The 41,712-nt window shown below is 66.1% G+C and carries 53 protein-coding genes, 1 tRNA gene and 1 riboswitch (1 of these 55 only partly in view); of the genes, 36 read left to right on the top strand and 18 right to left on the bottom strand.

Features of this window, described 5'->3' with window-relative positions:
• Positions 1–85: 85 nt before the first annotated feature.
• The 3 genes from ACP159_RS08330 to ACP159_RS08320 are packed head-to-tail and all read right to left on the bottom strand — an operon-like array spanning position 86 to position 2,137.
• The gene (locus ACP159_RS08330) at positions 86–628 is read right to left on the bottom strand and encodes an adenine phosphoribosyltransferase (RefSeq protein ID WP_425099210.1); all 543 of its coding nucleotides are present in this window, start codon (positions 626–628) and stop codon (positions 86–88) included.
• Positions 625–1,248, bottom strand: a complete 624-nt coding sequence (locus ACP159_RS08325; protein WP_425099209.1) for a LysE family translocator — start codon at positions 1,246–1,248, stop codon at positions 625–627. Before ACP159_RS08325 ends, ACP159_RS08330 begins: the two co-directional genes overlap by 4 nt.
• A gap of 7 nt (positions 1,249–1,255) precedes the next feature.
• Positions 1,256–2,137 carry an S-methyl-5'-thioadenosine phosphorylase gene (locus tag ACP159_RS08320; protein WP_425099208.1) on the bottom strand — a complete coding sequence of 294 codons (882 nt, stop codon included), beginning with the start codon at positions 2,135–2,137 and terminating at the stop codon, positions 1,256–1,258.
• Positions 2,138–2,324: 187 nt separating this feature from the next.
• On the opposite strand from ACP159_RS08320, the gene ACP159_RS08315 reads away from it, so the two are divergent.
• Positions 2,325–3,941, top strand: coding sequence for a SulP family inorganic anion transporter (locus tag ACP159_RS08315; RefSeq protein WP_425099207.1), 1,617 nt, complete (start codon positions 2,325–2,327; stop codon positions 3,939–3,941).
• Between the two features lie 222 nt (positions 3,942–4,163).
• Here ACP159_RS08315 and ACP159_RS08310 read toward each other — a convergent pair whose 3' ends face one another.
• Together ACP159_RS08310 and ACP159_RS08305 are read right to left on the bottom strand one after the other, a co-directional pair.
• Positions 4,164–4,844 (bottom strand): CatB-related O-acetyltransferase, encoded by a 681-nt coding sequence (locus ACP159_RS08310; protein WP_425099206.1) that lies wholly within the window; start codon positions 4,842–4,844, stop codon positions 4,164–4,166.
• A gap of 294 nt (positions 4,845–5,138) precedes the next feature.
• Positions 5,139–5,744 (bottom strand): flavin reductase family protein, encoded by a 606-nt coding sequence (locus tag ACP159_RS08305; protein ID WP_425099205.1) that lies wholly within the window; start codon positions 5,742–5,744, stop codon positions 5,139–5,141.
• A gap of 81 nt (positions 5,745–5,825) precedes the next feature.
• On the opposite strand from ACP159_RS08305, the gene ACP159_RS08300 reads away from it, so the two are divergent.
• Positions 5,826–6,335 (top strand): GNAT family N-acetyltransferase, encoded by a 510-nt coding sequence (locus ACP159_RS08300; RefSeq protein WP_425099204.1) that lies wholly within the window; start codon positions 5,826–5,828, stop codon positions 6,333–6,335.
• 56 nt (positions 6,336–6,391) lie between these two features.
• Positions 6,392–7,144 carry an EcsC family protein gene (locus tag ACP159_RS08295; RefSeq protein WP_425099202.1) on the top strand — a complete coding sequence of 251 codons (753 nt, stop codon included), beginning with the start codon at positions 6,392–6,394 and terminating at the stop codon, positions 7,142–7,144.
• A gap of 519 nt (positions 7,145–7,663) precedes the next feature.
• Here ACP159_RS08295 and ptsP read toward each other — a convergent pair.
• The gene (gene ptsP, locus ACP159_RS08290) at positions 7,664–9,916 is read right to left on the bottom strand and encodes a phosphoenolpyruvate--protein phosphotransferase (protein WP_425099201.1); all 2,253 of its coding nucleotides are present in this window, start codon (positions 9,914–9,916) and stop codon (positions 7,664–7,666) included.
• A gap of 515 nt (positions 9,917–10,431) precedes the next feature.
• A complete protein-coding gene (locus ACP159_RS08285; RefSeq protein ID WP_425099200.1) occupies positions 10,432–11,691 on the bottom strand; it encodes an aspartate kinase in 1,260 nt (419 codons plus the stop codon).
• A gap of 187 nt (positions 11,692–11,878) precedes the next feature.
• Between ACP159_RS08285 and ACP159_RS08280 the strand changes: the two genes are divergently transcribed.
• On the top strand, positions 11,879–12,406 hold the full coding sequence (locus ACP159_RS08280) for a hypothetical protein (protein WP_425099199.1): 528 nt from the start codon (positions 11,879–11,881) through the stop codon (positions 12,404–12,406).
• Here the strand turns inward: ACP159_RS08280 and ACP159_RS08275 are convergent.
• The 4 genes from ACP159_RS08275 to ACP159_RS08260 all read right to left on the bottom strand — a co-directional run bounded on the left by ACP159_RS08275 (position 12,403) and on the right by ACP159_RS08260 (position 14,841).
• Complete coding sequence (locus ACP159_RS08275) at positions 12,403–12,876, bottom strand: SgcJ/EcaC family oxidoreductase (protein ID WP_425099198.1); 474 nt, start codon at positions 12,874–12,876, stop codon at positions 12,403–12,405. The two genes, ACP159_RS08280 and ACP159_RS08275, sit on opposite strands and share 4 nt — an antisense overlap.
• Positions 12,877–13,305, bottom strand: coding sequence for a DUF1178 family protein (locus tag ACP159_RS08270; RefSeq protein WP_425099197.1), 429 nt, complete (start codon positions 13,303–13,305; stop codon positions 12,877–12,879).
• Positions 13,306–13,354: 49 nt separating this feature from the next.
• Positions 13,355–14,569, bottom strand: a complete 1,215-nt coding sequence (locus ACP159_RS08265) for a 3-deoxy-D-manno-octulosonic acid transferase (protein ID WP_425099196.1) — start codon at positions 14,567–14,569, stop codon at positions 13,355–13,357.
• 197 nt (positions 14,570–14,766) lie between these two features.
• Positions 14,767–14,841: transfer RNA gene (locus ACP159_RS08260), tRNA-Thr, on the bottom strand.
• A 148-nt stretch (positions 14,842–14,989) separates the two neighbouring features.
• Here ACP159_RS08260 and ACP159_RS08255 point away from each other — a divergent pair.
• The 11 genes from ACP159_RS08255 (at position 14,990) to ACP159_RS08205 (ending at position 23,982) form a co-directional block, all read left to right on the top strand.
• Positions 14,990–15,154: a hypothetical protein gene (locus ACP159_RS08255; RefSeq protein WP_425099195.1), complete on the top strand. Its 165-nt coding sequence runs from the start codon at positions 14,990–14,992 to the stop codon at positions 15,152–15,154.
• Between the two features lie 5 nt (positions 15,155–15,159).
• On the top strand, positions 15,160–16,431 hold the full coding sequence (gene murA / locus ACP159_RS08250; protein ID WP_425099194.1) for a UDP-N-acetylglucosamine 1-carboxyvinyltransferase: 1,272 nt from the start codon (positions 15,160–15,162) through the stop codon (positions 16,429–16,431).
• Positions 16,428–16,907 carry a DUF2948 family protein gene (locus ACP159_RS08245; RefSeq protein WP_425099193.1) on the top strand — a complete coding sequence of 160 codons (480 nt, stop codon included), beginning with the start codon at positions 16,428–16,430 and terminating at the stop codon, positions 16,905–16,907. The genes murA and ACP159_RS08245 overlap by 4 nt, the downstream gene beginning before the upstream one ends.
• 110 nt (positions 16,908–17,017) lie before the next feature.
• Complete coding sequence (locus tag ACP159_RS08240; protein WP_425099192.1) at positions 17,018–17,608, top strand: Maf family protein; 591 nt, start codon at positions 17,018–17,020, stop codon at positions 17,606–17,608.
• Positions 17,605–18,639, top strand: coding sequence for a ribonuclease E/G (locus ACP159_RS08235; protein WP_425099191.1), 1,035 nt, complete (start codon positions 17,605–17,607; stop codon positions 18,637–18,639). The genes ACP159_RS08240 and ACP159_RS08235 overlap by 4 nt, the downstream gene beginning before the upstream one ends.
• On the top strand, positions 18,636–18,830 hold the full coding sequence (locus tag ACP159_RS08230; protein WP_425099190.1) for a DNA gyrase inhibitor YacG: 195 nt from the start codon (positions 18,636–18,638) through the stop codon (positions 18,828–18,830). Before ACP159_RS08235 ends, ACP159_RS08230 begins: the two co-directional genes overlap by 4 nt.
• Position 18,831: 1 nt before the next feature.
• Complete coding sequence (locus ACP159_RS08225) at positions 18,832–20,076, top strand: aminotransferase class V-fold PLP-dependent enzyme (RefSeq protein WP_425099189.1); 1,245 nt, start codon at positions 18,832–18,834, stop codon at positions 20,074–20,076.
• Positions 20,077–20,137: 61 nt separating this feature from the next.
• A complete protein-coding gene (locus ACP159_RS08220; protein ID WP_425099188.1) occupies positions 20,138–21,433 on the top strand; it encodes an MmgE/PrpD family protein in 1,296 nt (431 codons plus the stop codon).
• Between the two features lie 40 nt (positions 21,434–21,473).
• On the top strand, positions 21,474–22,202 hold the full coding sequence (locus tag ACP159_RS08215) for a 5-oxoprolinase subunit B family protein (RefSeq protein WP_425099187.1): 729 nt from the start codon (positions 21,474–21,476) through the stop codon (positions 22,200–22,202).
• A complete protein-coding gene (locus ACP159_RS08210) occupies positions 22,199–23,203 on the top strand; it encodes a biotin-dependent carboxyltransferase family protein (RefSeq protein ID WP_425099186.1) in 1,005 nt (334 codons plus the stop codon). Before ACP159_RS08215 ends, ACP159_RS08210 begins: the two co-directional genes overlap by 4 nt.
• Entirely contained in the window at positions 23,200–23,982 is a 783-nt protein-coding gene (locus ACP159_RS08205; RefSeq protein ID WP_425099185.1) for a LamB/YcsF family protein, read from the top strand. Before ACP159_RS08210 ends, ACP159_RS08205 begins: the two co-directional genes overlap by 4 nt.
• Before the next feature lie 236 nt (positions 23,983–24,218).
• On the opposite strand, the gene ACP159_RS08200 is transcribed toward ACP159_RS08205, so the two are convergent.
• The 7 genes from ACP159_RS08200 to ACP159_RS08170 form a co-directional block, all read right to left on the bottom strand.
• The gene (locus tag ACP159_RS08200) at positions 24,219–25,001 is read right to left on the bottom strand and encodes a cobalamin-binding protein (protein ID WP_425099184.1); all 783 of its coding nucleotides are present in this window, start codon (positions 24,999–25,001) and stop codon (positions 24,219–24,221) included.
• Positions 24,998–25,744: an ABC transporter ATP-binding protein gene (locus ACP159_RS08195; protein WP_425099183.1), complete on the bottom strand. Its 747-nt coding sequence runs from the start codon at positions 25,742–25,744 to the stop codon at positions 24,998–25,000. The genes ACP159_RS08200 and ACP159_RS08195 overlap by 4 nt, the downstream gene beginning before the upstream one ends.
• Complete coding sequence (locus ACP159_RS08190; RefSeq protein ID WP_425099182.1) at positions 25,741–26,721, bottom strand: FecCD family ABC transporter permease; 981 nt, start codon at positions 26,719–26,721, stop codon at positions 25,741–25,743. Before ACP159_RS08190 ends, ACP159_RS08195 begins: the two co-directional genes overlap by 4 nt.
• A gap of 70 nt (positions 26,722–26,791) precedes the next feature.
• Positions 26,792–27,631: an ABC transporter substrate-binding protein gene (locus tag ACP159_RS08185; RefSeq protein WP_425099181.1), complete on the bottom strand. Its 840-nt coding sequence runs from the start codon at positions 27,629–27,631 to the stop codon at positions 26,792–26,794.
• Positions 27,618–29,483 carry a TonB-dependent receptor plug domain-containing protein gene (locus ACP159_RS08180; protein WP_425099180.1) on the bottom strand — a complete coding sequence of 622 codons (1,866 nt, stop codon included), beginning with the start codon at positions 29,481–29,483 and terminating at the stop codon, positions 27,618–27,620. The genes ACP159_RS08185 and ACP159_RS08180 overlap by 14 nt, the downstream gene beginning before the upstream one ends.
• Before the next feature lie 148 nt (positions 29,484–29,631).
• A riboswitch (cobalamin riboswitch) is annotated at positions 29,632–29,817 on the bottom strand.
• 989 nt (positions 29,818–30,806) lie between these two features.
• Positions 30,807–31,202 carry a hypothetical protein gene (locus tag ACP159_RS08175; RefSeq protein WP_425099179.1) on the bottom strand — a complete coding sequence of 132 codons (396 nt, stop codon included), beginning with the start codon at positions 31,200–31,202 and terminating at the stop codon, positions 30,807–30,809.
• A gap of 28 nt (positions 31,203–31,230) precedes the next feature.
• The gene (locus ACP159_RS08170; protein WP_425099178.1) at positions 31,231–31,899 is read right to left on the bottom strand and encodes a S24 family peptidase; all 669 of its coding nucleotides are present in this window, start codon (positions 31,897–31,899) and stop codon (positions 31,231–31,233) included.
• A 107-nt stretch (positions 31,900–32,006) separates the two neighbouring features.
• Between ACP159_RS08170 and ACP159_RS08165 the strand changes: the two genes are divergently transcribed.
• The 21 genes from ACP159_RS08165 to ACP159_RS08065 form a co-directional block, all read left to right on the top strand.
• The gene (locus tag ACP159_RS08165; protein WP_425099177.1) at positions 32,007–32,261 is read left to right on the top strand and encodes a hypothetical protein; all 255 of its coding nucleotides are present in this window, start codon (positions 32,007–32,009) and stop codon (positions 32,259–32,261) included.
• A complete protein-coding gene (locus ACP159_RS08160) occupies positions 32,261–32,407 on the top strand; it encodes a hypothetical protein (RefSeq protein WP_425099176.1) in 147 nt (48 codons plus the stop codon). Before ACP159_RS08165 ends, ACP159_RS08160 begins: the two co-directional genes overlap by 1 nt.
• Positions 32,400–32,594 (top strand): hypothetical protein, encoded by a 195-nt coding sequence (locus ACP159_RS08155; protein ID WP_425099175.1) that lies wholly within the window; start codon positions 32,400–32,402, stop codon positions 32,592–32,594. Before ACP159_RS08160 ends, ACP159_RS08155 begins: the two co-directional genes overlap by 8 nt.
• Entirely contained in the window at positions 32,594–33,052 is a 459-nt protein-coding gene (locus ACP159_RS08150; protein ID WP_425099174.1) for a hypothetical protein, read from the top strand. The genes ACP159_RS08155 and ACP159_RS08150 overlap by 1 nt, the downstream gene beginning before the upstream one ends.
• A complete protein-coding gene (locus ACP159_RS08145) occupies positions 33,049–33,333 on the top strand; it encodes a hypothetical protein (RefSeq protein ID WP_425099173.1) in 285 nt (94 codons plus the stop codon). The genes ACP159_RS08150 and ACP159_RS08145 overlap by 4 nt, the downstream gene beginning before the upstream one ends.
• Positions 33,326–33,679, top strand: a complete 354-nt coding sequence (locus ACP159_RS08140; RefSeq protein ID WP_425099172.1) for a hypothetical protein — start codon at positions 33,326–33,328, stop codon at positions 33,677–33,679. Before ACP159_RS08145 ends, ACP159_RS08140 begins: the two co-directional genes overlap by 8 nt.
• A complete protein-coding gene (locus tag ACP159_RS08135) occupies positions 33,676–33,912 on the top strand; it encodes a hypothetical protein (protein ID WP_425099171.1) in 237 nt (78 codons plus the stop codon). The genes ACP159_RS08140 and ACP159_RS08135 overlap by 4 nt, the downstream gene beginning before the upstream one ends.
• The gene (locus tag ACP159_RS08130) at positions 33,905–34,780 is read left to right on the top strand and encodes a ParB/RepB/Spo0J family partition protein (RefSeq protein WP_425099170.1); all 876 of its coding nucleotides are present in this window, start codon (positions 33,905–33,907) and stop codon (positions 34,778–34,780) included. Before ACP159_RS08135 ends, ACP159_RS08130 begins: the two co-directional genes overlap by 8 nt.
• A complete protein-coding gene (locus tag ACP159_RS08125) occupies positions 34,777–36,876 on the top strand; it encodes a transposase domain-containing protein (RefSeq protein ID WP_425099169.1) in 2,100 nt (699 codons plus the stop codon). Before ACP159_RS08130 ends, ACP159_RS08125 begins: the two co-directional genes overlap by 4 nt.
• Before the next feature lie 7 nt (positions 36,877–36,883).
• Positions 36,884–37,627, top strand: coding sequence for an AAA family ATPase (locus ACP159_RS08120; RefSeq protein ID WP_425099168.1), 744 nt, complete (start codon positions 36,884–36,886; stop codon positions 37,625–37,627).
• On the top strand, positions 37,624–38,157 hold the full coding sequence (locus ACP159_RS08115; protein ID WP_425099167.1) for a hypothetical protein: 534 nt from the start codon (positions 37,624–37,626) through the stop codon (positions 38,155–38,157). Before ACP159_RS08120 ends, ACP159_RS08115 begins: the two co-directional genes overlap by 4 nt.
• Positions 38,154–38,531 (top strand): hypothetical protein, encoded by a 378-nt coding sequence (locus ACP159_RS08110; RefSeq protein WP_425099166.1) that lies wholly within the window; start codon positions 38,154–38,156, stop codon positions 38,529–38,531. Before ACP159_RS08115 ends, ACP159_RS08110 begins: the two co-directional genes overlap by 4 nt.
• A complete protein-coding gene (locus ACP159_RS08105) occupies positions 38,518–38,721 on the top strand; it encodes a hypothetical protein (RefSeq protein WP_425099165.1) in 204 nt (67 codons plus the stop codon). Before ACP159_RS08110 ends, ACP159_RS08105 begins: the two co-directional genes overlap by 14 nt.
• Positions 38,718–38,978, top strand: a complete 261-nt coding sequence (locus tag ACP159_RS08100) for a hypothetical protein (protein WP_425099164.1) — start codon at positions 38,718–38,720, stop codon at positions 38,976–38,978. The genes ACP159_RS08105 and ACP159_RS08100 overlap by 4 nt, the downstream gene beginning before the upstream one ends.
• 17 nt (positions 38,979–38,995) lie before the next feature.
• On the top strand, positions 38,996–39,643 hold the full coding sequence (locus ACP159_RS08095; RefSeq protein WP_425099163.1) for a DUF3164 family protein: 648 nt from the start codon (positions 38,996–38,998) through the stop codon (positions 39,641–39,643).
• 10 nt (positions 39,644–39,653) lie between these two features.
• The gene (locus tag ACP159_RS08090; protein ID WP_425099162.1) at positions 39,654–39,908 is read left to right on the top strand and encodes a DUF2312 domain-containing protein; all 255 of its coding nucleotides are present in this window, start codon (positions 39,654–39,656) and stop codon (positions 39,906–39,908) included.
• A 4-nt stretch (positions 39,909–39,912) separates the two neighbouring features.
• A complete protein-coding gene (locus ACP159_RS08085; RefSeq protein ID WP_425099161.1) occupies positions 39,913–40,152 on the top strand; it encodes a hypothetical protein in 240 nt (79 codons plus the stop codon).
• Positions 40,152–40,601, top strand: a complete 450-nt coding sequence (locus ACP159_RS08080; RefSeq protein ID WP_425099160.1) for a gp16 family protein — start codon at positions 40,152–40,154, stop codon at positions 40,599–40,601. The genes ACP159_RS08085 and ACP159_RS08080 overlap by 1 nt, the downstream gene beginning before the upstream one ends.
• On the top strand, positions 40,598–40,831 hold the full coding sequence (locus ACP159_RS08075; RefSeq protein WP_425099159.1) for a hypothetical protein: 234 nt from the start codon (positions 40,598–40,600) through the stop codon (positions 40,829–40,831). Before ACP159_RS08080 ends, ACP159_RS08075 begins: the two co-directional genes overlap by 4 nt.
• Positions 40,828–41,214 (top strand): hypothetical protein, encoded by a 387-nt coding sequence (locus tag ACP159_RS08070; protein WP_425099158.1) that lies wholly within the window; start codon positions 40,828–40,830, stop codon positions 41,212–41,214. Before ACP159_RS08075 ends, ACP159_RS08070 begins: the two co-directional genes overlap by 4 nt.
• A gap of 66 nt (positions 41,215–41,280) precedes the next feature.
• Positions 41,281–41,712, top strand: the 5' portion of a protein-coding gene (locus ACP159_RS08065; protein WP_425099157.1) for a holin-associated N-acetylmuramidase. 192 nt of this gene lie beyond the right edge of the window; the window shows 432 of its 624 coding nt (coding positions 1–432); it begins with the start codon at positions 41,281–41,283; the stop codon falls past the right edge of the window.

The following is a 41,712-nucleotide window of genomic DNA, read 5'->3' as shown; positions in this document are numbered from 1 at the left end:
ATCTGGGGGGGGGGCCGCCCCCGGGGTGCGGGTCCCCCCGCCCCCCCCACCGGGGGGGGCCCGCCCCCCCCCCCCCCGAAACCCCTCAAAGCCCCTCGTAGGCGCAGAGCGCATGCACCTCCATGCCCATCGCCTCAAGCCGCTTTCGTCCGCCAAGGTCTGGCAGATCGACGATGAAGGCGCAGCCGATGATCTCGCCGCCGAGCCGCTCGACCAGCCTGATCCCGGCCTCCGCCGTGCCCCCCGTGGCGAGCAGATCGTCGACCAGCAGGATCTTCTCTCCAGGCAGGATCGCGTCGTCATGCACCTCGACCACCGCCGAGCCGTATTCGAGCGTGTACTCCTCCGAGATCACCTTTCCGGGCAGCTTGCCCTTCTTGCGGATCGGCACGAAACCGGCGGAGAGCTGATGAGCCACGGCCCCGCCAAGGATGAAGCCGCGCGCCTCCAGCCCGACGACCTTGTCGAAGCGCTCGCCTGCGTAGGGGTGCAACAACTGGTCGATGGCCATGCGAAATCCGCGCGGGTCGGCGAACAACGTGGTGACATCGCGGAACAGGATCCCCTCGTGCGGGAAATCGACGATGGTGCGGATGTAGTCCTGAACCTGCTTTGTTTTCAAGGTCATGTCGCCCTCCGGAGTGTGGCGGTCAGAATGCCCATGCCGATCAGCATGGCCCCGCCGGCGCGGGTCAGCCCGGTGATGACCGTGGGCCTCTGGATGGTCCGCCGCAGCCGGTCCGCCGCCAGCGCATAGGCGAGCGCGTTCAGCGCCGCAAGGCTGACGAAGGTGCCGATGAGGATGGCGAACTGCGGCAGCAGCGGTGCGCTCGTCACGATGAACTGCGGCACGAAGGCGATGAAGAAGGCGATGCTCTTCGGGTTCAGCGCCGTCACCAGCGCGTTGTGGGCGAACACACCTCTCGCGCTGATGTCTGCCTTCGGCAGTCTCAGACCTTCCGACGGCGCGGAGCGGATCAGCTTGATGCCGAGCCAGACCAGATAGGCCGCCCCGACCCATTTCAGCACGGTGAAGAGGGTCGCGGAGGTAGCCACCAACGCTCCGAGGCCCATCAGGGACAGGCTCATGGCGAGAAAGTCTCCCGTCGCCACCCCGGCAGCGGAGGCCAGAGCCACGCTGCGCCCTTTCGAGAGGGCATAGGAGAGCACCAGCAGCACGGTCGGCCCGGGGATGAGCAGCAGCGCGGTTGAGGCGGCGACGAAGGTCAGCCAGAGGTCCAGTGACATCAGTGGGTTATCCCGCGTTGAGGATGCGGCCGGCCACCGCATCGAGCTTCGCAACCAGCGCAGGGGCGCGTTTCTCCGGCGCGGTCATCACCGCGTAGTCCAGCGCCCGGTCGCAGCCATGCGGGCAGGGTTCCCGCTCCGCGCCAAGAAGCGCGGGCAGGCGGCGGACGAGGTCGCGCGCCTTGCCGGCGTTGCCGGTCAGCACCTTGATGATCTCGGTCACGTCGACTTCGCCGTGGTGCGGGTGCCAGCTGTCGTAGTCGGTGACCATGGCGACGGAGGCGTAACACAGCTCCGCCTCGCGGGCGAGTTTGGCCTCGGGCATGTTGGTCATGCCGATCACATCCGCGCCCCAGTGCTCGCGGTACATCTTCGATTCCGCCAGCGTCGAGAACTGCGGGCCTTCCATGGCAAGATAGGTGCCACCCTTGTGCACGGTGATCCCGGCGTCCTTTGCGGCGGTGAAGCAGGCCTCGCCAAGACGCGGGCAGGTGGGATGAGCCACGGAGACATGCGCGACGCAGCCCGAGCCGAAGAATGACTTCTCCCGCGCAAAGGTGCGGTCAATGAACTGATCCACGACGACAAAATGCCCCGGCGCCATTGCCTCGCGGAAGGAGCCGCAGGCGCTGACGGAGATGACATCCGTGACGCCGAGCCGCTTCAAGGCGTCAATATTGGCGCGGTAAGGCACGTCCGTGGGCGAATGCACATGGCCGCGGCCATGGCGCGGCAGGAAGGCCATGGACACGCCGCCCAGTGTCCCGGTCAGGATCTCGTCCGAGGGCGATCCCCAAGGCGTTTCAACCGCTTGCCAGCGTGCGCCCTCCAATCCGTCGATCTCGTAGATGCCCGATCCGCCGATCACGGCGATCATGGTCTGGCTCATGCCTCTGCTCCGTCCGTTTGCCTTGCCGAAAAGTGCCTTGGGGGCGGGCAAAAGGAAAGAGCGGTTGTTGCCCGGTTTACCCGGTCTTGGGGGAAATCTGGCTATTCGGGGCAGGTCCGTCCCGCGGGGTGGCCTTTCATGCTGCATTGCAGTAGGGCCGTAGCCGCGAACGAAAAGGACTGCCGAGATGAAACGAACCCCGTTGGCGAGCTTCGCCAGACGACTGGACCTTGCCGACTTGTCCCTGCTGCCGGACGAGAAGCTGACGCCCTCGCGGCTCAGGATCGAACTGCTTGCGGGGCTGACGGTGGCACTGGCGCTGGTGCCGGAAGCGGTGGCCTTTGCCTTTGTCGCCGGGGTGCATCCGCTGGTCGGCCTCTATGCCGCTTTCCTTGTCGGCCTGATCACCGCGCTGATCGGCGGGCGGCCCGGGATGATCTCCGGCGCGACCGGCGCGCTGGCCGTCGTCATGGTGGCCCTGGTGGCGGAGCATGGCATCGAGTACCTGTTCGCAACGGTGGTCCTGATGGGAATCCTGCAGGTTTTTGCGGGGGTTATGCAGTGGGGCAAGTTCATCCGGCTGGTCCCGCACCCGGTCATGCTCGGTTTTGTCAACGGTCTCGCCATCGTCATTTTCCTTGCCCAGATGAGCCAGTTCAAGGTGCCGGGAACCGCCGGGACGCCGGGGGGCGGGGCGTGGCTGTCGGGCATGCCGCTCGTCATGATGCTCGGGCTGACGGCGCTGACCATGGTCATCATCTGGGGTATGCCCAAGCTGACGAAGATCGTACCAGCGCCGCTGGCGGGTATCGGCATCGTGGCGGCTCTGGTCATTGCCTTCGGCCTTGACGTGCCGCGTGTGGGCGACATGGCCTCGATCAAGGGCGGGCTGCCGCCGTTCCACATCCCGATGGTGCCGCTCAATCTCGAAACCCTTGAAATCATTGTGCCTTATGCGGTAATCCTCGCCGCCATCGGTCTCATCGAGAGCCTGCTGACGCTGAACCTCGTGGGCGAGATGACGAACAAGCGGGGTGGCGCTTCGCAGGAGTGCATCGCGCAGGGGACGGCGAATATCGTGACCGGATTCTTCGGCGGCATGGGCGGCTGTGCGATGATCGGGCAGTCGATGATCAACGTCAAATCAGGGGCGCGGACGCGGATCGCGGGGATTTCGGCTGCGTTGTTTTTGCTGACTTTTATCCTCTTCGCCTCGCCGCTGATCGAGCTCATTCCGCTGGCGGCGCTGGTGGGGGTGATGTTCATGGTGGTGATCGGGACCTTCGCCTGGAACTCCCTGAAAATCCTCGCAAAAGTGCCCGCGATGGATGCCTTCGTCATCATCCTCGTGACGGTCGTTACAGTGATGGAAGACCTCGCCGTGGCGGTGGTCGTGGGCGTGATCGTCTCGGCGCTCGCCTATGCCTGGAACAACGCGCGGCGCATCCATGCCAAGACCTACATGACGCCGGAAGGGGCCAAGGTCTATCAGGTGCAGGGACCGCTGTTCTTCGGCTCGTCGGATGGATTCATCGAACTTTTCCAACCGGATAGCGATCCGTCCGTGGTCATTGTCGACTTCGCCGACAGCCGCGTCGTGGACCAGTCCGCCTTGCAGGCGATCGAGGCGGTGGCGGCGAAATTCGAGGCGGCGGGCAAGCAGATCCAGCTGCGCCACCTCAGCCGAGACTGCCACCGGCTGCTGAACAAGGCCGGGCATCTGATGATCGACAGCGATGACGACCCGGATTACCAGGTCGCGGTGGATTACGGGGTCCGGACGGGGATTCTCGGAAGTCACTGACTGCAAAGGGCGGCCCGGGTAAACGGGCCGCCCTTTCGGTTTCTTGACGGGGTGGCTCGCCCCGGCGCGGGACCGGAAGGCTGGAATTTGGTACGATTCGGCCCGAGTTTCGTACAGATTGCCCCCCTCCGGATCGGCCGCTTTCGGCCGCGGTTTCGGGGTTTGGTACAAGACCTGCCGAGTTTCGTACAGATTTGCCTCCGGGAGCCGACGCAGGGGGCTTCAGTCGCCGGACGTTACGTCACTTCCGTCAGAATATTTTTCATTGAAGGCCAGAAGCGCGGCCACGTCGCCCCGTTCGAGAAGATGCCTTGCCGCGGCGATCTTCTCCGGTGCCCAGTCCCACCACGCGAGGCGATTGAGGCTGGCGATCTCGGACTCCGAATAGCGCATCCGCACCACCCGGCCCGGATTGCCGGTGACGACGGCGTAATCGGGTATCGTGCCGCGCACGACCGACCCGGCCCCGACAATCACGCCGTTGCCGATGGTTGCTCCGGGCAGGACCAGCGCGCCGTAGCCGAGCCAGACGTCATGGCCGATGGTCATGTCGCGGGTGTCGGGCTGGTAGCCGAGCATCGTTTCGGGATCGAAGACCGCGAAGGGGAAGGTGCTCGGGCCGCGTGTCTCGTGATTGGCGGAGGAGCCGATGAAGCGCACGCCGTGGGCGATCTGGCAGAATTTGCCGATCGTCAGGCGTTCCTGGCTGAAGGGGAAAAGGTAGGGGGCGAGGTGGCTCGCCCAATCCTCGACCGCGCCGAAATCGGAGGCATAGGTGTAATCGCCCACGGACATGCGCGGATGGTCGATGACGGTTTTGAGATAGACCGTGCCCTTGTGGAGCGTGCCATCGGGAAGGGTGATCGGATGCGCAAGCTGCGCAGCAGGGAGGGAGAAGGGCATGGAGCCTCCTTTGAAAGACTGACAGGGATCAGGGGTTCAAAGGGTCAGGTCCATCGGTGCCTCCATCGGTTCGAGACTGACTGTAGCGCAGAAGGGGGCGGAAGGCGAGGGATTGGTCCATGCGGATGTGCATGGAGGGTATGCGGGTCGCTGGGTGCCCTGTTTCGGCTGCGCCGAAAAGCACCCACCCACCAACCCGGCTTCAGCGAGAGCCTCTCTGCTTGGGAGTCGCAGTTTTCCAGTGGAAAACTGCGACCTAGCCCACCCGCGCAAAAGGTTGGAACTTTTTGCGCGTTATTCGCCGGGGCGCTTCAGCTCGAACTTTTCGCGCACCACGGTGTAGTCGCGGTAGCCCATGCGGCTCAGGGGGTTGAATTTCAGCACGTCGAAGATGCCGTCCGTCAGGCAGTCGTCCCGCATGTGGATGCCGGTGACTTCGCCGAAGACGGCAAAATTGGCCTCGCCCGGCAGTTGGACAATCTGCGTCAGCCTGCATTCGAGGTTCGCAGGTGCGAGGGCGACGCGGGGGCAGGCGATGGTCTCGCACGCGGCCTTCTCGACCCCGGCCTCGGCGAACTCGTCCACCCCGGCGTCGAAGAAGGCGGAGGTGGCATTCATCGCGTCGCGCATGGCGTATTCGACGATGTTGACGCAAAAGACGCCGGTCTCGCGGATCTGCGCCACGCTGTCCTTGGTGTCGCCACGGTCCGGCTTGGCGGAGGTCGAGGCGAACATCACCTGCGGCGGCACGTAGGCGACGGCATTGAAGAAGGAGTAGGGGGCGAGGTTGTCGCGGCCATCGGCCCCGCGCGTCGAGATCCAGCCGATGGGGCGGGGGGTGACGATGGCGTTGAAGGGATTGTGCGGCAGGCCGTGGCCGTCTTCCGGGCGGTAGAACATCGCGGGTCTCCTGTGTCGTGTTTGCGCGGGGCTTGCTTGCGTGTTACCCGGATTGCGACGGGAATGCACGAGGGCGCGTAAGTGTACAGACTGGAACAGGAAAGGCCGGAAGACTGGTGGGAGGTCGAGGCGCTCTACGACAGCTGTTTCGCGCCGGGGCGGCAACTCCTGAGCAGCTATCGCCTGCGCGATGACGTCCCGCCCGTGGCCAGCCTGTGCCGGATCGCGCGGAGCGAGGAGGGCATGATCGGCGGGGCGATCCGCTACTGGCCGGTGCTGGTGGGCGGCGTGGAAGCGCTGTTGCTCGGCCCGGTCGCGGTGCACCCGACGACCCAGGGCGAGGGGCTCGGCGCCTCGCTGATCCGCGATACGCTGGCGCGGGCGGCGGAGGAGGGCTATGCCCGCGTGTTGCTGGTCGGCGATCCGCCCTATTACACCCGGTTCGGGTTCGAGCGGCTGGACGATGTCGAGATGCCGCCACCGACCAACCCGGACCGCGTGCTGGGCATTGCGCTGATTCCGGGCGCATGGGATGGCGTGGCCGGGGAGGTCACCCGGGACGAAGCCCGCGTAATGCCGCAAAGGGGTTGAAATTTCGCCAGGGGTTTACCAACTTTTAGTGTGCGGGGCGTTACGAGGATGAAGTCATGGAAGACACCGAGCTGATTCACGAGGCCGTTGACGTCGACGCGGCTGTCCTGGCCCTGGCCCGTCGCTACGAGGCGGCGAGCAACCTTGGCGTGCAGGTGCTCAACGTGCTGAACTGGCCGGCGGAAAGCCTGCTGGAGCGGCTGCCGGAGAACGCAAGGGCGAAACTGGAGACGGCGACGGTGCGCGGCCTCGAGGCGGCGATGAGCGCGGCGTCGGGGTCCCGCAGCTTGATCCGCGACCAGAAGCCCTGGGTGAATACGGCGACGGCGACGATGGTCGGCGTGGTGGGCGGACTCGGCGGCCTGACCACGGCCCTGGCGGAACTGCCGGTGACGGTGACGATGCTGATGCGCGGGGTGCAGGCGGTCGCGGCGGAGCACGGCTTCGACCCGGACGAGGACCAGACCCGCAAGGATGCGCTGCTCGTTTTCGCCGCGGCGGGTCCGATGGTGCAGGGCAAATCGCCTGATCTGACCTTCCTGTCGTCGCGCATGACACTGACCGGTGTGAACGTCTATGTCGGCATCGGCCTGATCGCGCCGCGCCTTGCGCTGGTGCTGGGCCGCAAGCTGGCGGCGCAGACCATCCCGGTGATCGGCGCGGCGACGGCGGCAGCGACGAATTTCTCCTACGCCAGCTATTACCAGGAAATGGCCAACGTGGTCTTCGGCCTGCGCAAGCTCTCCGAAAGCACGGGAACGCCGTTCGCGGAACTGGTCGAGCTGCTGGCCGCGAAACTCGAAGACTGAAATAGCGTCCCAGAGAATTTTCCCCGGTGTTTACGCTTATTTAGGAGAATTTGCGTAAATTGGTCAGCGAAGGGACGAGAGTCGTCCCTAATCGGTCCGTCGGTGAAACTGACCCGGGGTGCGTGACCCAGAACCCGCGCACCTGCCGAGGATGTCCGACGCAGGCCCGATACCTGCGCAGAACGCGCGGAACAAGTGCCGTAAGCCAGAAGGCCAAGGTACAGACAGACGTCTAGAACTTGGCGCCCGGTCGCAGGAAAAACTCCGCGACCGGGCGTTTTTCGGTGTGGAAGGGCACTCCGGACCATCTTGCCAGGTGTACACAAGGGACGCGCCCGTCGCCGGGTCCGTCCCCTGTTTCTTCTCTTTGACAAATACTCGGGGGTCCGGGGGCAAAGAAATACGGGGGGGGCGGGGCCAAACCCCCCCGAATAAAATTTTGTCCCGGCAAAATTTTCTCTCCGCGCCGAAGGCGCGCCGGTCGCTGCGCGCAGCGCAGCGAAATCCCTCCGGCCGATGTTACGCCACCGCCCAGCCGTTCTCCCTGAGGTAGTCCATGACCGCTCCCCGCAGGTTCTGGTCGCCGCGGTTGCGGGCCGCGTCCAGCGCCGCCTTCACCTCCGCGAGGTTGGTGCGCATCAGGATGCTCTTGACCGGCCCGATGGAGGCAGGCCGCATCGACAGCGTATGGATGCCGATGGCCGCAAGGCACAGCGCCTCGATCGGCCGCCCCGCGTCCTCGCCGCAGAAGCTCAGCCGCGTGCCGCTCTCCCGGCACCGCGTGACGATGCTTTCGAGGAAGGTCAGGAACGAGGCGTTCAGCGTGTCGTAGCGCCGTCGCACCAGTTCGTTCTCGCGGTCCGCGGCAAAGAAGAACTGCTTGAGGTCGTTGCCGCCGATCGACAGGAACTGCACCTCCTCGAAGAATTTCGACGAGGCGAAGGCGAGACTCGGGGTTTCCAGCATCGCGCCGACTTCGACGGCCGACGGGATCGGGTGCCCGAGCCGTTCCTCGCGGGCCAGCGCCTTGTCCATTTCGGCCCGGGCGTCGGCGAATTCGGAGTATTGCGCCACGAAGGGGAACATCACGGTCAGGGGCCGTCCCTGGGCCGCGCGGATCAGCGCCTGAAGCTGCATGCGCAGCACCCCGGGCTTGTCGAGGCCGACCCGGATCGCGCGCCAGCCGAGCGCCGGGTTCGGCTCGTCCTGCGGTTTCATGTAGGGCAGCACCTTGTCCGAGCCGATGTCGAGGGTGCGGAACACCACCCGCTTGCCTTGCGCCGCGTCCATGACCCGGGCGTAGAGCTGCGCCAGTTCGGTGCGGCGCGGCATCTGGTTGCGGATGAGGAACTGCAACTCGGTGCGGAACAGCCCGACGCCCTCCGCGCCGGAGTTCACCAGCGAGGGCAGGTCGGCCATCAGACCGGCGTTCATGTGCAATTCGACGCGGCAGCCGTCCGCGGAGACACATTTCGTCTCGCGGATCGAGCCATAACGCTCCTGCGCCTGCGCCTGCATGGCGATCTTGTCGCGGAAGGCCGCGACGACGGTGTCGTCCGGGCGCAGGTGGACGATCCCCTGATCGCCATCGACCATGATATGGTCGCCGTTCAGCGCCTCGTTCGTGACGCGGGCCGCGTGGATCACCAGCGGGATGGCCAGCGCCCGGGCGACGATGGCGGCGTGGCTGCCGACGGAGCCTTCCTCCAGCACGATGCCCTTGAGAGAGCGGCCGTATTCCAGCAACTCGCCGGGGCCGATGTTGCGGGCAATGAGGATCGGGTCCTCGGGCATTTCCGAGCCGGTTTCGCGGCCCTGCCCGGTGAGGATCCGCAGCAGGCGGTTCGAGAGGTCGTCGAGGTCGTGCAGACGCTCGCGCAGGTAGGCGTCCGACACCTGGCTCATGCGGGCCCGGGCGGTCGATTGTTCCTTTTCGACGGCGGCTTCGGCGGAGAGTCCGCGGTCGATATCGGTTTCCATCCGCTTCAGCCAGCCCTTGGAGTTGGCGAACATGCGGTAGGCTTCGAGCACCTGCACCTCTTCGCCACCGCTGTCCGCGCCTTCGAGCATCTGGTCGACGCTGACGCGCAGGTCGTCCACCGCCTTGCGCAGCCGCTCCCGTTCGGTCTCCGGGTCGTCGGTGACCAGGTTGGTCACTACCACGCGCGGCTCGTGCAGCCAGACATGGCCCATGGCGGTGCCTTCCTGTCCGGTGGCGCCGCGGAACATGACGGGCTGGGTGTGGCGGCGGGTCAGGGCCGCGCCTTCGCCGACGAAGGCGCCAAGCTCGGTCATCTCCGCGAGGATCATCGCCACCACTTCGAGGGCATAGACCTCGTCTGCGGTGAACTCGCGCGCCTGCTTGGACTGGACGACCAGCACGCCGAGTTTCTCGCCGAGCCGCTGGATCGGCACGCCGAGGAAGCTCGAATATATCTCCTCGCCGGTTTCCGGCATGTAGCGGAAGCCGGGGGCGGAGGGGGCGTCGGCGGCGTTCACGGTCTTGCCGGTGCGGGCGACGCGCCCGACGAGGCCCTCGCCGAGTTTCATCCGGGTCTGGTGCACGGATTCGGCCTTGAGGCCCTGCGTTGCGCAAAGCTCTAGGGTCTCGCTGTCGCGGAACAGGTAGATCGAGCAGACCTCGGTGCCCATGGAGTCGGCGGTCAGATGAGTGATCTTGTCCAGCCGCTCCTGTCCCGCGGCCTGTTCGGCCATGGTATCCCGCAGCCGCCCGAGCAGCTTGCGGCTTTCGCTTTCAAGACCATCAGCCATGGGTGAGGCGCCTCATGCATTTCCGCCTGTCAGATATAGGCGAGGTGGGGGGGGATTGGAAACACGCAATTGCCCTCAAACCGTTGGTATCCCTTCATTTGCCCAGCCTTTCGGCAGAATCGGGCGCGGCGTCCGGCGCAGGCTCCCGTTGCTGCGGTGCAGCGCGGCGTGCGAGTCATTCCGCGCGTCCCGGGCGGCACGGTCGGAATGTCCGGCACACCCTGATGGCAAGGGTGCGATCGGGGCGCAACCGGAAATTCGCGTTATACGTGTGGAATGGCGTTAAAGCGCCCCGGATGCCGGAGCGGACAGCCGCGCGGCGTCAATGACGACGGCATAGCAGGCGGCCGCGAGCACGGGCAGCAGGATCAGGGTCAGGGTTTTCGCGGTCAAACTTGTCTCCGCTCCCGGGTCACCGGCGGCTGTTCGGTCGGTCTCATATGAAACGGACGGCCCGGGGGCCGTCCATCGGTCTTGACTGATACGGGCCGGAGGGGATGCTCCGTCGCGGGGACTCAGGACGTCTTGTCGAGCTCGAAGGCGTCGTGCAGCGCCTGCACGGCGAGTTCCATGTACTTGCGCTCGATCAGCACGGAGATCTTGATCTCCGATGTGGTGATGACCTGGATGTTGATGTTCTCGTTGGAGAGCACCTTGAACATCTTGGCGGCAACGCCCGCGGCGGAGCGCATGCCGATGCCGACCACGGAGACCTTGGCGACATTGGTCTCGGTCTCCAGCTTGTCGAAGATCAGCTTGCCGGAGGCCTGCGCATCGGCGAGGGCCTTCTCCGCCCGCTTCACCTCGTTCACCGGGCAGGAGAAGGTCATGTCGGTGACACCGCCCTCGTGGCCCTTGTAATCCTTCTCGGAGACGTTCTGGACGATCATGTCCACGTTCACGCCCGCATCCGCCAGCGTGCCGAAGATCGCCGCGGCGATGCCGGGGCGGTCGGCGATGGTGACGAGGGTCATCTTGGCCTCGTCGCGCGAATAGGCCACACCGGCCACAACATTCGATTCCATGATATCCTCCTCGTCGCAGACCAGCGTGCCGGCCTCGTCGGACTGTTCCTCGAAGCTGGAGAGCACCCGCAGCTTCACCTTGTATCGCATGGCAAGTTCGACCGACCGGGTCTGGAGCACCTTCGCGCCAAGCGAAGCCAGTTCGAGCATCTCTTCGAAGGCGATACGGTCGAGTTTGCGGGCCTTCTCGCAGATGCGCGGGTCGGTGGTATAGACGCCGTCCACGTCGGTATAGATGTCGCAGCGCTCCGCGCCGAAGGCGGCGGCGAAGGCGACGGCGGTGGTGTCGGAGCCGCCCCGGCCCAGCGTGGTGATGCGGCCCTCGGGCGAGATGCCCTGGAAACCGGCCACGACGGCGACCTTCATGCCCTCGCCGAACTTGGCGGTGATGTTGGCGGTCGGGATCTCCTCGATCCGCGCATTCGCATGGGCGGAGGTGGTGATCAGCGGCACCTGCCAACCCTGCCAGGAGCGGGCGGGCACGTCCATTTCCTGAAGCGTCAGCGCCATCAGACCGGCGGTCACGTTCTCGCCCGAGGACACCACGGCGTCATACTCGCGCGCGTCGAACAGCGGCGAGGTCTCCTCGACGAAGCCGACGAGTTTGTTGGTCTCGCCTGACATGGCGGAGACGATGACGATGACGTCATAGCCCTTGGCCACCTCGACGCCGACGCGCTTGGCGGCGCGGCGGATGCGGTCCAGCGTGGCGACGGAGGTGCCGCCGAATTTCATGACAAGGACGGGCATGACGATCCCCCCGGAATTGCGTTGCGCGCGGTGTAGGCGCGGTTTGAAAAAAGCGCAAGAGAGCAATGTGCGTTGGCCGATCCGGGAGATTTGCGGCGAATTGAAGCAAGATCGCCGGTTGCCGTGGCAGGAAATCTTCACCCCGCGCGGGCAGGATGACGTGCAGGGCAACGTGTTGGAGGCTATCATGAGCATGGATGCAATGGGTGACAGCGGACGCGGCGGGTGGCAGCACCCCCATGGGTCTCATCATCGGATGGAAAAGGGCGGGCACGGTCATGGTCGCGCCATCGGGCATCAGGCGCGTGCGGCGCTGGGCGAGGCGGGCGGCTCCGGCTGCTGTCGGCATGGCCGGATGGGCGAGATGGCTTCGGCTCTGGCGAAAGTCGGCAGCGTGCAGGTCGACGTGATCTCCGTGATGGTGAACGTCTACGCGGCCGGGGTGTCGGTGACCTACGGCGGCACGGCGGAGGCGCCGGAGGCCGCGCCGGTGGAGGCCGCCCCGGCAGCGGCGGAGACGCCCCCGGCGGAGACCGCGCCTCTGGAAGACGTGGCGGAGGAAACGCCGTTTCCGGAGGATACGGCGGTCGAGGAGGAGGCTACGGCCGAGGAGGAGGCCGCGGTCGCGGCGCAGGCCTATACGGTTTCGGCCTGGGCATTCTCCATGAGTCTGCAATACACCTCGGCCAGCGTCGCGCTCAGCCTGTTACGCTAGCGCGCTTCACCCCGGCGGTAATCCACCGGCCGCGGGCCATCCGGTCCGGCGAGGTGGGTCTCCATGCCTGGGCTGACCTCGGTATTCTGGCCGGAGACGCAAAGCCAGCCGGTGGGCTGTCGCGCCATCACGAAGGTCAGGATGGTCTGCCGATCCCCGGCCTTGCCACCATCCGGGGCGGTTTGCCCCGTAATGTGGACCCGGCAGCGCACCACGGCGCAATCCGGACCAAGCGCGCGGGTTTCCGTGCGGCCAAGGTGCAGGGTCGTCCGCGCGAAGAAGGTTTTCAGCGCAATCTCATGCGGTCTGGCGATGGCAGCGCGGCCATGCCACCAGAGGCCGGTGACGTTCACGAAGTCGGCGTCTTCGGCAAAGAGCGCGGCGATGCGGTGCCCGTCGCGGTCGTGCCACGCCTCGGCAAAGGCCTGCGGCATGTCCTCGGGTCGGTCCAGCGGCGTGGCCGGGGCCACTCAGTTGCTCTTGCGGGTGGGGGTGAAGGGCAGGGGCGCGATGGGGATGCCGTCCTCGATCAACGCCTTCGCCTCCGTCGGGTTCGCCTCGCCCCAGATCGGCCGCTCCGGCGTGTCGCCGAGGTGCATGGCGCGGGCCTCCTTCGCGAAGCTGCCGCCGACGTAGGTCGAGTGCTTCTCCACGTGTTCCCGCATCCGGGCAAGGGCCTGTTCGGCGGGGTTTGCGGGCTCCGACAGGCTCTGTTTCGGCGCATCGGCCGGGGCGGCGTGGTTCACGCGCGGGGCCATCAACGCCTTTTCCACCTGCGCCGAGCCGCAGACGGCACAGGCCACATGGCCCGCGGCCTGCAGCTTGTCGAAGGCGGCGGCCGACTGGAACCAGCTTTCGAACTGGTGGCCGTCGGCGCATTTGAGGCTGTAGTGGATCATCGCTCTAACCTGCTCGTGTCCCGTTAAGATATCGCTAAGTGGCGCGGGATCAAGCGGGGGCGGGGGGCGGCAAAATGTCGACGATGCGCCCGACCAGGGCGTCCGCGTCGATTTCCTGCCGCAGCGCGGTTTGCGCCGCCTGTCCCAGGGCGGCTTGCGCCTCGGGGTCGGACAGGGCGGTGAGCGCGGCTGCAAGGGAGGCCGCATCGGTGATCTGCCGCGCGGCACCGGCCTCTGCGAGGCGCGTGTAGGCGGCGGTAAAGTTGCGCGTATCCGGCCCGTGCAGCAGCGCCGCGCCGAAATGCGCCGGCTCGTAGGGCGTGTGGCCACCGCGATCGGTGAGCGATCCGGCGACGAAGACCCGGCCCGCCAGCGCATACCAAAGCGGCATTTCCCCCATGGTATCAGCCAGATAGACCTGTGCATCCGGCGCCTCGCCGGTGCTGCGGCGGGCGACGGTGAGGCCCCGGGCGGCGATCAGCGGCAGGATCTCCTCCGCCCGGCGCGGGTGCCGGGGCGCGAGGATCAGCCGCAGGTCCGGCTCCGCCCGCAGGGCCTTGAGGTGGGCATCGAGGACGATCTCCTCCTCGCCCACGTGGGTCGATGCGGCAAGCCATGTCCTGGCGCGGGGGAAGGCGGCGCGAAGGGCTTCGTCCGGGGTCTGCGCGGCGGGCGGCTGGTAGAGGGCCTTGAGGTCGACAACCGGGCCACGGGCGGCGGCGGGCAGGCCAAGGGCGGTCAGCCGGTCGAGACTGGCCGCGTCCTGCGCCAGAGCGAGGCGAACCGGCGCGAGGGTCCGGGCCGCGAGGCCCGGCAGTCTGCCCCACGTCCGGGCGGTCCCCGCACTCATCCGCGCGCCGAGCAGGATGACGGGACCGGGACAGAGGCGGAACCGGTTCGGCCAAAGCTCCGATTCGAGGGAAACATGGGCGATGACGCCTTTCATCGCGCGGCGCGTGGGGCCCGCGAGATCGAGCGGGGCAAGCCGGGCATGGGTGCGCGGCAGTTGCCAGCCGGTCACCATGGCGACGGCGGTGTCCGAGTTGGCGGTCACCCGGATCTGCAGTTCGGGGCGGGTCTCCGTCAGCCGTTGCAGCAGGGGCCGGATGGAAGCGAGTTCGCCGTTCGAGGCCCCGTGCAGCCAGAGCACCCGGCCCTGATCGGGCAGGTCGCGGGCCAGCCGCGCCCGCCAGTAGGGGCGCTCGGGGCGCTTGAGCAAGACGCCCGCGGCAAAAAGGCTGATGAGGAGGCGATAGAGCAGCATGGGCGGTCCGGGGCAGACGGAAGCGATGCGGAGGGATAGGCCGCGCGGCACGACCTGGCAAGGGGAGCGGCGCCAGGTGGTTTGGTTCTATCGGGTTTTCGAGAGCATTTTCAGCGGCTTGTAGGCGCTTGTTGATGTGATGCATCAAGAGTGTTCGGGAGCTTGCAAGCTGAAGAAGTCGGGGCACCGAGGGGAGATGGTGCTGTGAGAGAGGATTGAACTCTCGACCTCACCCTTACCAAGGGTGTGCTCTACCACTGAGCTACCACAGCATCTCTGGCCTTCGTCTGCGTCGTCCGAAGCGCCTCTGTCGGGGCGTTTCGAGCGTCGCCGTCGAAGCGTGGGCGGTGATTAGCCCCAAACTTTTTCGAGTGCAAGCGCAAACTGGACGGTTTTTTTCGTCTGGGGTAGAGAGAGGCCATGATGCGAAAAACGACACCTCCCAAAAATCCGCAGAGCGACAGGGAAGCGCGCCTGAAGGCGGCGCTCAAGGCGAATCTCGGCCGCCGCAAGGCTCAGGCGCGGGCGCGGGCCGCGGAGGATGGTCCGGACGAGCAGCAAGACAAAAGCAGCAACAAGGACTGACAGGCATGGATTCGATTCTGGTGACGGGGAATGGCCCGCTGAACGGGGATATTCCCATCGCGGGCGCGAAGAACGCCTGTTTGACACTGATGCCGGCGACGCTGCTCAGTGACGAGCCTCTGACGCTGACGAATGCGCCGCGGCTGTCGGACATCAAGACGATGACGGCGCTGTTGCAATCGCTGGGCGCGGAGGTGTCGAGCCTGCAGGGCGGGCAGGTGCTGGCGATGAGCAGCCATGACCTGAATAACCTGCACGCCGACTACGACATCGTGCGCAAGATGCGGGCCTCGATTCTGGTGCTCGGCCCGATGCTGGCGCGGGCGGGGCAGGCGGTGGTCTCGCTGCCAGGCGGCTGTGCGATCGGAGCGCGGCCGGTCGATCTGCACCTGAAGGCGCTGGAGGCGATGGGCGCGGACCTGGAACTGCGCGATGGCTATGTGCATGCAAAGGCGCCCGCCGGCGGGCTGAGGGGCGCGGTGATCGACTTCCCCTTCGCCTCCGTGGGCGCGACGGAGAATGCGCTGATGGCGGCGACGCTGGCGAAGGGCACGACGGTGATCCGCAACGCGGCGCGTGAGCCGGAGATTGTCGACCTTGCGGAATGCCTCAGGGCGATGGGCGCGCAGATCGAGGGGGAAGGCTCGTCCGAGATCACCATTCAGGGGGTCGACCGGCTTGGCGGGGCGACGCACCGGGTGGTGACGGACCGGATCGAGCTTGGCACCTACATGCTCGCCCCGGCGATCTGCGGCGGTGAGGTGACCTGCCTGGGCGGCAAGCTGAGCCTCGTGGAGGCCTTCGTCGAGAAGCTGGACGCGGCGGGACTCAGCGTCGAGGAGACAGAGAAGGGCCTGAAGGTGGCCCGTCGCGGCGACCGGGTGAAGGCCGTGGACGTGGTGACGGAGCCTTTCCCGGGCTTCCCGACGGATTTGCAGGCGCAGATGATGGCTTTGCTGTGCACGGCGGAGGGGGTTTCGAACCTTGAAGAGAAGATCTTCGAGAACCGCTTCATGCACGCGCCGGAGCTGACGCGCATGGGCGCGAAGATCGAGGTGCATGGCGGCACGGCGAGGGTGACGGGCGTGGACCGGCTCAAGGGCGCGCCAGTGATGGCGACGGATCTGCGGGCGTCGGTGTCGCTGATCCTCGCGGGGCTGGCGGCAGAGGGGGAGACGGTGGTGAGCCGGGTCTATCACCTCGACCGGGGATATGAGCATGTGGTGCGCAAGCTGTCCGCCGTGGGCGCAAAGATCGAACGGATCAAGGGCGAATGACCGAGGACGCGCGATTCGAGGATGCCCGCGAGGCACCACTGAACCTTGGGGCCTTCGACGAGGAGGACCTGGGCGTTTTGTCGGCGCTGGTGCAGGACGCCGTGCTGCCGGTGACGGAGATCCGCTGGCAACCGGCGCAGCGGCGGCTGGGGCTGCTCGTGAACCGGGTGCGCTGGGAGGACGTGGAGGCGGCGGTCAGGCGCGGCAGGCCGGTGGAACGGGTGCAATCGCTTCTGGTCGTGGATACTGCTTTGCGGATTGCCAGCCAGGGCGTGGACCGGTCGGACAAGGACTTGGTGCTCTCCATCCTCTCGGTGAGCTTCGAGCCGGGGGAGGCGCCGGGCGGCTTTGTCGTGCTGACGCTGGCCGGGGATGGCGCGATCCGGGCGGAGGTCGAGGCGCTGGACGTGTCCCTGCGGGACGTCACGCGGCCCTATCTCGCACCCTCCGGCAAGCTGCCGGATCACGGCGCGTAAGGCAGAGCAGAATTTCAGGCTAAAATTCTGCTCACCGTCGATTTCGCAGTCGCGGGTGATTTGCTCTGCCTTGGCCAAACGGCTATGGGCAGGGCAAAGGAAAGGCCCGAATGACCGACACCCCCAACCTGATTCTCGGCTCCGGCAGCCCGCGCCGCCGCGAGCTTCTCGCGCAGATCGGCGTCACGCCCTTCGCCATCCGCCCGCCTGACATAGACGAGGACCCGCTGAAGGGCGAGCTTCCCCGGCCTTACTGCATTCGGCTGGCACGGGAGAAGGCCTTGGCGATCGAAGCCTCTGACGACGAGATCGTGCTGTCCGCCGATACGACGGTTGCCCTCGGGCGGCGCATTCTGGGCAAGCCCGAGGATGAGAAGGAGGCGGCGGAGTTCCTGACCATGCTTTCGGGGCGGCGGCACCGGGTGATCACCGCCGTTGCGGTGCGCAAGGGCGCGAAGGTCTGGGAGAAGGACGTGGTCACGCAGGTGAAGATGAAGAGCCTGTCGAACCTCGAGCTCAACGCCTATCTTGCCAGCGGCGACTGGCGCGGCAAGGCGGGCGGCTACGGCATTCAGGGCATGGCCGGAGCGCTGGTCCCATGGATCAACGGGTCCTTTACGGCGGTGGTCGGCCTGCCGCTGGCAGAGACGGCAGGACTTTTGACGGCAGCGGGATACCCGCTTTACGGAGGTGTCGCATGAAGGGTTGGACGGTAGCGCTGGACGAGGTGAACGGCCGCGAGGCGGCGGCGCTGATCCGCGACGGCATTCTCGAGGACCTGCTCATCGACAGCGATGCGCCGCGTCCCGGCACGATCTATCGCGGAGTGGCGGAGCGTCCGATGAAGGGGCAGGGCGGCATGTTCCTGCGCACCCCGGACGGCTCGGCCTTCCTGCGGCAGGTCAAGGGGCTGACACCGGGGCAGACGCTGCTGGTGCAGGTCACGGGCTTTGCCGAGCCGGGCAAGGCGATCCCGGTGACGTCGGACATCCTCTTCAAGTCGCGTTATGCCATCGTCACGCCGAACAAGCCCGGCGTGAACGTCTCGCGTGCCATCAAGGAAGACGAGGACCGCGATGCGGCGCTGGAGGCGGCGCATGAGGGTTTTGCCGAGGCGCCCCTCCCGGAAGGCGCGGGGCTGATCCTGCGTTCCTCCTGCGCCGGGGCCGATCCGGAGGACATCGCCGAGGACGTTGCCGCCATGTGCAAGCTGGCGGCGCATGTTCTGGCGGATGCGGGGAAGGCGGCCGAGGTGCTGGTCGAGGGCGACGGGCCGCATGCGCTGGCCTGGCGCGAGTGGACCCATGTGACGGACGTGGACCCGGAACCGGGCAGCTTTGCCCGCAGCGGGGCGGACGAGTTGCTTGACGCTCTGCGCTCGCCTTATGTGAAGTTGCAGGGCGGCTACACGATGATCATCGAGCCGACGAGTGCCTTGGTTGCGGTGGATGTGAACACCGCTGGGGATACGTCTCCGGCGGCGGGGCTGAAGGCCAATCTCGCGGCGATGCGCGATCTGCCCCGGCAGCTGCGGTTGCGCGGGCTTGGCGGGCAGATCATCGTCGATCCCGCGCCCTGCCCGAAGAAGGACCGCCGCCAGATCGAGGGCCAGCTTCGTGCGGAGCTGAAGAAGGAGACGGTGGAGTCCGTGCTGACTGGCTGGACGACGCTCGGCCTGATGGAAATCCAGCGCAAGCGTGACCGGCAGCCGCTCAAGGACCTGCTGAAATGAGCTGTCCGATCTGTTCCAAACCCACGGACGCGGAGTATCGCCCCTTCTGTTCGAAACGCTGCGCCGATATCGACCTCGCGAAGTGGTTCGGCGGCAATTATGCGGTGCCTTCCACCGATCCCGAAGACATGGAGAAGGCGGCGGAAGAGACCATCCGCCACCTCGAAGAGCAACAAAGAAAGCCTCACTGACATGTTCTCCGAAACCCTGCTTTCCGAGATCCGTTCCCGCTTCGCCCATGTGGAGGAGTGCCCTTTCGCCGGGCCGCGCGTCTTCTTCGAGAACGCGGGCGGGGCGCTGACGCTCAACGCCGTGGTGCAGACCACGACCAAATTCGCCGCCATCCCGGACAATCAGGGCCGCGACAACGTCGCCAGCAAGGCTTTGGTGGATGTGATCGCCAAGGCGCGGGCCGATGTGAAGACCTTCTTCAATGCGCCCGGCGGCGCGGTGCTTTGGGGCGAGAGCGGTACGGAGCTTTTGTTCCGGCTCATTCAGGACGCCTGCCTCGGCTCGGAGAAGGGCGGCATCGTGCTCTCCTCCACCGTCGAGCATCCCGCCTCGCGCAGTGCCTGCGCGCGCTGGGCGATGACCTCGGGCCGCGAGCATGTGCAGGTGCCGCATGACGACGCTTTGGGCGTGGTTACGGCGGCAGACTACGCCGAGTATGTCGCGCCGGACACCCGCGTCGCGACGATCCTGCACACCTCGCCGGTGACCGGCATGAGCAATGACGTGGCGGCGATTGCAGCGGAGATCCGAAAGGTCTCTCCCGACTGCCTCATCATCGTCGACGGCATCCAGCACGCCTGCCACGGGCGCATCGACCTCACGGCGCTGGGCGTCGATGGCTATGTCATCTCGCCCTACAAGGTCTTCTCGCGCCACGGCTACGGCGTCGCCTGGGCCTCGGACCGGCTGACCATGCTGGCGCATGACAGCCTCGTCGGCGGGCCGGACGGCAATTGGGAGTTGGGCACGCGGGACACCGGGGCCTACGCCACGATGTCCGACGTCGTCGGCTATTTCGACTGGCTCGGGGCGCAGGTCTCGGACGAGACCGACCGGCGGGCGCGGATCGAGGCGGCAGGCGCGGCCATCCACGCGCATGAGGCGGGCCTGGTCGCGTTGATGCTGGAGGGCGCGGGCAATCTGACCGGGCTGGCCGATTTGCCCGGCGTCCGGATCGTCGCGGGCGCGGAGAATGCCGCCCGCGAGGGGCTGGTGAGCTTCTGGATCGAAGGCAGGCCTTCGGCGGAGGTGGTTGCGGCGCTGAACGCGGCGGGCATCCGCACCCATCTGCGCAAGGCCGATCACTATTCGGGCAACATCCTGACGCCGCTCGGCCAGCCCGATTGCATCCGGGTCAGCCTCGCGCATTACAACAGTGCCGAGGAGGTCAAGGCCTTCCTGAGCGCGATGGCGGAGATCGCCTGAGCGGCTTGCGCCTGTCCCGCGTGCCTCTAGAGTGCCCCTGACTTTCAGGGGAGGGACCGAAATGGGCGTGATGGAAGAGCTGCTCGATCTGGCGGCAACACCGGCGGACGTGCTGCCGCAGGACGCGCTGCGCATGGCGCAGAACTCGCTGTTCGACTGGCTGGTCTGCGGCCGGGCCGGGCAGGGAGAGCCCTTGTCCGGCATCCTGCACCAGATGGCGCAGGCGGAGGGGGGCTCGGCGGAGGCGTCCGTTTTTGGTCTGCCCGGCGGTTATCCGGCCCGCATGGCGGCGATGGTGAACGGCGCGGTGAGCCATGCGCTCGACTATGACGACACGCATTTCGCCCATATCGGGCATCTTTCGGTTGGCGTTTATCCGGCGGCGCTGGCGGTGGGGCAGGCGCGGGATTTGTCCCTGTCCGAGGTCGTCGAGGCATTCCTCGTCGGGGCGGAAGTCGCGATCCGGCTCGGCCTCGTCCTGACACCCGGGCATTACAACCGGGGCTTTCACATGACCGCGACGGCGGGGGCGTTCGGGGCGACGGTGGCGGCAGGGCGGTTGATGCGGCTGACGCGGGAGCAGATGCGCCATGCTGTGGGCCTCTGCGCGACCCGCGCCTCGGGGCTGAAGTCGCAGTTCGGCACCATGGGCAAGCCGTGGAACGCCGGGATTGCCGCCTCGGCGGGGGTGGAATGCGCCTGGCTGGCCTTGCACGGGATGACCTCGGCGGAGGACGGGCTCTGCGGTCCTCAAGGCTTCGTTGCGACGCATTCCGATGCGCCGGATGAGGCGGCTTTCGGCGCGGCTCCGGGCTTTCTCTTTGGCGACATCAAGTACAAGTTCCACGCCTGCTGCCACGGCACCCATGCGATGATCGAGGGGCTTTTGGCCTTGCCCGGCGAACAGCGCAGCCGCGTCAAGGCGCTGACGCTGCGGACCAATCCGCGTTGGCTCCGGGTCTGTGACAAGAAGGCGCCGCAGACCGGACTTGAGGTCAAGTTCAGCTATGGCTGGCTCGCGGGCATGGTGCTGCGCGGCATGGCGACGGGCGATGACCGGGTCTATGCGGATGCTCTGGCGGAGGACGCGGCTCTGAAGGACTTCGCCAGCCGCGTGACGGTGATCGGAGACGAGACCCTGAGCGACATGATGGCGGCGGGGTTCGTGGTGCTGGACTCAGGGGAGAAGGTGCCTTTTTCCCATGACCTCGCCGCACCGATCCCTCAGGACAGGCTTCAGGCGGCGCTCGTACGAAAGGCGGAGGCGATGATCGGGCAGGCAGGCCCGGCGCTTTGGCACACTCTGGAACAAGGCGGCCCGGCACGCGGGCTGGCAGGCTTCGTCTCCGGCGCGTGACCCTCTGGACAGCGGGCGCGACGCGTGACTTGATGGCGGCATGACGACCTTTCCCCTGATTGCCTCCGTCGGCCTCGACGGGCTGCTCGTGCGCTTCGGCGAGACCCTGGAGGAGCCGGCAAACCGCGCGGCGTTGGCCTTTCGCGCCGCTCTGGAAACGGAGAACCCGGAGGGGGTCGAGGAATGCTCGACCTCGCTCGTGTCCTGCTTCGTGCGTTTCGATCCCCTGGCCGTCGCGCCCGAAGACCTGACGGCGCGGCTTCGACTGATCCTTGAACGACAGGACTGGTACGCGGCGGATTTGCCTGCTGGAAGGCGGCTTTTGCGTATTCCGACGGTCTACGGCACCGAGCTTGCGCCGCAACTGGAAGAGGCGGCGGCATTGGCCGGGATGAGCGCAGAGGAAGCGGTGAAATCGCTGTCACAGGCACAGGTGCGCGTCACGGCGATCGGCTTTGCGCCGGGGCAGCCTTACATGGGCACCTTGCCAGAGGCATGGGCGATCCCGCGCCAGACCGCGCTGACGCCGCAAGTGCCGGTGGGGGCGCTGGTGGTGGCAATTCGGCAGTTGGTTCTGTTTTCCGTCACGACGCCAACCGGCTGGCGGCACGTCGGGCAGACGGCGGTGAAGCTGTTCCAGCCGCAAAGCGAGACGCCCTTCCTGCTGCGCCCCGGCGACGAGGTGCGTTTTCCGTCCGTATCCCGCGAAGCCTACGAGCGCATGAAGGGCGACCCGATGGGTGGGCTGACGGCGGAGGCGTTGGCATGAGCCTGACGGTGCTCTCCTGCGGCCCCGGCGTGACGGTGCAGGACGCGGGGCGGACGGGCTTCCTGGCGCAGGGGCTGTCGCGCGGCGGTGCGGTGGACCGGCAAGCGCTGGAAGAAGGCGCGGCCTTGCTTGGCCAGCCTGTCAGGACGGCGCTTGAAATGGCGGGGCTGGGTGGGCGGTTCTCTTTCGATGCCCCGGCGCGGGTGGCGCTGACCGGGGCACCGATGAAGGCTTCGCTCGATGGCACGCCGCTGCGCTGGCAGGCGTCGCACAGGGTCCCGGCGGGAGCGGTGCTGGACATCGGCGGCGTGACGGCGGGGTGTTATGGCTACCTGACGGTCGGTGGCGGCTTTGACGTGCCGGAGGTGCTCGGGGCGCGCGGCGCGCATCTGGCGGCGGGACTTGGCGACTTGGTCAAGGCCGGGGATGTGCTTGGCCTGCTGCCTGACCGGGACGACGAGGCGGGCATGGTGCTGGACGTGGTCCCACGGTGGCAAGGCGGCGAGATCCGGATCTTGCCGAGCCTTCAAACGAGCCTCTATGCGCAATCGGAGCGGGACCGTTTTTGCGCCACGGCCTTCCGGCGCGATGCGCGGGGCAACCGGATGGGGGTGCGGATGGCCCCTCCGGGGGAGGGCTTCGGGCTGGCCGCCGGGCAGACGATCCTGTCGGAGGTCATCACGCCGGGCGACATCCAGATCCCCGGCGACGGTGCCCCCTATGTTCTGCTCGCCGAATGCCAGACGACGGGCGGTTATCCCCGCATCGGCACCGTCATTCCTTGTGATCTGCCGAAGGTGGCGCAGGCCCCGGCGGGCGCAGAGGTGCGGTTCCGCTTTGTCACACGCGAGGACGCGCTGGCGGCGCAAGCGGGGTTCGTGCGGGATATGAAAGGCTTGAGAGGCCGGGTGAAGCCGCTGGTGCGCGATCCGGCGGACGTGCCGGAGCTTCTGGGCTATACCCTCATCAGCGGTGTCATCAGCGGGAGCGAGGAAGAATGAAAACGGTCGACCTGAATGCCGACATGGGCGAGAGCTTCGGCCCCTGGGTGATGGGGCAGGACGAAGCGCTGCTGGACGTGCTGTCGTCCGCCAATATCGCCTGCGGGTTCCATGCCGGGGACCCGGATGTGATGGCGACGGCCATGGCGCAGGCGCATGCCCGGGGCGTCGGAATAGGGGCGCATCCGGGGTTCGCGGATCTGCAGGGATTCGGGCGGCGGCGGATGTTTCTGCCGGAAAAGACCCTGCGGCACATGGTGCAATACCAGCTCGGCGCGGCTTTGGCGGTGGCGCGCGGGCAGGGTGCGGAGGTGCGGCATCTCAAGCTGCACGGGGCGCTGGCGAACATGGCGGCCGAAGACGAGGGGATGGCGGCGGCGTGTTATGGTGCCGCGCTGGAGGTGGCCCCGGAGATCATCGTCATGGTGCTGGCCGCGACGGCGCAGCAGCGGGCGGTGGAGGCGTTGGGCTGTCTCTGGGCCGGGGAGATCTTTGCCGACCGGGCCTATAACGCCGATGCGACGCTGGTGGACCGGAGCCTGCCCGGGGCGGTGATCCATGATGCAGGGTTTGCCGCCCGCCGCATCGTCGGGATGGTGGAAGCCGGGGCGATCCTGCCGGAGGAGGGTGCGCCGATCCCGGCGGCGGTGGATACCATCTGCCTGCATGGCGACGGGGCGACGGCCTTGCAGATTGCGAAAGCGGTGCGCGCGGGTCTGGAGGCGGCAGGGATCGCGGTTCAGCGCTTCGAAGGGCGGCGCGGGGTATTTGCGGGCTAAAGCGTTTCTGATTCAATTTGAGGCACGCATACCCTGTCACACCGTGTATTCTCGGGACATGCACGCCGCTCGATGTTTCAGGTTGAACCAGAAACGCTGTAGGGACGGGGACGGCGCTCTTTCGGCTGCGCCGAAACTCGCCCCGCCCACCGTCCCGTATTACCCGGCTTCGCCGGGCATCGGGGCTTTGCCTCGGACCCCTCGGTATTTTCCGGACCAGAGAAGCACAGGGGCGGTCAGCTTTTCGCCGCGTTTGCAATGTGCAGGGCGATCTGATCGAGCCCGTCTGTCAGGGCCGCCGGGCCGGGGGCGAGGATGAAGGGCGCCTTGATCTCGTGGATGCGGTTTTCCTGCACTGCGGGGATGGTCTCCCATCCGGGGCGGGCCTTGATGCGCTCGGGAGCGAGTTTCTTGCCGCACCAGGAGGCGAGGATCAGATCCGGCTGTCGCGCCGCGACCGCGTCCGGTGTGACGATGCGGTCCGTGGCATTGGGGCGGCCTGCGCATTCGGCGAAGACGTCCACGCCGCCCGCGATGTGGATCAGGTCCGATATCCAGCCGATGCCGGAGATCAGCGGCTCGTCCCATTCCTCGAACCAGACTTTCGGGCGCACCGCAGGGATCTGCGCTTCCAGGGTTGCGCGGCGTTCCGCGAAGTTCGCGAGGAAGGCCTGCGCGTCCTGTTCTGCGCCGGTCAGTGCTCCGAGCGTCTCGATCATCCGCAGGATGCCCGCGACGGTGCGCTGGTTGAAGGCGTGCACTTCGACACCGGCGCGGATCAGCTCTGCGGCGATTTCCGCCTGCAGGTCCGAGAAGGTGAGCACGAGATCGGGGTCCAGGGCCAGGATCCGGGCGGTATCGGCGGAGGTATAGGCGCCGACCCGGGGTTTCTCGCGGCGCACCCGGGGCGGGCGGACGGCATAGCCGGTCACGCCGACGATGCGCTCCTCCTGGCCGAGCATGTAGAGCGTCTCGACCGTTTCCGCCGTGAGGCAGACGATGCGCCGCGGGCCTCTCACAGGCGGGCCAGCGGTTGCAGGAAGGGGCCTTCCGGTGTCTCGTGGATGCGGGCGCGCAGGTGAAAGGTCCGGGCGAGGTTGTCCTCGGTGAGCACCGCCATGGGCGCGCCGTCGGCGCGGAGCTGGCCCCGGTCGAGCAGGATCAGGCGGGTGCAGTAGCGCGCGGCGAGGGAAAGGTCGTGCAGCGAGAGGATGACGCCACGGCCTTCCTCCGCGATCTGGCGCAGGACGTCGAGGGTGGCGAGTTGCGCGGCGGGGTCGAGGCCTGCCGTCGGCTCGTCGGCCATCAGGAGGGGCGTGTCCTGCGCCAGCGCCCGGGCGATGAGGACGCGGGCCTGTTCGCCGCCGGAGAGCGCGGTGGCGGGGCGTTGGCGATAGTTGTCGAGGCCCATGCGGGTCAGGGCATCGTCGATGGCCTCCTTGTCGCGCGGCGTGAGGCGGGTGCCATGCGGCAGGCGGCCGAGGCGGACGAGGTCCTCGACGGCGATCGGCCAGGCAATCTCGCGCTGCTGCGGCATCCAGGCGGCGGCTTTGGCGCGGTCGGCGGCGGGCAGGGCGGCGAGGCTGGCGTAGCCTTCGTGTGGCAGGAGGCCGAGGGCGGCGCGCAGCAGCGTGGTCTTGCCCGCGCCGTTGGGGCCGATCAGGCCGACACATTCGCCCCTGGTCACGGTCAGGGAGACGTCATCGACCACGGGGCATTCGCCGCGCCGGACGGTCAGGTTCCGGAGGGTGAGGAGGTTCATCCGATGTCTCTCCGGGTCTTGTAGATCAGGTGCAGGAACAGCGGTGCGCCGACGAGGGCCATGAGGACGCCGAGTTTCAGGTCGCGGTCCGGCAGGATCAGGCGGGTGGCGATGTCCGCCGCCAGCAGCATGGACGCGCCGCCGAGCGCGGAGGCGGGCAGGAGGCGCGAGGGCATGTGGCCGACAAGAGGGCGCAGGATGTGCGGCACGACCAATCCGACGAAGCCCACTGCGCCTGTGACGGCGGTGGCGGCGCCGATGGCGGCGGCGCTGCCGAGCAGGAGGCGCATCCGGATGGAGCGCAACGAGAGGCCGAGGCTGTGGGCGGCGTCCTCGCCGAGGGTGAGGGCGTCGAGGCCGTGGCGGAGCGTCATCAGCAGACCGAGGCCGCCGAGGATCAGCGGCGCGGCGAGCCAGACATGGGCGAGGGAGCGGTCGGCGACGGAGCCCATCATCCAGAAGATGATTTCCGACGCGGCATAGGGGTTCGGCGAGAGGTTGAGCGCCAGCGAGGTCAGCGCACCGGCGAGCGCTGAGATGGCGATGCCCGCGAGGATCAGCGTCAGCGACGCGCCGCGCGGCCCGGCGAGCAGCACGACAAGCCCCACCGCGCCGAAGGCGAAGGTCAGCGCCATGAGCGGCAGGGCGAGGGCGAAGAGCGCGGCGAGGCCGGTTTGCAGGGCGATGACCGCGCCGAGGGCGGCGGAGGCGGAGACGCCGATGAGGCCCGGTTCGGCCAGCGGGTTGCGCAGGAAGCCCTGCATCGCCGCGCCGGTGAGGCCGAGCGCCGCGCCGACGAGCGTTGCCAGCAGCGCCCGGGGCAGGCGGATCTCCTGCATCACCATGGCGTGCAGCGGATCGCCGAGACCGATGAGGGCTTTCAGAGCGGTCGTCATCGGGATCGGTGTGTAGCCGATGAGCAGGGAGGCGAGGAAAAGCGCGAGGGTGAGCGCGGTCAGGAGCGGGAGCGGTTTCATGCAGCAGCACCCGCGGCGATGGGGGCTTTGGGGGTATTTGGGCCAAGAAGAAACAGCAGCGCGGCGCGGGTCATCGGGCGATGCTCCAGTCGAGGCGGATCTGCACGAGGTCCGCGACGGCGTCGAGCAGGGCCGGGGTTCCGCAGAGCCAGTTTGCGCCCTCGTTCAGGCCGCGCAGCTTGCCGGAGCGCTGCAGGACCGGGTGCATGAGCAGGTCCGTGGCGCGGGCGGGGCTGGCGTAGGGCTGGCCGGTGAGGATCAGGTCGGGGTCCGCGAGGATCAGCGCTTCCAGAGGCAGGGCGCCGCCGAAGGGCATGCCGAGGTCTGCGGCGATATTCTCCAGCCCCGCCGCCGCGAGCAGGTCGCCGCCCAGCGTGTTGGTCCCGGCGGTGTTGCCGAGTGCGTAGTAGAGCGCGACGCGGGGATGAGGGCCGGGGGTGGCCCTGAGGGCCGCGAGCCGTGAGTCGAAGTCGGCCAGCAGGGTTTGCGCCCGGGCCTTGGCGTCCGGGCCGAGCAGGTCCCCCATGCGGGCGATGTTGCTGCGTGCCATGGCGAGGCTGTCCGCCGGGTCGAAGACCTCGACGCGGATGCCGAGCCGCTCCAGCATCTCCACCGTGGCGCGGGTGGTGTAGCGCCCGGCGAGGACGAGGTCCGGCTGATCCAGAACCACGCTTTCGGCGCTGCCGTCGTTGCGCGGAAAGGCCTGCGCCTTGTCGGCGTAGACCGAGCTGCGCGGATCGACGGAGAGAGAAGACAGCGAGGCGATCTGTGCCGGATTGCCCAGCAACAGCAGCGTCTGGTCGGTGCAGACGTTGAGCGAGACAACGCGCTGCGGCGTGTCGGCCGAGGCGGGCGAGGTCACGGCGACAAGCGCCGCCGCGACCCAGGCCCGGAGGTCAGAACGAGCCACGGACGCCAAAGAAGGCGGTACGGCCCATGGCGTTGTAATCCGCCGTGGTCTGATAGGACTCGTTCGTCAGGTTCTCGACCCGCAGGTACATCTCCGTGTTCGGCGCGATGTCGTAGGAGACGGAGGCGTTGACCAGCGTGTAATCGTCCATGTCCCGCGCCGGGAAGCCGTCCTGCGGGCGGTCGGCGAGGTGCTGGATGGTCAGGCCCATGCTCAGCGCATCGGTGATGTCGGCGGTCAGGCCGAGCGTGATGTCATGCTTGGGCGTGCGCGGCAGCGGGTTGCCGTTGGCGTCCTCGGTGTCCGAGTAGGTGTAGTTGCCGAAGACGGTGATCCGGTCGGTGGCCTGATATTCGCCGGACAGCTCGATGCCCCGGGTCTTCGACGTGCCGGGGATCTGGGCGTAGCCCGCGCCGACGAAGCCGATCAGGTCGTCGATCTCGGTGTAGAACAGCGTCGCGCGGGCAAAGCCGTTGGCGTAGCCGTGCTCCAGCCCGATCTCGAAGCTGCGGCTGGTTTCCTCGGTCAGCGACGCGTTGCCGTAGAGCTGGGAGTGCAGCTGGTACAGGGAGGGTGCGCGGAAGCCGTTGGCGATGGAGGCGCGCAGCACGGTCTCGTTGCCGAAGTCATAGGCCAGCGCAACGCGGCCGGACCAGAAGCCGCCGAACTCCGAGTGATCGTCGTGGCGGATGGAGCCGGTCAGCGAGAGCGCCTCGTTCGGCTGCCAGTTGGCCTCGGCGAAGATGCCGTTGGTGGTGACTTCCTTGTTGGTGTCCAGCAGCCGGGTGCCGAGGAAGGCGAATGTCACGGGGTCGAACAGCCATTCTTCCTCGGTGGTGCGGAAGCCCTCGCGGGTGTTGTCCGCGCCGAAGGAGAAGGACAGGCGCTCGTTCGGAGCCCAGTTGCCCTGATAGGCGACCTTTTTCCGAGTGCCCTGGAACGGATCGGTGCGGCCCGCAGAGGTGGAGGTGCGCTCGTGGGTGAGGTTGGTGTAGGACAGCTCGTTCTCCACCGCGCCGAGGTCGAATTGCGCGTAGAAGCGCATCGCCTTGGTCTGGGCGGTGAATTCCTGGTCGTAGGGCGCAAAGCCGTCGCCGCCGAAGGGGTCGAACTCGCCCTTGGCCTCGATCAGCAGGAGCGAGCCGCCAAGCCGGAGCCAGTCGGTCGCGTCGTAGTAGCCCTCGAGGGTCAACTGGGTGCCGGAGTATCCGTCCGGCTCGCTGCCTGCCGCGCTGGCGGAGATGCCCATGGTTTCCAGATGCGCCCCGGAGAAGGCGATGCCTGCCCGCTCGCCGGTGTGCGCGACGCTGAAGTTGGCGGATTTGGTGGCGTTGCCGCCCATCTCCACACCCCAGGTGCCGCGCGTGCCGGGCTCGCCCTCCGGGTCCAGCGTGGTGATGTTGATGACGCCGCCCACCGCTTCGGAGCCGTAGACCGCGGATTGCGAGCCCTTGAGCACCTCGATCCGGTCCACTGCGCCCATCGGCAGCACACCCCAGTTGAACTGGGTGGTGGTGATCGACGGATCGGTCACGTCGATGCCGTTGATGAGCACCGGCACATAGGCGCCGTCGAGGCCACGGATGCGGATGTTTGTCACCGAACCCGTGCCGCCGTTGGAGGAGACGCTCACACCTGGCACGGTGGCGAGGAAATCGGCGATGTTCGTGGTCGGCGCGACCTCCAGGTCTTCGCGGTTCACCACATCGACGGTGCTGCCGCTGTCCTTAAGAGCGATCGGCGTGTGGTTTGCGTAAAGCGTCAGGACGCCGAGATCGACGACCTCCGCCTGCGCGAGGCCGGCGTAAGAGATGAGGGCGAGGGCGGATGCGGAGAGCCTCAGGCGGGTCATGGCCGTGGTCCTTGGTCTTTGATGGGTCCGCAGGGAGGATGCGGAGCCGGGTGCGAATAATTCGGGGAAGAGCCTCTGGCGCTCCCTCGAACGGTGAGGGGATGCCACCACGCCGGAAAACCGTATCCGCCCGCGCGCCCCGCGCATGGGATGGGTGATCACCGTGGCAGGTCTCCTGGCTTGCGGGTCAGGGCGGTGTCCGGGCCTTCCCGGGGGCGAACCCCAGTGGCAGTTGCCGGAACCGCTCGCCGCTTACAGTTGCGGGGGCAGCCGCGGATTTGCACCGCGTTCCCTTTTACCCGGGCAGGCCCGGACCAAGGTGCGCCCCGCATACCGGGGGAGAGAGCCGAGTCGCAACGGGCTTGTTGGGGATAGCCGAAAAAGTGTGTAGGGAGACACATTCTTTTACAGTGAAGCCGGAAGAGGGCCTATGAGGGCGGAAGAAGGCGGAACGGCCTTATAAATATAAGGGTTTCACGGTGTAGCGGCGGGTTTTCGAGCGCGGCAGAGTGTTTTGCAGTAAGGCCGAAAATGGGGCGATTTGACGCGAGTCGTGTGGTTTTCGGGAAACAGGGCAAGGAAAACCGTGCGGGGCGTGAAACCCCTTTCAAATATGGTTCAAACGCGTGTTCGAGGGCGTGGAGCCGGGGTTGAGAGGGGCGATTTCAGGCTGCGGAACTGGGACCCAAGTCGCCCAGTTTGGTTTCAGGGTCCCAGAAAGGCATTGCAGCCATAAAAAACAAAGGCTTGGCGATTTCGACCTCGCCAAGCCTCGCTGTCGAACTGGGACCCGATTTTCAGGATTGTCGCCAGTCTGACACGCCGAAATCCGGACCATCCATGTCGGACCTGGCACCATCCAACGCGTTGACGTTCGGGTTGTAGTACCGGCGCATCTCGGTTGCTCCGGTCAGACCGCAGTGGCGGCATTTGCAGCGCGGGAGGATCTGATCGCGCAGAAGACATTCGGCCGCGGGTGGGTATGGGATTTCATTGGACCGTCGGCAGTGACGGCAAACGAAGTGCAGGGTGTTCACGTTAACCGGCCGTTTACTGTTCCGTGGGATGGTCGCTTCATGCGTAGAACATATAAAGAACACGAGTTGAAGACGGTCACCGTCACGATCTGGACGGGACAGACCGTTTCCATGTCCTGGCCGAAGGCAGAGGACTGTCCACCAGTGATGGTTTCGGCAGGGTATCGAGGTCGGCATTGCGATATTGCAGCGCCAATTGGTGTCGGCAGTGCACCACTAGAACCAGGGGCATAGAACAAACCATCTTGGCAAACCGCCTCTGGGACTTCCGTGCTACTTCCAGAGGTCAGAGCTTGATGCCCCTCCTTTCGCATATGGTAAACGTCGCGGTGACCTCTCCCTCCGACCCACCCAATGCGATCACCGAGAAGCCACGGCTCTGGGTGAGCATTCCGTAAAATGGCTTCCGGCCTGTATAGGCACCATAACTGTTCTTCGCGTTTACGAAGCCGCAAACCGTGATGATATGACCGTCCTGGGCAGCCTTGATGGTCCCAAACTCTGCACTGCTCGGGTCTTTCAACCTTTCCCGAACCTCGGATTTCACAGTTCGTTTCTCGAAGAAGCCAAGCTGATAACTGCCTTCATCGACACCAGACGATCCAGAGATGACCGCTACTCCGATCGCTCCCAAGACAGCGGCCACGCCGCCCATTGCGTAGAATGCACCAATATCCTGCAATACAATCTTCCCTCTGAAAAATGGCTCGTCACTTCCAAGTATGCCCCGACCAGATGACTTGGCCGAGGACGCTGGCGGCGATGTGGTTCATGTCGTCGCCAATGTAGTATTCCGGTGGGTATCGGTCCTGATCGGGGTTGTCGCTGCGGATGATGAGGGCCGCACCGGGGACAAGCTCCAGCCGCTTGATGCGGGTGCCATCTCCGGGCTGATTGAAGACGTAGACCTGCCCTGAGGTGATCGCGGTCTTTCGGCGGTCGATCATGACCAGGTCGCCGTCCGAGATCACCGGGGCCATGCTGTCGCCGCGCACGGTGATCAGGAAGCAGGTGTCCGGCCGGATACCGTTCTGCAAGAGCCAGTTCTGCGAGAAGGCGAGATGATCGACCGGATCGTCATCGAGGTTGATGTGACCATCGCCCGCCGCCGCGCTGGCCTCGAAGCGGGCCACGGTGGCGAAGCGTTCGCCGTCGATCTCTGAGGTTGGTTCGGTCGAGCGCGGTCTGCCTATATAGAATTCCAAATCGAGAGCATCACAAATTGTCTTCGCTCTCTCGATGTTTGGGACTGTGCGTTTGTCGTCAGTTCTCACCACGGCTCGCAAATATCCCTGCGGCCAACCCTGCGTGAGTTCAAAGCTGTTGATGTTCTGCTTCAGCTCGCCGAGGCGAGCCAGCACCATTTCAGCAAAGTCCATGGCGTCCCCGAAAAATGCAGTTGGGAGAATGCCCAATAAAGTTTTGTCTTGCAATTGGGCATATCCCTAACATACGGTTGGGCAAATGCCAAACAGAGAGTTGAGCAATGACGGAAGAGCAGATCATCACGGTGGGCGAGGCATACGCCGCACATGCAAGCGTCAAGCTGACAACCTTGGGTGTGTATGCAGCCAATGACGGAAAGTTCTTCGCTTCGCTTCGTGAGGGCCGGGAGTGCCGTCGCCTTACACGCCAGAAGGTCTCCAAGTGGTTTTCGGAGAACTGGCCCGAGGACCTCGAATGGCCGCAGGACATCCCCCGTCCGGATACTTCCCCCAAACAACGGAAAGGAGCTGCGTGATGGCGGTGCCCTTTGGAAAGACCCGGGTTCTGCGCCCGGAGCTGAGCGCGGTACTCGCGGCTGCGAAGGCCGAGATCGCGGCGCTCAAGGCGGCTGTTGCGAAGATCCCCACACCTCCCACGAAGAGCGAGACCGACGATGTTTGAACTCTACGCCATGGGCGCGTTTCTCAGCCTGTTTGTCACCGCCATCCTTTACGATCCCCGCGACTGGGGATGCCATCCGGTCGTCCTGAGCGCGGTTTTGACAGTGACCGCGTTGATGTGGCCGGTGTTCCTGCCAGTGCTGATCCTCCAGATGGTTGTCCGGTTCTTTTTTGGGGAGGCACGGTGATGATCGAGACCCGCGCCGACGTTGTCCTGATGGCCCATGTTCTGGGCCGCGACATGACCGACCTCGAACGCATCGCGCTTGGCGCGACGCTGATCCAGACGGTGCTGACCCCGGCGAACCATTGTGCCGTGCGGCTGGCGGCAGCCCGGATCAACGAGCATGCCGATGCGCTGATGGATGCGCTGATCGAGATGAACACCGGAGCCGGGCCACACCCAGGCAAGGCCACCACTCACGAGCAGAGTGGCCCGCTCCGCATCCCCGAGGCTCCTCCCTCGGGTCCGTCCACGCCGTGTGCCATGGAGACCTCCCCCTGGTGGCGCACGGCGTGGGCATCCTTCCGGATCGTAGAGGCAAGGCTTTCGAACAGCCTCGCCGGAGACCTCCTTGGGGGTCTGTGCATCTGGGTCATTTCCATGGCGCTGTTCGTCTTCGCGCCACTCTTCCTGACGCTTTGAACGAGGGTTTCACGATGCATTTACTGGCAAACGATGTGCGCGGCTTGCGCGCCGGGCTGAAGTTTCTGCAGGTCACTGACGAGCAGATTACCGGGGCCGAGGCGGCGGGCAATGAAGATGAAGCACATGTGCTGAACCGTACCCGCGATGCGGAGGTCGATGCGATCATCGCTCTTCTTGAAATTTTGGAGACCTCTGGCGCGCTGGAGCATCTGGAGACTTACCTCGCCAGCCGCGAGACGGCGGCGCCGCAGACGCCCCGGGAGGTGAGCCATGGCTGAGCCGAGAACGAGCAAGGCGGTCCGTCTCGATTTGGTTTCGGATGCGGACAAGGCGGCGCTCAAAGGGGCGCGTGTGATCCACATCGGGCCGAGCGCCCGGTATCAGATTATCGGTGCCAACGGGGCCACGCTGAGCGGCATCATGGCCACCCAGGCGCAGGCCGAGGCGCGGCTCGACGATCTGAAACGGGCGGCTCAGAGGAGGCGGCGTCCGTGCATGTGCTGCCGGACGTCCTTCCTGAGCGATGGCCCCCACAACCGGCTGTGCAACGTTTGCCGCCAGCGGGACGGCGAGGACTGGGTCACGTTCGGCTCGCAGGGCGGGTACCGGCGGGGGCACAAGTGAACAACGCCACCCTGAAATCCGCCCGTCTGCAGCGGGTTCTCAAGGTGCTGCGCGACGGCAAGAAGCACAGCAGCTGGGAGATCATGTCGCGCGGCAAGGCGCCGTCTCCCGGCACCTGTGTCTCGGAGCTTCGGCAGCTTGGGGCGAAGATCGACTGCAAGCGCGAGACGGGGCCGAACGGCCAACCGATCTGGTACTACACCATGACGAAAGGGCCACGCGAGAATGGCTGACATCCTCACCACCATCACCGAACTGCCGCTTGACGAGATCATCCTCGGCGACCGGCTGCGGCCTGTTTCCGACGCTGGCGTCGAGGCGCTGAAGGCGTCGATCCGCGACCTCGGCGTGATCAAGGACGCGATCCACGTCCGCAAGATCAAAAAGACCGGAGCCTTCGTGCTGCTGGCTGGCGGTCACCGGCTGACGGCAGCGCGGGCGCTGCGCGATGAAGGCGTCCCGGGCATGGACCCGATCAAGGTGGTCTGCTGGTCCTGCAACGACGACTTCGCCCGGCTGATGGAGATCGACGACAACCTTGCCGGTGCCGAGCTGACCGCGCTGGACACGGCGGTGTTTCTGGCGGAGCGCAAGGCGGTCTATGAGCGGCTGCATCCGGAGACGAAGGCGGCTGTTGGTGCCGAGCTTGTGGGCAAGCGGTGGAATACGAGCGACACGATGTCGCTCGTATCCTTCACGGCGGCTACGGCAGAGAAAATCGGGAAGTCCAAGCGCCATGTCGAGCGTCTTGTGAAAGCTGGGCAAGCCCTGCGTGGCGATGCCCACCGGCTGCGCCATGCCCCGAAACCCGTGACGCTCGCGGACCTGATGCAGATCTCCAAGATCACGCAGCCGACCGAGCGGTATCACGTTGTCGAGGCGCTGGAGAAGGGTACGGCGAAGAATGCGGCCGAGGCCCGTACCCAGTACAAGGCAATGACCGAAGGGGCCAACCCTCCGGTCGATGCGACAGACAAGGCGTATCTCCGCCTCAGTGACGCGTGGGCGCGTGCGCCCAAATCGGCGCGGCGGCGGTTCCTGGAAGAGCATGGCAATGACGTGCAGGCGCTCCTCGACGAGATGGGGGGCGACGACACATGACCCACACGAGCCCAGGTCAGCACTGGTGGAGCGCGGCGGAACTGGCGGAGGCCGGGTTGCCGGATATGCCCACGACGAAACGCAAGGTCAACGAGAAGGCCAAACGTGAGGGATGGGACGCGATTTCCGGCAAGGTTCGCCGCCGCCAGGGCCGGGGCGGCGGGATGGAGTATCACTGGACGCTCCTGCCCATGCGTGCGCGCGCCGCGCTGCTGCAGGCGGTGCCGGTCGAAGAGGAGACGCGCGGGCGGGACGAGGCCTGGGCGACGTTCGACGGTCTGAAGGACAGCGCGAAGGACAAGGCGCGGGACCGGCTGGCGGCGCTGGTCGAGATCGAGGGGCTGGAGGGCGGCGGGTTCACCCGCTCGGCGGCGGTGGAGATGGTTGCCGCGTCGCGGTCTGTCAGCGCGAAGACGCTGTGGAACTGGTTCAGCCTCGTGGATGGTGTCGCACCTGAGGACCGGCTCGCCTATCTGGCGCCCCGTCCGGGCGGCGGCAAGGGGCAGCGCATCGAAGTCGATGCGCGGTTCCTCGATCTGGTCAAGGGGGCCTACTTCCAGCAGTCGCCGACGCCGATGACCGCCGCGTATGATTGGGCTGTGGAAGCGTCCGAGGCTGAGGGCATTCCGGTGCCGCCTATCCACCAGGTGCGGCGGATCATCGACGCTACGGTTCCCAAGCATGTGCAGGTCTACCTGCGCAAGGGGCCGCATGCGCTGGCGCGGTATTACCCCCACCAGACCCGCGACAAGACCTACCTGCGCGCCCTGGAAGCGGTGCAGGCCGACTATCACAAGTTCGACGTGTTCATCCAGTTGCCGGGGCGCGAGAAGCCCGGGCGCATCCAGATGATCGCGATCTCGGACATCTATTCGGGCAAGTTCCTGTCCTATCGCCTCTCGGAGACGGCAAACAGCCACACGGTGCAGCTGGCCTTCGGCGACATGGTGCGACGGTTCGGGATCCCGGATCATGTCCTGCTCGATAACGGCCACGAGTTCGTCAACAAGGTGATGACCGGGCAGGTCGAGTATCGGCACCGCTTCAAGATCAAGGACGACGACGTGCTCGGGCTCTTCCCGCTGCTCGGGACCGAGGTGCATTTCGCGAAGCCGGGCTGGGGTCAGGCGAAGCCGATCGAGCGGGCGTTCAAGGACCTCTGCGACCGGGTCGCGATGCACCCGGCTTTCGTCGGAGCCTACACAGGGCGGAACACCTCCTCGAAGCCGGAGAATTACGGTTCCCGATCGATCCCGCTCGATGAGTTCAAAGTGGTGCTCGACCGGGAGATCGCTGCGCACAACGCCCGCCGTGGCCGACGCTCGGAAGTGGCCAATCAACGGTCCTTCGATGAGGTATTCAACGCCTCCTATGCCCATGGGCCAGTGAAAAAGGCGACCGAGGAACAGCAGCGGCTCTGGCTGTTGCGCGGCGAGGGCGTTCGGGCCAATCGCGAGAACGGCGAGATCAAGATTTACGGCAGCCGGTACTGGGCCGAATGGATGTACCAGGTCGCGGGGCAACAGGTCACCGTGCGCTTCGATCCGGACGATCTGGCGGCAGGGTTGCTGGTCTACACGATGGACGGCAAGTTCCTCGGCGAAGCGCCGGTCATCCGGAAAGGCAAGTTCTTCGGCGTTGCCGATGCCAAAGAACACAATCGCGCGAAAAAGGCCTTCGAGAGAACCACCAAGGAAGCGGCCCGGCTGGAGCGCAAGCTCGACGCGGCCGAGATCGCGGCTCGTTTGCGCGCGGCCGGGAAGGCGATGCCAGACGATGGATTGCCGGAGGCGACTGTCGTGCGGATGCCCAAGGTGCATCCACACGCACCAAAGGGCGGACGTCGCCGCGTCGCCGATCCCGCAGCGGATGCCGCGCTGAGCGCCAGCGTCGCGAAGTTCGAGGCACGGCGGAAGGACAAGCCCGAGCCGCGCGATCCCGAGGCGGATTACGCGCGGGCCAAGGAACTGCAGGGGATGATTGCAGCCGGTCAGGCTTTGACCGGCGAGCAGACCGAATGGCTGGGCCAGTACGTCCAGTCGAGTGAGTACCGCGCCCGGGAGCGGATGTACCGGTCGCTGAAAGGCAAGGAGTGAGCAGAACATGATAACAGGTAATCTCGCCCCGCTGCGCAACGTCGCGGCACTGTTGGAAGTGGTGGATCAGCTGGTCCACCGGGACATGACCCTGCCGGGGATCGGGGTCTTCTTCGGGGAGCATGGCGCGGGCAAGACCAGCGCGACCACCTTCGCGGCCAACGAGTTCGACGCCTATCTTATCGAGGTGCAGAGCATCTGGACCCGCCAGCACCTGGCGGACAAGCTGCTCGAAGAGCTGGACCTGCGCGGGGTACGCGGCACGCTTCCCAAGAAGGTGGACGCAATCTCCCAGGTGCTGGCGAGCACCGGGCGCCCGCTGATCCTGGACGACGCCCAGTACCTGATGAAGTCCGGCATGATGGACATGGCCCGGGACATCTACCAGGGCTGCCAGACGCCCATGGTCTTCGTCGGCGAGCCGGACTTCGAGGCCAACCTGACGAAGTGGCCGAACATCTACGACCGGGTCCTGGTCAGCACCGAAACCGTGTCCTGCGATCTCGGGGATGCTGGCCACCTGGGCGAGATTTACTGCTCCGGGATCGTGCTGGGCGACGACGTCCTGAGTGAGCTCTTGGACCGGACACGCGGTTCTGCCCGGCGGCTCTCGGTCAGCTTCTCGCGGATCCGGGAAGCGGCCCGACGTCGCGGTCTCCGTCAGGTCTCCGTCGAGTTCCTGGACGAGGTGCTTTTGCACACGGGCGGGATCGTCAGCGCACAGCGCCCGGCGAAGCGGGGGGCAGCATGACCTTCCGGAGCGCGATGGAAAAAGCGGCTTGGGACAAGGTCTCGGGTCTGGCGGAGTTTCACTGGTCCGATCTCGCGGCCAAGGGTGTTGCCGCAAGCACTGCCGAAACCTTCATCCGGCGCTGGCATGACGCCGGTCTTGTCCGGGAGGTGCGCAAGGAAGGGCACCGCAAGCTCTACACCAATGCGCAGAGCGCCATCCCGGTTACCCCTCAGCGGAGGGCAGGCGCGACCGCAGAGGGCAACATGTGGCGATCAATGCGCAAGTTGCCGAATTTCACACCGATTGACCTGGTGGCGCACTCCAATGCGGGCGGGGTCGAGGTGTCGATGGAGAAGGCGCGGCGGTACTGCCGCGATCTGTTGCAGGCCGGATACCTGCGCGTGATCGAGACAGCCATCCCGCGCCAGCGTGAAGCCCGGTACCGGCTGATCCGGGATACCGGACCGGTCGCTCCGAAGCGGACCAAGTTGACCGGGATCGACGATCCGAACACGGGCGAGTTCCAGCCCGAAAGGCGGCGCGGATGACCAAGGTCGACATTGCCCGAGAGGCATGGGGCGCGGATGTGCCCGACTGGATCATTGCGCTGGCCGAGGCCTGCGACGCCAGCTCGCAGAACAAGGTTGCGAAACAGATCGGGCGCAGCGCGTCACTCGTCTCGACCGTTCTGACCAACAGCTATGCCGGGAACATGGAGGCCGTCGAGGACGTCGTGCGCGGTGCCCTGATGTCCGAGAAGGTGGCATGCCCGCACCTCGGCGAGATCGGTACCCAGAAGTGCCGTGCCTGGCGCTCCAGGCCGTTCTCGAACCGGAACACCCTGTCCATCCAGATGTACCGGGCCTGCAAGGTCTGCCCGCGCAACGTCGACAAGAAGGAGGCCGAAGATGCCGACACATAATCCGCAGCCGATGACCGAGGGCGCCATGCTGTCGCTTGCCGGATCGGCTCTGCGCAAGATCGACCGGAAAGGTCGCCGGGGCACCACGCTGGTCACCTTCGACGAGATCGAAGCGATGGCGGCGTTGATTGACTGCCTCGGAGCCGGGCACCTGTGCCTCGCAGCCCTGGACGAGAGGGGGCGGGGGTGAGCGATCAACTCAGGACCCTTCTCGCCGCGGCCTCCGCTGCCGCTGCTGCCACCGGCGATATGGTCGAAGCGTGCCGCGACATGAACGCAGACTTCGCCAATGGGACGATCCATCCGGCGTCCAACGTGGGCTCCGGAGAGACCGCACACGCTTTGGCCGACGCCCTCCGGCTGCTTCTCGATCTCGACGATCAGCCGAATGAAGAGACCACCCAACTGCAAGGGGCGCTGGCCCGCTACCTTGACCCGCTCATTTAGACCCAAGGAGAGCAGACATGAACGAACTGTCGAAACCGACCCCCGATGGCCGTGTGATGATCAACGGCGACGAATGCCTCGGCGATGGCCGCGGCGGGTACATCCCGGTCAAGCTGATCAAGGCACAGCACCTGCTTGAAGACCAGTTGGTGCGCAAGGTCATGGGCTTTGCCGTTCCGCTCAGCGCCCAAGTGTCCCGGTTCAAGGGGCACACCTTCGAGGACCTCGGCGGCTTTGATGCCCTTTTGGCGCAGGAGTACGGGGTCACCAAGGGCGGCAAGAAGGGCAACCGGACCTACCAGACCCATGACGGGCTGATGAAGATCGAGGTCCGGGTCAACGACCTGCTTGATTTCGGCCCGGAGCTGCAGACGGCCAAGCATCTGCTGGACGAGTGCCTGAACGAGTGGTCCGAAGACAGTCGCCCGGAAGTCCGGGCGCTGATCAGGGAGACGTTCAACACCGACAAGGAGGGCCAGGTGAACCGGGCACTGCTGTTCACGATGCTCCGGCTGGATGTCGAGGAGCCGCGCTGGAACCGCGCCATGGACGCGATCCGGGACGCGATCCGAGTGGTTGGCTCGAAGACGTACTACCGCTTTCAGACCCGCGACAGCTTCGACGCGCCGTGGACGACGGTCACGATCGATTTGGCGAAGGCGTGAGGGGGCGAAGATGAACGACGACACCGAAAGCTATGGCATCGCAGCAGGTGAACTGCGCCAGTTCGTCGAGCGGTTTGAGCGGCTCGAAGAAGAGCGGAACGACATCGGCGAGCAGCAGAAAGAGCTGATGGCCGAAGCCAAGGGCCGAGGCTACGACACCAAGGTCCTGCGCAAGGTGATCGCCCTGCGCAAGCGCGCCGCCGACGACATTGCCGAGGAAGAGGCGGTCATGGAGATGTACAAAGCCGCGCTGGGGATGGGGTGAGGTCATGATCTGGCTGAACTCCGGCTCCAAGGTGAAAACTTACTCCGCGACATCGCGATCCGGGCGGCACGTCCTCAAGATCGAGGTCGAATACCCGGACGCGATGAGCATGGCCTACGACATGGAGCAGATCGACAAGGCGAAGGCCGAGGAGCGGCCTGCGCCGACGTCCCGCAAGAAGGCCCAGCCTCGTGGCGTCGAGCATCAGAAGCCTTTGATGCTTCCGGCACCGGAGGAAGACTGATGACCGCCGCGCTGATCCGCACCATCCAGGTGGGCTGTAAACAGCTTGGGATTGACCAGGACACCCGCAAGGCCCTGCAGTTCGAGCTCGTCGGCAAGGAAAGCCTGTCTGAGATGTCCGACGCCGAACGGCGCAAGGTGCTCGATGCGCTGAAGGCGCGAGGCTTCAAGCCGTCTTCAAGGGGCGGTTACAAGCGGGCGGAGCGAGGAGACATCCGGCTGATCCACGTCTTCTGGAAGGCCCTCGGCGACGCGGGCAAGCTGAAGGACCCTTCCCGGCGCGGCCTCAATGCCTTCATCCGTAGCCGCTTCGGCGATGCCTGGGGCTTCGTGCCGACGGACGTCGACCAGCTCGGCGACGACGACAAGATCAACACCGTGCTGAAGGCGCTGAAAGACTGGGTCAAGCGCGACGTCCCGGGCTTCGACTGGGGGAGGATCGCCCGGTGAAGGCACCTCGACATCACGTCAGCGATTTTGCCCTGCTGCAGTTCCTGGAACTGGAATACGGGATCGACGTCGCCAGCCTGCGCAGGACGGTTGCCTGGCGTGCCGACGCTGTCGGCTGGCCGAGTTGCGACGCCACGGCCCTGACCAGCCAGGAGCTGCGGCTTCATGTGTCGGGCGGGACGGTTTGCGGGGTTTCCCGCGCTGCTACCCCGGACGCTGACCTGCCGTGACCGACAGGGTGGCATATCCCCGGCACCCGGCCCACCTCGATGTCTACGTCGAGGAACTTGGACCGGCATTGGCGGTGCGCTTCCTGACCGAGTTCGGGGGCGCGCCGCTGTACTTTCCGGAGGACCCCAAGGGCAAGAGCGCGGCGGAGGCTCTGATCGGGGCTGATCGGCTGCGGGCGCTGGGCGCGAGAATGCCGCAAAACCGGGTCACCATCCCGATGCCGAAGGCGTGGCTGATCCGCGCCCTTCATGCAGAGGGCAAGAGTGCCCCGGCAATCTGCCGGTCCCTGAAGACCTCGATCAGAAACGTCCAGCGGACGCTGGCAACTCACGGCGATCTGCAACGGTCCACCGAGACCCGTCAGCTGCAGCTGCCGTTCTGACAACCTCCGCTCCGTAAGAAGACCCGTTCGGGATGGCATCAAGGCCCCGTCAAAGGAGCCTTTCCCATGCCCCAGTCCGTCCGCCAGATGGCCGAAGAGATCGTCGCCCGCGAGGGTGGCTATGTGAACGACCCGGACGATCCGGGTGGTGCGACAAACCATGGCGTGACGATCCACACAATGCGCCAGCTCGGCCTCGACTTGAACCGTGACGGCAAGGTGACGGAAGGTGACGTCAAGCTGCTGACCCGCAAGCAAGCGGTCGACATCTACCTGCAGCATTATTTCACGCGGCCCGGCATCGCTTCGCTTCCGGAGGTCCTGCAGGACACAGTCTTCGACATGTACGTCAACGCGGGGTCCAATGCCGTCCGGATCCTGCAGCGGGTGCTGCGCAAGATGGGCTACGACATCGCCGTCGACGGCGCGATCGGGCCACAGACCATTCGGATTGCTCATGCGGGCGAGCGGGAGGCGAGCCAGGCTGGGATCTCGATC

This window comes from Tropicibacter sp. S64 (assembly GCF_049803835.1).
GTDB lineage: Bacteria > Pseudomonadota > Alphaproteobacteria > Rhodobacterales > Rhodobacteraceae > Pacificoceanicola.
This window is presented reverse-complemented; position numbering and strand designations above follow the sequence as displayed.

What these genes read in the sequence shown, in the direction of transcription:
- ACP159_RS08330 (WP_425099210.1), bottom strand. Translation starts at nt 628, where the DNA reads ATGACCTTGAAAACAAAGCAGGTTCAGGACTACATCCGCACCATCGTC.
- ACP159_RS08325 (WP_425099209.1), bottom strand. Translation starts at nt 1,248, where the DNA reads ATGTCACTGGACCTCTGGCTGACCTTCGTCGCCGCCTCAACCGCGCTG.
- ACP159_RS08320 (WP_425099208.1), bottom strand. Translation starts at nt 2,137, where the DNA reads ATGAGCCAGACCATGATCGCCGTGATCGGCGGATCGGGCATCTACGAG.
- ACP159_RS08315 (WP_425099207.1), top strand. Translation starts at nt 2,325, where the DNA reads ATGAAACGAACCCCGTTGGCGAGCTTCGCCAGACGACTGGACCTTGCC.
- ACP159_RS08310 (WP_425099206.1), bottom strand. Translation starts at nt 4,844, where the DNA reads ATGCCCTTCTCCCTCCCTGCTGCGCAGCTTGCGCATCCGATCACCCTT.
- ACP159_RS08305 (WP_425099205.1), bottom strand. Translation starts at nt 5,744, where the DNA reads ATGTTCTACCGCCCGGAAGACGGCCACGGCCTGCCGCACAATCCCTTC.
- ACP159_RS08295 (WP_425099202.1), top strand. Translation starts at nt 6,392, where the DNA reads ATGGAAGACACCGAGCTGATTCACGAGGCCGTTGACGTCGACGCGGCT.
- ptsP (WP_425099201.1), bottom strand. Translation starts at nt 9,916, where the DNA reads ATGGCTGATGGTCTTGAAAGCGAAAGCCGCAAGCTGCTCGGGCGGCTG.
- ACP159_RS08285 (WP_425099200.1), bottom strand. Translation starts at nt 11,691, where the DNA reads ATGCCCGTCCTTGTCATGAAATTCGGCGGCACCTCCGTCGCCACGCTG.
- ACP159_RS08280 (WP_425099199.1), top strand. Translation starts at nt 11,879, where the DNA reads ATGAGCATGGATGCAATGGGTGACAGCGGACGCGGCGGGTGGCAGCAC.
- ACP159_RS08270 (WP_425099197.1), bottom strand. Translation starts at nt 13,305, where the DNA reads ATGATCCACTACAGCCTCAAATGCGCCGACGGCCACCAGTTCGAAAGC.
- ACP159_RS08265 (WP_425099196.1), bottom strand. Translation starts at nt 14,569, where the DNA reads ATGCTGCTCTATCGCCTCCTCATCAGCCTTTTTGCCGCGGGCGTCTTG.
- ACP159_RS08255 (WP_425099195.1), top strand. Translation starts at nt 14,990, where the DNA reads ATGATGCGAAAAACGACACCTCCCAAAAATCCGCAGAGCGACAGGGAA.
- murA (WP_425099194.1), top strand. Translation starts at nt 15,160, where the DNA reads ATGGATTCGATTCTGGTGACGGGGAATGGCCCGCTGAACGGGGATATT.
- ACP159_RS08245 (WP_425099193.1), top strand. Translation starts at nt 16,428, where the DNA reads ATGACCGAGGACGCGCGATTCGAGGATGCCCGCGAGGCACCACTGAAC.
- ACP159_RS08240 (WP_425099192.1), top strand. Translation starts at nt 17,018, where the DNA reads ATGACCGACACCCCCAACCTGATTCTCGGCTCCGGCAGCCCGCGCCGC.
- ACP159_RS08235 (WP_425099191.1), top strand. Translation starts at nt 17,605, where the DNA reads ATGAAGGGTTGGACGGTAGCGCTGGACGAGGTGAACGGCCGCGAGGCG.
- ACP159_RS08230 (WP_425099190.1), top strand. Translation starts at nt 18,636, where the DNA reads ATGAGCTGTCCGATCTGTTCCAAACCCACGGACGCGGAGTATCGCCCC.
- ACP159_RS08225 (WP_425099189.1), top strand. Translation starts at nt 18,832, where the DNA reads ATGTTCTCCGAAACCCTGCTTTCCGAGATCCGTTCCCGCTTCGCCCAT.
- ACP159_RS08220 (WP_425099188.1), top strand. Translation starts at nt 20,138, where the DNA reads ATGGGCGTGATGGAAGAGCTGCTCGATCTGGCGGCAACACCGGCGGAC.
- ACP159_RS08215 (WP_425099187.1), top strand. Translation starts at nt 21,474, where the DNA reads ATGACGACCTTTCCCCTGATTGCCTCCGTCGGCCTCGACGGGCTGCTC.
- ACP159_RS08210 (WP_425099186.1), top strand. Translation starts at nt 22,199, where the DNA reads ATGAGCCTGACGGTGCTCTCCTGCGGCCCCGGCGTGACGGTGCAGGAC.
- ACP159_RS08205 (WP_425099185.1), top strand. Translation starts at nt 23,200, where the DNA reads ATGAAAACGGTCGACCTGAATGCCGACATGGGCGAGAGCTTCGGCCCC.
- ACP159_RS08195 (WP_425099183.1), bottom strand. Translation starts at nt 25,744, where the DNA reads ATGAACCTCCTCACCCTCCGGAACCTGACCGTCCGGCGCGGCGAATGC.
- ACP159_RS08190 (WP_425099182.1), bottom strand. Translation starts at nt 26,721, where the DNA reads ATGAAACCGCTCCCGCTCCTGACCGCGCTCACCCTCGCGCTTTTCCTC.
- ACP159_RS08180 (WP_425099180.1), bottom strand. Translation starts at nt 29,483, where the DNA reads ATGACCCGCCTGAGGCTCTCCGCATCCGCCCTCGCCCTCATCTCTTAC.
- ACP159_RS08170 (WP_425099178.1), bottom strand. Translation starts at nt 31,899, where the DNA reads ATGGACTTTGCTGAAATGGTGCTGGCTCGCCTCGGCGAGCTGAAGCAG.
- ACP159_RS08165 (WP_425099177.1), top strand. Translation starts at nt 32,007, where the DNA reads ATGACGGAAGAGCAGATCATCACGGTGGGCGAGGCATACGCCGCACAT.
- ACP159_RS08160 (WP_425099176.1), top strand. Translation starts at nt 32,261, where the DNA reads ATGGCGGTGCCCTTTGGAAAGACCCGGGTTCTGCGCCCGGAGCTGAGC.
- ACP159_RS08155 (WP_425099175.1), top strand. Translation starts at nt 32,400, where the DNA reads ATGTTTGAACTCTACGCCATGGGCGCGTTTCTCAGCCTGTTTGTCACC.
- ACP159_RS08150 (WP_425099174.1), top strand. Translation starts at nt 32,594, where the DNA reads ATGATCGAGACCCGCGCCGACGTTGTCCTGATGGCCCATGTTCTGGGC.
- ACP159_RS08140 (WP_425099172.1), top strand. Translation starts at nt 33,326, where the DNA reads ATGGCTGAGCCGAGAACGAGCAAGGCGGTCCGTCTCGATTTGGTTTCG.
- ACP159_RS08130 (WP_425099170.1), top strand. Translation starts at nt 33,905, where the DNA reads ATGGCTGACATCCTCACCACCATCACCGAACTGCCGCTTGACGAGATC.
- ACP159_RS08125 (WP_425099169.1), top strand. Translation starts at nt 34,777, where the DNA reads ATGACCCACACGAGCCCAGGTCAGCACTGGTGGAGCGCGGCGGAACTG.
- ACP159_RS08120 (WP_425099168.1), top strand. Translation starts at nt 36,884, where the DNA reads ATGATAACAGGTAATCTCGCCCCGCTGCGCAACGTCGCGGCACTGTTG.
- ACP159_RS08115 (WP_425099167.1), top strand. Translation starts at nt 37,624, where the DNA reads ATGACCTTCCGGAGCGCGATGGAAAAAGCGGCTTGGGACAAGGTCTCG.
- ACP159_RS08110 (WP_425099166.1), top strand. Translation starts at nt 38,154, where the DNA reads ATGACCAAGGTCGACATTGCCCGAGAGGCATGGGGCGCGGATGTGCCC.
- ACP159_RS08105 (WP_425099165.1), top strand. Translation starts at nt 38,518, where the DNA reads ATGCCGACACATAATCCGCAGCCGATGACCGAGGGCGCCATGCTGTCG.
- ACP159_RS08095 (WP_425099163.1), top strand. Translation starts at nt 38,996, where the DNA reads ATGAACGAACTGTCGAAACCGACCCCCGATGGCCGTGTGATGATCAAC.
- ACP159_RS08090 (WP_425099162.1), top strand. Translation starts at nt 39,654, where the DNA reads ATGAACGACGACACCGAAAGCTATGGCATCGCAGCAGGTGAACTGCGC.
- ACP159_RS08085 (WP_425099161.1), top strand. Translation starts at nt 39,913, where the DNA reads ATGATCTGGCTGAACTCCGGCTCCAAGGTGAAAACTTACTCCGCGACA.
- ACP159_RS08080 (WP_425099160.1), top strand. Translation starts at nt 40,152, where the DNA reads ATGACCGCCGCGCTGATCCGCACCATCCAGGTGGGCTGTAAACAGCTT.